Raw genomic sequence first — 57,671 nt, forward strand, 5'->3', positions numbered from 1 at the left:
GTAATTTTACACATCTTGATTCAAGTGTTATTCATCCAAAACGAGACCAATATCAAAGCTTATTGGATGAATTAATTCAAAAAAGAGCTGTAGGTGTTTTAATGACTGTTTATAGTCCTGTAGATGGAGAATGGTCTGGTGCATCTGGTAAAGCAGACTTGGCTAATAATATACCCATGCAATCTTGTATGATTTCTAGGATGGGATCAACTTTAAAAATGCTTACTGCAACTGTTATATTAATGTTATATGATGAAGGTAAAATAAATTTAGATCAAAAAATTAGTTATTATATTCAAGAAGATTATATAAATAAAATTAGAAATGCAGAATATGCTACTGTAAGACAATTGTTACAGCATAGTAGTGGTATTTACAATTATATACAAAATCCGCGGTTTCAAACTGCTTCTATGAATGATTTGAGGAAAGTATGGCAACCTCATGAGCTTTTGTCTTACGCATATAATAAGAATCCTTATTTTGTATCAGGAACAGATGTTCGTTATTCTAATACAAATTATATTTTATTAGGATTATTAATTGAAAAAATTGAGAATAGACCTTTATATGAAGTATTTGATCAAAAAATTTTTCTTCCTTTAGGTATGTCAAATTCATTATTTGCTGCAAAAGATCCCATACCAGACAATCTTGTGAGAGGATATATTGATATATATAATAATTATAAAATCATTGAAAGTACTTTTTACAGTGGTTGGGATTATTATACAGCAGATGGTGGTTTATTATCTAACTCTCATGATCTATTTTTATTTTTTAAGAGCTTAATGAACGGTGATGTTATTAGTACCGAATTATTAAATGAAATGCTAAATTGGAAATTCCCTAACGAACAAAATCCTGATTTTTTTTCTATTGCTTATGGTTTGGGTATTTTTAAAATTCAAACTTCTATAGGTGAAGTTTATTTTCATAGTGGAGATGCTATTGGTTATTATGCTAATATGATGTATGTTCCAAGTTTAGATACTTATATTGTATATGCTACTAATAGCAATTATGGGAAATTAGATGAATGGATATCTACACCAAAAGCAATTGATAATATACTCCATAAGGTGTGTCGATAATAATCTATTTAGGTCTTGTAATAAAAAAAAATGGAAATCTGTAAGATTTTATTTCTTAGGGTGTCTAAAAGCAAATAATATTAAAAACATAAAGTATGAAAAAAAATGTATTATTATCTCTTCTTATAATAATAATTGTATCTTGTTCAAAATCAGATAAAGAAATAACCTCTAATTATTCAAATTTATTAAGTCTTCCAGTTAAAACAATCAGAAAAAATAGTACAGGAACAATAATTAGAACCAGCCATTTTGAATACGATAATTTAAAACGAAGAAAAAAAGTCACTTATTTAGATATTGATCCCAATCAAAATGCAGTTGAAACTTTAAATTATGAAAACGGAAAGATTATAAGGTATTTTGATTGGGATGATCCTTCTGTACCATTGCAAAAATATGTCTATTATTATGATGAAAATGGAATTAAAAATGAAGAACTTTATCAAGATGCTAATTTGTATTATACATATGAATGGTATTATCGTCCAGATGGTGGTAAAGAAAAAAGGGTAAGGAATCCAGATCAAGCTGGAACATTAGTGATGACATTTTATTATCGATTTGATTCAAATGGAAATTTGGAACGAGTAGTAAAGGACAATGTTAATCCTTCCTTAGAAGATATAGAATATACTTTTACTAATTATGATACAAAATTGCGCAGTGTTGTAAGTCCTGTACATGAGTTAATAACTTTCAACTTGTTAGATGTTGAAGCAACTAAATTGACTTCGCCAAATAATCCAGTTAATAATACTAAAAAATCATTAGTTTCTAATGTAGTAACAGAATCTTACAAACATGTGTATACATATAATGCTAAAGGACAGGTTATAGAAGATAAGGTATATACTTTTAACGATGTGTTGTTTCAAACGGTTTCTATTGAATACCAGGATTTTTAATTACAATCTTTATTAAAATAATTAATTTGTCTAAATCATTATTAATTTAATACAAAAATTATGAAACGAATCTTAATCATTGGTCTATATATTTATTCTCTTAATTTACAAAGTCAAGAAAAATCAACTGTAAATGTTGAGGTAAATCCCGAAGTCTCCCTTTTTAGTATAGTTACTTATTTGTCTGGACATACTACTTTTGTTATTCCATCATCTTATCAAAATTTAGTAAAGAAAACTTTTAAACCTTATAAAAAACATCCAGCAGTTTCCTTAATAAAAAAAATGTATAAGAATAAAAATGTTGAGATTGAAAGTACTCATCCAATAATGGGCTTGTATTGTACAACTTTACCTAATTTAAAGCCAAATTTTATTCTACAAAAAAATATTTCTGAAGAAGAATTTGAAAATTATCTGAAATACTTGAGGAATTTTTCAGATGAGATTGCTTATTTGTCTTTTGTTGAACAGCAACAATCAGAATTTGAATCTTGGACTAATCCTGTTAAAGATACTATTAGTAAGTATAAATTGGCTGATAGATTAGGTTCTTTTTTTGGGTATCATAAGAATTTTAAAATTTGTTTGGATCCTTTTAATAGTTGGGGTGGCAAAGCTTTTATACCAAATGATAGCTCATTTGTTAAAAATAATGCATGGTTCATTTTAGGATATAATATTTATAGGGAAGATGGCTCTGATATAACCAAGTCTCCAAAGTTTGATTATAAATTTATGCTTGTAGATCTGGTTTGGCATGAAGGAACACATACTTACATAAATCCTCTAATAGATATGTATAAAACAAAATTTGAGCCTTACAGTGCTTTATTGGATAAAGAATTACAAGAAAAATTACAAAAAGCAGGTCGATTCAAATGGAATTGGAATCAATTTATAAAAGAGCAAATTACACGAAGTGTAGTTGCTTACCTACAATTAAAATACTTTGGAGAAAAGGAATGGGAAAAAGAATGTTTAAAACAGTATAATATTGGTTTTGTTTATACTAAAGAAATTTCAAATATCTTAAAAAAATATGACGAAAATAGAAATGCAAAAACAGAATTCACAAATGTTTTTCAGCATATAATCAATTATTTTGAAACCATAATAGACTAAAATATCTAAAATATCTAAAATATCTTAATTCTAAATTAAGATTAATAAAATCAAAGAATTTTAAATTTCTAATCAACTTTTTTGTTGATTATTATAAAATTATTATAAAAATGTTTTTTTATTATGATTCATCTTTAGTGGTTCTAATTAAACTTATACCTGAACTAAAAAATACTAATCCTAATACAGCATAAATAATTAGACTCTTAATATCTTGATTTCCTCCACCTGTATTGCTAAAAATTACAGCTGCGTAAATCAATGCCCCTATTCCTAAGGTGGTTAATACTGCTCCAAATATTCTTTTAAGATTCATAATTTTATATTTAAATTTATAATAGACAAATTTAATCTCGCTGGCATATAAACATTTTATATTATTCTAATGATTTATTATATTTTTATCATTTAAGTTTTGAAATTGTTTTTTTTCTAAAAAAAGTATGGAAAAAATATATTTTTTTAACAGAGAAAAACTGTTTTGTAGGAATAAGTACGTGTAAATACGTAGGAATTAGGCAAAAAATACGTGTAAATACGTATTGACAAAAAAAAGGCATTGTTTTATCTTTAACAAAAGATAATTTATAATACTAATAATTTTAAAAATGCCTATGACAAAAAAAATACTTTATATATCATTTTATTTTTTAATTCTATCCTGTGCTACCAAAAAAGAAAAATTAACATTTTCAAAATTTATTATTAGCGATGCTAAAGGGTACACAGAAATAGAGGTAGAGGAAAATGGTTCAATATATATAAGCGACAATCTAATAGGATTGGTCGATAAAGAAGGAACAATTACTACTAAGCACGGTACTCTTTTAGCTGAAGTGGATGAACAAAATTTTATACATGATGCAGACGGTAATGCATTAGTTCAAATCGATAAAAATGGCACCGTAGAAAATAGTGGAGGAGATGCGATAACATGGTCTGAAAATGGATTATTATTAAAAAACAATCAACCTATAGGATTTAAAATTTTTCCTGCAAACAAAGAATCTTTTCAAACCGCTTCCATATTGTTGTATTTGCACCGCACTATAAAATAGCTATTTCATAATAAACTTGCGCAAATGGTAATTATGTAACTTTTTTAAAACAAACTATAAACTTTTAAACTTTTATTGTAACTAATTTTAATCAATTTAGATATAAATGGAGTTTTTCTAAACATGAAAACTGAGTAAAGGTGTAATTTAGAAATAATAACTATTTAAAGTTTTAAAAGATGAAAAAATTAATTTGGTTAATTGGCTTGCTAGCATTTTTAAGTTGCGAAACAGAATCTGATAAATTTATTTATTCAAAATTTAAAATTACTGATGCGAATGGGCAATCTATAATAAGAGTTGATGATAAAGGTAATGTTTATAAACAAGGAAATAGAGTTGGTAATATTGAAAAAAAAGGGGTTATACTAGATAAAAAAGGGAGAATTGTTTTGAAACTAAGTGATAATAAAACCAGTTTTCTTGATAGTGAAGATAAAAAAGTAATAGAAATCAGTTCAACAGGAGAGTTTATAAATACTACTAATGATAAGATACATTGGTCTGATTCGGGTGAATTAATGAAAGGTGATGAAAATACAGGTATTGCAATATCTGCAACTGAAAAAGAATTACTTCAAATAGCTTCTGTTCTTCTCTATATATTTTATATCGTATAAAAAGCAAAGTTTTTTTAATTGAATTATTAATTAGTTGATTATTAAAATTTTATGTTTATTTTTTCTAGATGGTTTAAATAAAAAATTTTTTTATAAAAAACGAATTTGTATTTTTGTAGTCCCAAATCTAACAAATACACCTATGAAAAAACAATTACTTTCCCTATTAGGGTTTGTATTAGCTATCTTTGTACAAGCTCAAGAAACTGAAGTTTCAATCAAATTAAAACAAATTACAAGTGTAGAAACGAATACCAAAACAGGTGAATATATTACAAAAAAATATTCATTTCAAAATGGTAAGCTTACTTCTATTAAGACTTCAGATATAATTCAATCTTTTTTTTATAATAAGGAGGGTTATTTAGATAAAACAGTACGTGAAAATGAAATGAGTGATTGGAAGGAGATTGCTACTTATTTTTATGATGACAAAAATAATCTTGTAAAATATGTGAATGAATATGAAGATGGAGGGAAAAGTGTTACCAAAACTATAAGTTATAAGTACGAAGGAAATAAAATAAATGCAATTACTAAAAAAAGTAATAGCTCATTAAAGTTTGTTCAATGGATTGATTATACTTTAGAAAATGGGAGAATAATTAATGAATCGGAGCGAGATATTAATGGAAAAGTAATTACAAACAAAAAAATTGATTATATTGAAGGTGATCTTATTGCCTATAAAGGTGTTTTTGGAGATCGTTCTACAGATAGTTATGACTATGATGATAAGCAGTCTGCTATGAGATTATTAGTGCAAAATGTTTTTGGGAAAAACTATAAAACAATTGTAACATTAATTGCACCACATGAAAAAGAATTTTCACTTGAAAGTATATCTTATCATAACTTTTTAAAATTCTCTTCTACAACACCTTCAAAGAAACAATATGAATACAGTTATACTTATAATGATTTAAATTATCCTAAAACTCATATAGAACATACAGGATTGTTAAAAACTATTGTGAATTATGAATATGAATAATTATCTTTAATAAATTAGCAAACAGGCTGTTCGAAAAGTGCAATCTTGCCAAGTTGAACTTGTTTCAGCTTCTATAAATTATTTGATTTTCAACTATTATTAGATTCCGGAATAGAAGATTCAACGAAGTTGAATAAATTCGGTATGACAAATCAAGACTTTTTAGACAATCTCTTTGTTTTTTATAATGAATGAATAAAATGTTATAATTGATTTATAACACAAGTAAAAATAAAATTCTCTTTTTATTCCAATAAATTCCTCTTTCGTTCTTAATTTTTATTTCTCCACTATTTATGTTTTACATTTGTAGCGAGAATTATTTATGTCTATTAGGATTTTTTTATATTTCGAATAGTAGATTAAAAACTTAAATTAACCATTAAAAACTTGTATTATGAAGCACAAAAAAACAAAGTATTATGTTGCTTTACTCTTCGGTCTTGGCTTTATGACCACTCAGGCACAACAAAGCATGGTGAGTTCTGGAGGAAATGCATCCGGCACAGGTGGTAGTACTTCTTATTCTGTTGGACAAATTGTTTACACAACCCATGTGGGTACCAATGGATCAGTAGCGCAAGGTGTACAACAACCTTTTGAAATCCAAACCGTTTTAGGATCAGAAATCTTCTCTATTACTTTAGATGTCGCTATTTATCCCAATCCAACTACTGATGTATTGAATTTATCAATTAAAGAGACACAGTTTTCAAATTTATCGTATCAACTTGTTGATTTTAACGGTAGAGTTTTGGTAAATAGTTTGATTAATAATCAAGATACAACTATTATTATGAATGATTATCAAAAAGCTATATATATGCTGAATGTCGTAGAAAACAATAAAATTATTAAAACATTTAAAATCATTAAAAACTAAAATTTATGAAAAAAATATTTACCCTTATAACTTTAATTTTAACATTTATAGGTTTTGCTCAAACGCCTCAAAAAATGAGCTATCAAGCAGTTGTTAGAGATGCAAGTGATGCATTAATTACTTCTACAACCGTAGGAATGCAAATCAGTATTTTACAAGGTTCTGCATCAGGTACAGCAGTTTATATGGAAACACATACACCTACTACAAATGCAAATGGATTAGTAAGTGTTGAAATTGGTTCAGGATCAGTAGTTTCAGGAAATCTTTCTACAATAGATTGGTCAACTGGGAATTATTACATCAAATCAGAAACTGATGTTGCTGGTGGAACAAATTATACTATTTCTGGTACAAGCCAACTTTTAAGCGTACCTTATGCATTATATGCTGGCAAAGCTGCTGGAACATTATCTAACGGTGTTACAGCTGGAAATACACCCTATTGGAATGGTACCACTTGGGTGACTAATGGAAACAATTTTTATAATAATGGTGCAAATATTGGTATAGGTACTACAAATCCTACTTCTGCTAAATTAGTAATAAACGGTGGTAGTGCTGGACAACAAGGATTAGATTTAGCTACCCATGATAGTTATGCTAATATGAGAGTAATTCAAAATACAAATAGTTTAATAGATAAAGACTTATATCTTGGGTATAATAGTGGTAATACTAGTAAGCTTCATTTGTATTCTGCTAATAACGAAACTGTTACAGTGTCAAACAATATGGTGGGACTTAATAACAACAATCCTCAAGCTAGGTTAGATGTTAATGGGAATGTTAAAATTGTTGATGGAACACAAGGTGCTGGAAAAGTTTTAACTTCAGACGCTAATGGTGTAGCTTCTTGGGCAAATCCTGTAGCTACAGCTCCATACTACAGCTTTGTAACAGGTAACAATCAACAAATGACTTTTCCTGTAGGAGATACATCTGCAATGTTAATGGTTTCTTTGAAAGAAAATTGTATAGCATCTAAAGGAGCTGTAGCTACTATTTATTATGATGCAACTAGTAATACTGTAAATATTTTAAATACAAGTGCAAATGCAACTTTAGTAACAACTAGTGCTAATGTTATGCAATTAAATAATGGATGCGTGCCTATGACTTTTACATTTAGTATAAACAATGGTATTCTTACAATTGCTGTAGGAGGTGATCCAGGAGGAGTTATAACTTCTAAATGGATTGTTTTAGGAGTATAAATTTAAAATATAAAAAATAGAGAAGACTAATTCTTCTCTATTCTTTTTTAAAGAAACAATTAAACTATAATACTATGAACACAAAAGACAAGACTACTCCTCCAGGAAATTTAGTGCCAGAAGTTAGTTTTTCAAAATTAGAAACTAATATCACATTCCCAAACCCAAGACCTTCGACTCCTTTTCCTCCACTAGTACAAACTTATTTTGAAAACAAGCAACTTCAAGTAAATGCTGTAGTTTTAATAAACTCGCAAGCAGGAATTAATGAGATAGAAATATATTATGATGCTAATTCAACTATACCTAATTTCTATGTAACTTATGATGCTACTGAAATGCCTTCTACTAACTTTACGCTATATCAAGTAAATTTTAGTGTTTCAATAGATTGTCAACCTGAAACTATTCAAACTGTAGTTTGGAATGAAGATCCAGAAACTTCTAGAGGAACGATTACAACAGTTCAACCTTAATGATAATTAAAAATAAACTAAAGAAAACAGAAGTTTTGGCTTCTGTTTTTTTTTGTATTAAAAATAAGTAAATTGCTTTCAAATTGTAGCAAATGAAAACTCTTTATAATGTTGTAGTTGTTTTGTTTTTTTTGAATTTTTCAGTTTTTTCACAAAATAATAAGGAGAATGAAGAGTTTGAAAAACAAATTAAAATTAAAACAAATCAATTGTTAAAAAAAAATGATTTTAAGAAAGCAGAATTCTTTTTTTTAGAAAAAAATTGGGATTCTACTTTATTTTATTCTATGAAACAATTGAGTAGAAATGAAAAAAATGAAGAACTAAACAATTATTGTCATTTTTTTAGAGGTGTTAGTTTTAAACAAAAGAAACTGTTTCTAGAAAGTCTGAAAGAACTTAATTTGATTAATGAAAAATTTTACTTTAACTATAGTGTAATAATGCTTTTAGGAGAAGTAACTTTAGAATTAAAGGATTTCAAAAAAGCGAATGATTATTTCAAGCAATTAGAAAATGTAGAAAATCTTGAATTTTATGGAATAAAAAAAAGTACCATACAGCATAATTTGGGGATTAGTTATATTCATTTAAAAGAATTTGAAAAAGCAGAAAATTATTTGCTTCAGAGTGCTGCCTTACAAGAAAGTGAAAAAGATACCCTCCTTTTAGTTGGGTCTTATGGTGATATTGCTAATTTATATTATGAACAATACAAAGATAATTTAGCAATTCCATATTTTATAAAAGCTTATGAACTAGCAAAAAACACAAAAGATTTTAAACTTAAATTTCATACAGCAAATAATATGTCTGTTGTGGAAGAGAATAGAAAAAATCCCATAAAGGCTTTAGAGTATCGAAAAGAATTGGAAAAATGGAAAGATTCTTTAAATGATCAAAATAAAATATGGGAAGTTGCACAATTGGAAAAACAATTCGCTGTCAAAGAAAAACAGAAAGAAGTTAGTTTGTTGCAAGCAGAAAATAAAATAAAAAAGGCACAAAGAAACCTGTTTTTTTATTCTGCTTTAGCATTACTAGCATTACTTGGAACCGTAGTTTATTTTTATAAAGAAAAAGTAAAAACAAATAGCATCATCTTGGCTCAAAAAGAAAATCTAAATGAGTTAAATGCTACTAAAGACAAATTGTTTTCTATTGTAAGTCACGATCTTAGGTCGTCTGTAAATACGATGAAAACAAGTAATGCTAAACTGTTAGAAAAATTAGCGACAAAGGATTGGGATGAATTAGATACATTGCTTCATCAAAATAATAGTATTGCAAATAGCACTTACAACTTACTAGATAACTTGTTACATTGGGCCTTATTACAAACGAAACAATCTTATTTTGAAATTACTTCGCAAAGGTTGTTTTTTATAGTAGAACAAGTGGCTTATAATTACTTACCTTTAATGGAAGAAAAAAAGATTCATTTTAAGAATGAAGTTAGCAAAAAGGAAATTGTTTTAGTAGACCAAGAATCATTAAAACTGATTTTAAGAAATTTTCTAGATAATGCTATTAAATTTTCAAATGAAAAAGGATTTATAAAAATTTATTCTGAAAGTAATGATGAAGAAAATTGTTCTTTAATAATTGAAGATAATGGGATAGGCATGAGTGAAACAACAAGATTATCTCTTTTAAAAGAAACAACTCTGCTTTCCAAAAAAGAGAATGAAAAGAGTATCGGTACAGGTTTAGGTATGCAATTATGTAAATCTATGATTAGTAAAAATAAAGGGAAATTAGATATACAAAGCGAATTAGGAAAAGGAACAAAAATCATTGTATCTTTGCCCAAAAAGGAATCTAATGGATAATATTAATGTGCTAATTATAGAAGATACACCTTCCGAAAGTGAAGCATTAATTAAAGTATTAAATGCAAATAACTATAATATTGTAGGCGTTGCAACAAATCATAAAGAGGCTTTATCCATGTTTTATAGCACTAAAGTAGATATAGTAATTATTGATATTTTTTTAAATGGTTCACCTGATGGAATTGCATTTGCAGAAACCATAAATGTGGTGCCTAACGCTTCTAAACCTTTTGTGTTTTTAACAAGTTCTTCCGATAGGCAAATATTTGAAAGAGCGAAACTAACAAAGCCTTTTAGCTATCTAATGAAACCTTTTAACGAGCTAGAGTTATTGTATGCTTTAGAATTAGCAGTCGAAAAGTTTTACAATCAAACAGATGTTTTTCTTAGTGACGAAGAAAATACGGTTATTAGCGACGATTATTTGTTTATTAAAAAGGGGAAATCATTAAAAAAAGTGCTAATTGATGATATTATTTATATTGAAGTTGAAGAGAAATATTGTAATATCATTACTGAAAATGAAAAATTCTTGATTTTAATTTCTCTAACAAAAATTCTTGAATTACTAGATGAAAATATTTTTGCGAGAACGCACAGAAACTTTATTGTCAATAGTAAAAAAATAACCGAATTTATTCCTGCAGATAATCTTATAATTTTGTCTGGTGGTCATAGAGCTACATTAAGTGAAAAATACAGAGACATTATTAAGAATGTACGTACTTTAAAATAATTTTATTTTTATTCCTATTATTTACCACCTTATACCTATTTTTTTCTAAAGAGTTACTTTTGAATATATTTTTGATGGAGTAATTAAAATAACACTAACATCAAAATAAACAATATGTCAACTTTAAAAGTAATTTTTAAAAACAATAGTGGATTATCTGATAAGCTAATTTCTATTGGATTTGTTTCTGGAAGCGCAACAGCTCCATTTAGTATAAGTTACCCAAGTTCAAATCCATTAGAACCTTTGGAACTTGAAATACAACCCTTAAATCAAGTAGCAGGAGAAGGAAATTGGTATTCTTTTGATAAACTAAAAAATGGAGTTTCTATTGAGAATTTTAGCGGACGAATTTACATTTCTTATGGGCAAACATGGTCGGTTTTAAATCCAGGTTATGAACCTGCTCAAAATATTACGGATGTAAATTTCTTTCTTCGTTATGACAAAATGGAGTTAACATACAATGGAGACGCAACTGATGTAGCTGATTTAACTAGTATTGATTATTGGAGTATTCCTATGCAATTAGTAACTTTAAAAAATGGGGTTACGGTACAAACTGATAATGGAATAAACAATGGAGTTACTTCCCAAATGATTTACAATCAGTTAAATGCACTTACTGCTTCAACTCCATCTGGCTTGTCTAATGCTTTGCCAGCTCTAGTGCCAGGAAAATTTACTCAAAGCCCTACACAGCCAGGAACAGGTTTTGCTAGAATAATTGGCCCATCTTCTTATCCTCCTATTGGTGGTGTTCCAGTAATTCCATATCTACAATTTGACCATTATTTAAAGCATCTAATAAAAAATTTTGGAATAAATACCAAAGTAGGAGAGAAGATTTCTGGATTAGGTAATGGAGTTATCGCAACTATTTCGGGTCAATTTAATGGAGTTGGACCAAACGTACCTGCCTCAGGGCCGCAAAGTGCTCAAGCTTATAATTTAACAGCTTCTATAGATGATATTGGAAATGTGACATTGTCTGGAACTGTTGGTGAGAACATCACAAAAATGGTTTATGAAAAACAAGATTTGCTAAATCCTGACGGTATTTATGGTGCTAATGCTGCTTTTTCTCTAAATGGAGCTGGTTCTCAAAATCCTGCTAACGATGTGTATGGATGGATTACAGGCGATTTATTAGCAGGATTTAACATTGGTGCTATAGCTTCAGAAACTACTATAAACGGAACTAAGGTAGGAGCTATGCCTAGTAGTACATGGTTTACAATATCTAATGCCCAATTATTTGGTAATTTACAGAGTAATTCTTCTCATTATAACCAGTATGCGGCAACTTTACAGCCACTTTCTCAAGCGTATAACTTTGCTTATTCTGACCGTTTTTCACCTGTATTGGTTTCATTAAATCCTGCAACTATTGATACTTTAGAGATAGGATTATTTAATGTAACAGAAAGCAACTAATTAATAGAAATAAAATAGTATAGACTTTCTTACATTAAAATCGAATTATGGTTTTATGCTATAGATTTCTTGTTTGGTGGTTAAAATTTGGGCACTTATGACTTTTTTTTATTTTTTGTTATAATTACAATCTAATTTTATGTAAAAGATTGATAATTAGTTATATATGTTAATAAGAAAAAATATTTATAATAGAAGTGGAGTTCTGAAACCACTTTAATAAACGTGGAAGAATCTGAAAATCCTTATGAGTAAGAATAAACAAATAAATTTAAATAGATGACAACAACAAACGTATTTCAGTTATCAGCATTGAGTCAAAATGATTTAGGTGCTACAGATGGGAGTAAAATATTTTGTACTATTACTAAAGTTACAAATGGAACTCTTAGAGCTGGGTCTTTTCCTGTTAATGAGGAAGTTCATTTGCCAACTCCTCCTGGTCAAAATGGTTCAGGACCAACTCCAACTTGGTTTTTAATACCAGATGAAGCTATTTCAGAAACTTCATTTGAATTACAAATTAATTGTCCAACCGATTCTAATTATCCAATAACAAAAATAACAGTTAATGCTTCAGATGTACAACAATGGGCAAAAATACCTTATAATGATAGAGATAATCAAATTTACCAAGAAGGTGAAAACGGAATTTTTGGTTTTGCTCAAGAAGGACCTAACGGATTAATTTACACCATAACGGCAGGTGTTTTAAACCCACAATTGCAGGGTTAATTTTGTTAAGCTTAATTATTTATAAGAGATTATCCTTTATTGAATAATCTCTTTTTTATGATTAAATATTTTGTTGAAATGTAATTTATACTTAAGACCTTAACTAGGTATTTTTATTTGTAATTAAGTATTTGTACTTGTAAATAAATCAGTTATTTATACGCTATTCTTTTCGTTTTTTAGCAAGTAATTTTACCCCGTAATATTACAAAAGTGAAGTTCAGATATCACAATAAAAAACGAGGCGCAACCTGAAAAGCCTTATGAGTAAGGAACAAATAAAATATTAATCATGGAAAAAGCAGAATTTACTTGGCAGTTAGAAGCCTATGAAAAACAAGGAAATTTATTTTTAAAATGGGGTACAAATGCTCCATTTAGAGCGCAACAAGGAAGGATTTATGTTTATAAAGGAGCCTTTCCTTCTAATCCTACAGATAATGCTAAAACATGGAGTTGGGACAACGAACATCAACCAGAGTGGAATACAGGTTTGCCTTGGGGAACAGGTTGGAACTGTGCCTATGTGGCAGAAAAACCTGCCAATGGACCTTATGTGTATTTTATTAAATTAACTACTTCAAAAGCAATGGGGCCAGATGTGGCAAGAATAGCTGAACCAAGTGAAGTAAATTAATTTTAAAAAGGAGGTTGTCCTAAAAACCAATTTGTCATTCCGACGCAAGGAGGAATTTTATAATCAGTGTTATGTGATCTCTCCCTTTGGTCGAAATGACAAGAATACGGACTTTTTGGACAGCCTCCTTTTATGTTTAGTCTCTAATATTTATTATAAATTTTCATACGCTACCTTGAGAAAAAGCGTTAACTCTCTACTCTTTTAAGTACTTCATTGAATTTGTTTTCAAAACCTCATTCCGATTCCTAAGAAAATTAATCAAATGTCTTTTCAAAAACAAAACATCAAACAGTTTTCCAAAAAATCCAAATGGTGTTTCATACTGCAAAATATCTTGCATAATGGTAACCCATTTTTTTCTTCAAATAGATGTTGGTGCTTAAAACTCTTAAAATGACCTTTAACTTGTTCATCTACAAAATAAGTTGGAAAATCCATTTCTGAAATAACACTTTGATGCTGTATGTAAAATCCAAAGTGCTTGCTTTTCCAAGTTACGGTTTCTCCTTTTTCAATTAATCCAGAAATTCTCCCTGCAATCGCTTTCTCATGAGTTTGACTCGCTGATTGTTGATGCAAATCAATATTTCTTGTATTATTAAACACCACTTCTATTGGTGCTTTTATTTCGGTTGTAAAATATAGGGTAGTCATTTTTTGATTTCGCTTCTAGATTTAATAACTTTTAAGATATTGTTTTGAATGTCCTTCATGATCCAATTTCCCCAAATACGAGCATAAGAATTGAATGTAGTTTTCATTGAAAAGCTACTATATAAAATTAAATTGTATTGATTTTCTCCAATCTTTTTTAATTCATATGTTCCATTTAACATGTCAAAATATTCACCTCCTATTAAAATATGCTCGTCTAAAGTAGTGGATGGAATTTCGAAGGTATTGGCTTTAATTTGAAACGTCATTAATTTTTGATCTTCATATTGTGTTACAGTTTCATTAAAAATTAAACCTCTTTCAAAAATTGCTCTTCTAAAGCCTCCTACTGCTAAAGTATCTAACTCTGCTTTTACAGGTTTTGGAAAACCCAATAAAGTAATTAATTGTGAATGATCTTCATTTTTATGTATTTCACGAACTGATGTTACATTTTGCCAAATTGTTTCTGCATCACTAGTAATAACGATCGAAGTGTAAGTGGTATAAATTTCTGGTTTTGTTACAATACTATTTTCTAGGGGTCCTATTAAAAAGGGTAGTAAAACTAAAATAGAAATATTCACATTTTCATGTTTTTTAGATTTTCTAATTTTAAAATATCTTCCAACTCCTCCTCCTAATGAGGAGAAAATAAAAAATAATGGTGAAATCATTAACCAGCAACCCCAACCTTCAAGTTCTATTAAAATAGTGATGGCGATTACGGCAAGAACAAGTAACCACGGGGCAAACAGAGCATATCCTAATAATTTTGCTTGTTTTAAAGGAGATAAATAAACCATTAAGGCTCCTAAACCTGCTGGGACTGTCAAAAAGAAAGTCCAAGACATAACAGAAACAAAATCATCAAATATACTAGCTCCAAATAAGATTCTAATAAGAATTACAAATAGAATAGGGATAATTATAATTTTTATTTTTTTCATTTTTTATATTTTTTTAGCCCTGACAGTAATGGAAAACCTTGAAACTACAAAAGCTATTTTTTCTTAGAATACAAGAGCGATTGAAAGAAGTTCCTTTTATGTTTTTGAAAAAAAGCTTTTGTAGGGAAAGCTTGTAATGGAAGGCAGGAATGGCTTTAAATAATAATTAACCTTTGATTACAAAAGATTCTACTTTATGACTTTCTGTAGCTTTTCTTTTTCCTCTAAAGAATAAGTACAAATTTAAAAACAACATAATTCCTAAATAAATTGAAAATCCTCCTATTTTTGAACTTAATTTCTCAATCAAAGATTGATAGGTATCTTCATATAAATTGATTTCTAATATTCGTAAGGCAAAACCTAAATTTAATAAATAGAAACCAGTTTCAAATAATTTATTAGTAGCTAAAGCGATGTCTTCTCTCCCTTTAAAAATATCTAACATATATATTTTACTATTTTGAAAAAGTGTTTTTGAAACGTAATAAGTAAGAAATAACGCTACCGGTAAATAGATAGCATATCCGATTAAAATTTTTGAAGTATCCATAATATGTGATTTAAATTAATTTTCTAATGTATTTAGTAAGTAAAAAGATGTTTATATAATGCATGATGGCAATTGAGATAATTATTATAGCCGATTTTGATGCAATGATTTCAATTAAGTTTTTAAGTGTCTCTATCTTTTGCCAAGAAATTATCGTTCTTGCACAATAACCAATATTTGTTAAATAATACCCTATGAGCAACATCTTATTAATTTTATGACATAACTCTTGATGATTAGGAATTAATTGGGAAACGTAAATATTTCCGTTGTCATAACATATTTTTCCCACTTTTATAATTATGAGAAAGGTGGTACTAAAATAGATAAGGTAACCAATGATATTTAGATTCATTTTACTAGGTCTTTAAATGTTTTATCCAATGTATCAAATTGAAAATAAAATCCTTTCTGTAGCAATCGCTCTGGAATCACATTTCGACTTTTCAAAACCAATTCAGGTTCTGTACCCATAATTTTTGCACCTAATTCTAAAATTGGAGTTGGAGTAGGAAATCCAAAAGGAAATCCAAGGCTTTTTCGTAATTGCTTCATGAAAACTTTATTTTGAATAGGTTTTGGTGAAACTATATTGACAACACCTGTCATTTTTTCGTTGACTATAAATTCAATCGCTCTAGCAAAATCTTGCTCATGAACCCAACTAATAAATTGGTTGCCCTTGCCTTGTTTACCTCCTAACCCCAATTGTGTCATTCGCTTTAAAGGAATAAAAGCCCCACCATTTTTGCCTAAAACAATAGAAGTACGCAAAGCGGTTTTTAAGGTGTTTTTAGTAGGTACTTCAAAAAAAGTTTGCTCCCAAGTCTTGGCTACATTCATTGAAAAATCATCGCCAATTTCTCCATTCGTTTCCGTCATTTGTTTGTCTTCAGAATGCCTATAAATAGTAGCTGTAGAAGAATTCAACCAATGTTGAGGTGGGTTTTTGCAACTCAGTACGGCAATGTTTAAAATGGCAGTGCTATCAACACGAGAAGCTAAAATTTCTTTTTTATTCGCCTCAGTATAACGACAATCTACCGATTTTCCTGCGAGATTGATGAGTACAGTAGCATTTTCCAATTCGGTTTCCCAACCTGATAATGTTTTGGCATCCCAATGTACATACTTTATGCTATTTTTAATTTCAGATTTTCCACGCGTTAAAACTACTATTTCATCACATGAATGTTTGAAATAACGAATTAAAACGTTCCCTAAAAATCCGGTTCCAGCTGCTATGACAATTTTTTTCATTTTTTAAAATATTAATAAGAAAGGTAAGGCCAAAATGCGATAAAAAATCCACGTTAATGTTAGGTGTTTTGGTAATTGTAAGAGGTTGATTCTTCTGTAATGTTCCAATATCATTACGGTCACGGTGATGCCAAACCAACCTAAAACAATGTATTGATGGAGGGCTACAAATTGATTTAGCATTATTATTGGAAGTAAAAACAAACTACCTATTACAGAAACCGTAACTAAATTTCCAATATAATGGAGTTGGTCTTGTTTGTTAATCTTACGAATAAAAAGACATTGAAAACCTATTTGTCCTAGTGCTAATGCTAATTCTTTACCAAAAAGAGCATTTGATAAGAATGGTACTAATTTGACATATTGAAATAATGAAAAAGCGGTAAATAAAGTAGCTAAAACTATATATAAAATGCGATAAGTTACATTAAAATCAGGTGTGCATTCTATTTTTTTAGTAGTATTTTTTTTGTTTGGTGCAATTACTTTTCTATTGTAAGAAATGAATTTATATAGTTTTTTTAAAAAGAAATTTATAGGTTTCCAACTGCCCACTTTTTCCATCCAAGGAAAAGAAGTACCTATTACTTTTAATAAACTATCAATGCCATAGATTACTTTTTTGTTTTTGGTATCTACTAAAGCAATTTCGTTTTTAGCTCTATCTAAATCAATGTAAGTTTGTTCTTCATCTGTTAAAATAACAAAGGGTTTTCTTCCATTTTGATCCAGCATGTTGGCTTTGATGAACCCAGCAGTGTATAAATTACACATAGGGCAGTCTTCGTCATAGAGTAATGTGTGGTTCGTTAAGGTTTTCATGATATTCTTTTTTTATTTTCTACACTTATTTCAGAACCTTTTGCTACAATTACAGAAGTTGGTTCTGCATTTTTTAAAAACCCAAAATCACTTCCATAAACTCTTTCAAAATCAACATTAATTTTGGTTGCTATAACTTCATATTGTTCCCATCTTGGATGCTTCACTTCGTATTCAAAGGTTTTGTTTGAACTATATTTGGTATAACCAAAATAATGTTCGCAAATAAATTCAGCTTCAGTATTTTCTAGAATTGGCATCAAATCCTTTTGGGTTAACACTCCAATTGAATTCCAAGCATTATCCATTTTCCATTGATATTCAAATTCAATATTGTTTTCTGTTTCCAAAATACTATGTTTCATAGGTACGGTATGATAATGCTCCTTATAAATGGTATTAGCTACTAAAGTTAAGGCTGGTTTTGGTACAATTTCTTTGATAAAAACCACACCGCGTTTCCATTCATTATTCTCAAAGCGTTTTACGTAAAAGCGCAAGTTTACTTCCTCAAAATTGATATGAAAAGGAATTTTTAGCCCTAATAATCTAGTATTCTGAAATAAGAAACCAACAAGACTTACATAACATTTACCTTCATACAAATCAATTTCAGTTCCTTTGGGAAGGTATTTCTCTAAAATAGAAGGATTAATTTCATAATTAATTAAGAGTAAATTTTTCCAGTTAGCCTTTAAAAAAGAGTTGTTATTTATGGTCGCTGTAAGGAAGAAAGAATAAATTGCTATAAGCATAGGGATGAAAAATAGAAATACAAAATTTCCTAAATCATTCCCATAAAATAGATTGAACACAATTAAAGTAGCATTTGTAAAGACTAAAACCCAATAAGTTAATAACCTTTTTATTGTTTTTTTAGATAATTGTTTATGGTTTATAATGAGAATTATACCAATAGTTAACTGTATTAAGCCTAATACTATTTGAAATAGCATACCAAAATATATTGTAATATAGAGTAGTAAATTTAGGAGCAATGCAATTGCATTAACTTTGTGGAGTATTTTGAAATTTTTCATAATTTTTATTTTTTTAAAACTTTCAGAAAAAAATGAAAGTTTAGATTAAAATTTTTTATTTTTTCATAAACTTAACTAATAATTGAGCCAGCCAATTGTCTTTATATTCTGTTATTTTATCCAAAACATTATCTGCTTTTAAAACAAAATCATATAATTTTGAAGTTTGTTCAACAAAATGCTTTTCTTCATCACTTTGATTTGCTTCAATAGAAGAGACTTCTTTTAAAACCTTTAAAGCGGGTTTAATTTCTCTTTTACTACGCTCTTTTGAAATTTTTACAGCTAATTCATCTAGATCTTTTTCAGCAGTAAAAAATTCCCTTCTTTCACCAGCTTTGAATTCTTTATATACAATTCCCCAATCCATTAAAGCACGAATATTCATACTCGCATTGCCACGTGAAATTTGTAATTCTTCCATAATATCTTCCATAGAAACAGGTTCGTTACTTATCATTAAAAGCGCGTGAATTTGTGCCATCGTTTTGTTGATACCCCATTGAGAACCTAGTGCTCCCCATGTTTGAACGAATTTATTTTTTGCTTCTTTGTATTCCATTATTGGTTATAATGTTATTTAATGAAACAAAGATATATAAAAGTTTTTAAACTTTCAAAAAAAAATGAAAGTTTGTTTTGGCACAGTATTTGGTTTTATACTTATACTAACAAATAAAATAGTGTATTATGAAAACGATTAGTATAATAAACGAGAATATCACCATTACAAAATTAACAGGTATTTTATTTTTTCTTTTTGCATCTCTGTTTGCGCTAAAAAGTAACGCTCAGGTTTCGGTTAGTGTTAGTATTAACGCGAATACAAATCGTGCTTATGCTCCCGAATACAGACATGTACACACATCAAGATGCAATCATTATGAAGCTGTAGAATACTACTACTATCCAGAAATTGAAGCCTATTTCGATATTAACTCTGCTGTTTATATTTATTATACATCAAACGGTTGGGTAAGATCAAGGTATTTACCTAATTATTGTGATCATTATGATGTAAGAAGAGGTTATAGAGTGGCATTAGACTATCATGGTCATAGACCTTACAATCATTTCAACGATCATAAAAGAATATATAAAGCAAAAAAATATTATGCATCCCATCATCATGATAATGGAAAGCACAAAGGTCATAAAAGACATTAAAAATAGATTCTAGTCAGGTTGGTTTGAAAAACGAATTATCTTAATTGATGATTCGTTTTTTATTATTATTTAATCGGTAAATTTTTCTTGTTTTTTTAATTTCTTCCTTAAAATTTCTTTGCGTTCTTTATAGCGCATGTGAGTGTAATGATGTTGAATGGTGTTGATAAAACTAAGAATCATTCCTATACCTATAATAATATATAGAACTGTAAATAATTTACCGCCATCGGTTTTTGGAGCAAAATCACCATATCCAATAGTGGTTAAAGTTACTACAGAAAAATATAAAGAGTCTATTAAACTCCAACCTTCAATATAATGATAGGTGAGAGTTCCTACCAAAACAATCATTATAGTTGTAATTAATAAATCTCTATATTCATCATCTTGTAAAAATGAAATTAAAGTTCTGTAGAAAAACATAGTGCTTAGTTATTTTTTGAGATTCCTAAATTACAAAAAAAACTCAATATTTATGATTTGTTTAAGATAAAGGGCTTGTCAAAAAGTGTAATTTTGAGATAAAAATAAAAAAAATGAAAAAGTTTTTAATGATTTGTACAATTATATTTTTATATCAACAAAATGGAGTTGCTCAGAATAAAAAGAATAGTTCTAACGCTAAAAATAATATTATGAAGGAAACGATATATCAGTTTAAAGTAGAAGATATTGAAGGGAATACTTTTGATTTTGCTGCTTTAAAAGGAAAAAAAATAATGGTGGTCAATACGGCTTCAAAATGCGGACTAACTCCTCAATATAAAGATTTACAAGCTTTATATGATAAGTATAAAGATCAGAATTTTATTATAATTGGTTTTCCAGCTAATAATTTTGCTTCTCAAGAACCTGGTAATAATGAAGAGATTGCCATATTCTGTGAAAGAAATTATGGTGTTACTTTTCCGATGATGAGTAAAATTTCGGTAAAAGGAGAAGATATGCATCCTTTGTATTTGTTTTTAACACAAAAAGCTAAAAACGGTTTAGAGGATAGTGAGGTTACGTGGAATTTTCAGAAATATTTAATAAATGAAAATGGTGAAGTGGTAAAAGTTATTTCACCTAAAACATTGCCTACCGATGCTAGTGTGGTCAATTGGATTGAAAATAAAGGATAAACTAAAGGTTTAATAGTAATTGCATAATAACTGAATTTAGCCAACGATCAAATTTATATCCTGATTGTTCAATAATTCCAACCGTTTTAAAGCCTGCTTTTTGATGGAATGAAATACTGTTTTGATTTTCGGAATCAATTACTGCAATCATCGTATTTTTATTTTGTTTTTTTGCCAATTGTATTAATTCTGTGAGAATTATTTTACCTATTCCTTTGTTGTGATATTCATTGGAAACATATACAGAATGTTCAACTGTAAATTGATAGGCGGGGCGTGTTCTAAATTCGCTATAATAGCCAAAACCCACTACTTCTTTATTTAATTCTGCAACGATTACCGGAAATCTTTTTTTAAGTTTGTCTTCAAATTGTTGTATTTGCTCTTCTAATGTTCTTGATGAAAATTCATATATATTAGTAGTATAATTGATATTGTAATTGACAATTTCTAGAATAGAGCGACAATCTTCAATTTGATAAGGTCTTAGAATAACTTGCATGTTAAAAATAAATTATTGAGGTAAAGTTATTAAAAAAAGAGCCTAACTCTTTACCTTTGTCAACCAATTTATCCGTTCTTTAAATGAACATTATTGTAAAGATTTGATGTCACAAATAAAATATCCCAAAATTCCTTTAGCGCAAAGTTTAATAGCAATTTGTAAAGCAAAAGGACTAAAACATATTGTTATTTCTCCAGGTTCAAGAAATGCACCTTTGACCATTGGTTTTGCAAGTAATCCCTATTTTACTTGTTATAGCATAGCCGATGAACGTTGCGCAGCTTTTTTTGCATTAGGAATAGCACAACAATTAGATGAACCTGTAGCTGTAGTTTGTACTTCAGGTTCGGCTGTTTTAAATTATTATCCAGCTGTTGCTGAAGCTTTTTACAGCCAAATTCCATTAGTAGTAATAAGTGCAGATAGACCACACGATAAAATAGATATTGGTGATGGGCAAACCATTCGTCAAGAAAATGTTTTTTTCAATCACATTATTAATAGCGCTAATTTAACTGAGGAAGTCTCAGATAAAAACGATGAAGCTATTCAATATGCTTTGCATTTAGCGGTATCCCAAAAAGGTCCAGTACACATTAATGTGCCTTTTGAAGAGCCTTTGTACGAGACTGTTAATGCAATTACTGTAAATACAAAATGGATTGATTTTGAAAAAAAAGAGAATAATCCTTTTGTGATAGATGAAAAATTTGTTAACCAATGGAATTCAAGTAGGAAAAAAATGGTATTGGTTGGAGAGAATAAGCCCAATACAATTGAAAAAGAAATTATTGACCAATTGGCCAAAGATACTTCGGTTATCGTTATGACAGAAAAGACGTCTAATCTTTTTCACTCTAAATTTATTAACAACATAGACACGGTTATTACTCCGTTTTCTATAGATGAATTTGAATATTTACAGCCAGATATTTTGCTTACTTTTGGAGGAATGGTGGTTTCTAAAAGAATCAAAGCTTTTTTAAGACAATATCAACCAAAAGAACATTGGCACATCGATGAGTTAAGAGCTTATAATACTTATGGTGTTCTTACTGAGCATTTTAAAATAGCACCTACACCATTTTTTAATGCGCTTTTAAAAGATTGGAAATTTATTGATAGTGACTATGATGCGATAATACAAGAGCTTGTTGCGATTAGAAAAACAAAAACCGAAGAATATTTGAAGCAAATACCTTTTTCTGATTTTAAAGTGTTTGATTATATAAGTAAAAATTTACCAAATAACATCCAATTGCAAATTAGCAATAGTTCTGCCATTCGTTATTTACAATTAGTGTCTATAGATTCTTCCATTACCGTTTTTTGTAATAGAGGAACTAGTGGAATAGACGGAAGTACTTCAACAGCTATTGGTGCAGCTATAACTTCAGAAAAACAAACTTTTTTTATAACAGGTGATATTAGTTTTTTCTACGATAGCAATGCGCTTTGGAATAATTACATTCCTAAAAATTTTAAAATTATTTTAATAAATAATGGAGGAGGAGGTATTTTTAGAATCTTGCCAGGACATCAAGAAAATAATGTTTTTAATACCTTTTTTGAAACTACTCATCAATTAAATGCAACTTTTTTAACTCAAATGTTTAACTTTAGTTACTTTGCAGTTGAAAATGAAAAAGAATTAGAATCTCAATTTGTTGATTTTCTGAATGAAAATGACAGACCCTCTCTCATGGAAATAAAAACACCTGAGAAAATCAATAATCAAATTTTGTTAGATTATTTTAAAAAATTAAAATAAAATTATATTTTTATAAATAATTCTTGTGATTTGTCATAGAATTAACTATTTTTAAAACATCAAAAAACAAATTAAAAACAACAAAATTATGAGTAAAAGAGATGAATTAATTACTAAATACGCTGCTGATTTAAAAGATAAATGTGGTGTTACTCCAGACATGGATTTATTAACTAAAGTAACTATTGGTTGTGGACCATCTATTTATAATGCAGATTCATCCACGGTTTCGGGCAGTGATGAAAAAGAATTAGCAACTGTAAAAAACAATTTCCTAATTAAGAAATTAGGATTAAAAGATGGACCAGAATTAGATAAAGCAATTGCTGCAGTTATTGAACAGTATGGAAAATCAAATAAAAATAAATATAGAGCTGTTTTTTATTATTTGCTAACTAAGCATTTTAAAAAAGAATCGGTATATAAATAAAAAATAATTTATATAAATCCCGATTTTATCGGGATTTTTTTTGTATTTATGATAAAAAAATAAAGATGCCGTAGTTGCATTAAGTTACAAATTTTTAAAAATGATTTCAGAAGAACAATTTCAAAAAGAATTAAATTTAATTATTGCTAATGCCATAAGAGAAGATGTTGGAGATGGTGATCACAGTTCTTTAGCTTGCATTCCAAAAGACGCTAAAGGAAAAGCAAAATTATTAGTAAAAGATAATGGGATAATCGCAGGAGTGGATTTTGCTCAAAAAGTTTTTGCTTATGTAGATAAAGACTTGCAGGTTGAAACGTTTATTAATGACGGTGAAAAAGTAAAATTTGGAGATGAGGTTTTTCATGTTGTAGGAAGTTCTCAATCTATTCTTAAAGCGGAAAGATTGGTTTTAAATGCGATGCAAAGAATGAGCGCAATTGCAACAAAAACAAATTATTTTGTGAGTTTATTAGAAGGAACAAATACTAAGATTTTAGATACTCGAAAAACGACTCCTGGTTTAAGAGCAGCTGAAAAATGGGCTGTTAAAATAGGAGGAGGAGAGAATCACCGTTTTGCACTCTATGATATGATTATGCTTAAGGATAATCATATTGATTTTGCAGGAGGGATTACAAAAGCTATTGAAAAAACAAAAACATATTTAGAAAGTAATAATAAAGATTTAAAAATAATTGTAGAAGCTCGAGATATTAACGAAGTAAAAGAGATTTTAAAAAGTACTGGAGTGTATAGAATATTGCTGGATAATTTTAATTTTGAAATGACTAAGGAAGCAGTGGCATTAATAGGTAATACTTGCTTAACAGAATCTTCAGGAAATATTAATGAAAACACAATAAGACAATATGCAGAATGTGGAGTTAATTATATATCTTCAGGTGCATTAACACATTCAGTTTATAATATGGATTTAAGCTTAAAAGCAATATAATGTCTGAAGCAATCGAAAAAAAATTAGGAAAAATTCCTATTATAAAAAATTTGGTTGCATTTAGTAAAAAGATAACCTTTACATCATTGCAAGGGTTGTCTTTATACGATATTGTTGAGTTGTATCTTCTAGGAATCTTAAAAGGAACTTTTTCTTATAGAGCAAGTGCGGTTGCTTTTAGTTTTTTTATGGCACTTTTTCCATTTGCATTGTTTATTTTAAATTTAATTCCGTATATTCCCATAGAAAATTTTCAACAAGATTTTTTGATTTTTGTAGAGAAAGGAGTGCCTCCAAATACCTATGATGCCATTGAGTTGATTATTAAAGATATCATGAATACTAGTTATAAAAGTTTGCTTTCTTCTGGTTTTATTTTATCCATTTTTTTAATGACTAATGGTGTAAATGCAATACTTGGAGGGTTTGAAATGTCAGCACACATAACTATTACGAGGGGATTTTTTCGACAATATTTTATAGCTTTAGCTATATCGATAGCATTATCTTTAATATTAATCATTACAGTAGCTTCAATAGTGATTTTTGAAGTCGTAATTCAAAAAATAAAAGTACAAGGATTTATTAGTAATGATGTATATTTGATAGAATTAGGAAGATATTTGTTTGTTATTTTAATGATTTTGATTACTACTTCCATTTTGTATAAATATGGTACTACGGAAACAAAAAAAATAGCTTTTATTAGTTATGGCGCGGTTTTTACAACGCTTCTAATTGTTGTAAGTTCTTATGTTTTTGGTGTTTATGTGGAAAAATTTGCAAGATATAATGAGTTGTATGGATCAATTGGCACGCTTCTTGTTTTAATGTTTTATATCTGGATAAATTGTATGGTGCTTTTACTCGGATTCGAATTAAATGCAACAATTAACAAATTAAAAAGAAAAAATTTATATATTTAACAATTATTTAATAATATTCAACTATGAGAAAACTTTACCTACTGTTAACTTTTACAATGTTACCCCTAGTTTGTGTTACAGCTCAATCAAAATTATCAGGAGTTAGTATTTATGAAACCCTATCTTTTGCTGGTAATAGACTTGTTTTAAATGGAGCTGGTGTTAAAGAAAGAATGTGGATAGATATGTATGTAGCTTCATTGTATGTGCCTGCAAAAACATCTAACGCGGATCAAATTATTAATAGTACAGAACCTGCAATTATAAAAATAAATGTTGTTTCTGGTTTATTAAAAGCTGATAGAATGAAAGAAATGTTTGATGAAGGCTTTAAGAATTCTATGAATGGAAGTACAGATGCTTTAAAGACTGAAATTGAAAAATTTATTTCATTTTTCGATAACACCATGAAAGAAAATGATGAGTTTATGATTGTTTATAACCCAAAATCAGGTATAACAGTGTTTAAAAACAGCGTGAAACGAGGTGTTATTGAAGGACACGATTTTAAAAAAGCTTTATTTGGAGTATGGTTATGCGTTAAACCAGCAGACGAAAAGCTTAAAAAAGCAATGCTAGGTTTGTAATGGATGAAGTTTAAAATTATTTTTTTAATAATCTTTATTTTTATAAATTAGCAAAAAAACAATAAACTTATTATGAAAAAGCATTTTTTTACATTTATTTTTTTAATTATCTCTACTTTAAGCTTTTGTCAGACTACCATATCTGGAGTTAAATTAGACGAAACCATTACAATTGAAGGCAAAAAATTAGTTCTTAATGGTGCTGGAATAAGAGAAAAGTGGTGGATTGATTTATATGTTGGGTCGTTGTATTTGCCAAAAAAATCTACTAATGGTGCTGAGGTGGTAAATAGTACAGAGGCTGCAGCTATAAAATTAGATGTTGTTTCAGGTATGGTTTCATCAGAAAAAATGATGGGCGCTCTTGATGAAGGGTTTGTTAAATCAACTAACAATAATATTGCTCCGTTAAAAGAAAAAATTGATAAGTTTAAATCTTTCTTCAAAGAAAAATTCAACAAAGGGGATTCGTTTACGTTTGTAAATGTCTCAGGTACTGGTATAGTTGTTTATAAAAATGGAGTAAAAAAAGGAACTGTTGAAGGACAAGATTTTAAAAAAGCTTTATTTGGAATATGGTTGTCAAATAACCCTGCAGATAAAAACTTAAAAAAATCAATGTTAGGGATATAAATATAAAATTGAAAAGCATAGTTTTTAAATAAGAAACACTTTCTACTTATGAAAGTGTTTTTTTATTTTAGAAATGATTCAATTGCGTTAATAACAACTGTATCTCCTAATATTTTTCTGTGTCCTAAGTTTTCAGTGAGTATTATTTTACTGTTTTTTAAATTTAAATGAATGTTTTTAGAAGCTGTATAAGGGACATCGTCATCGTGTTTGTCGTGTATTAATAATATGGGTATATTACAATCTTTAGCAACTACATAAGATGAATAACTTTCCATATCAATCTGATATTTCTTTTCAAAATATTCTCTCATCTTCATTGCAATTTTTGGATTCAATCTAAGTTTGTAAACAAAGTCATTTAAAATATCCATTACACTATCTCCACTCCCTATAATAATAGCTTTTTTTATTTGTAGACCTCTCTTTATTGCATTAAGAATTGACATGCTTCCTAAGGAATGTCCAATCGCAAATTCAAAGGGGCCATAAATTCTTTCTAATTCGATAATGCTCTCTATAAATTCAGGCATTAAAGTGTTTTTTCCAGGGGATTTTCCGTGCGCTGGTGCATCAAAGCTTATGGTTGAATAACCTAGTTTGGTCATTTTATCGGCAATCTTTACTAATTGTGTACCTCTGCCAGACCATCCATGAACTAGTAGTATTTTTTTAGTATCTTTTCCATATTCATACACCATTATTTCTTTTTTAATTTTAGGAATTTGAATAAGTTTTTGATTACTTTCTTTATCCATAGTAAATTCCCTTTTAGGAATTTTGTATTTTATAGGTGTGGTAAAAAGCTTACTGGCCATTTTTACCGTTAAATGAGTGGATGTTTTTTGTAATATTGAAAAAAGATAAATTATCATCTTGGGAATTGAATTACTAGCTATAACCTTTTTTCTTTTTGTCATGAATTGAATTGTTTTGAAGCACTGTGTGGCAAAATTACTATTATTTTTTTCATTAATGTTTGAAATGAATTTTTAAAAACAGTAACTTTGTTTAAAAACGAAGAAAAATGAGCTATAAATTAAAAATTATTTTAGGGTTAGTATTCGTACTAATCTTTTCCTGTGCTAAAAATCCTTTTACTGGCAAGAATACTTTGGCTTTAGTGCCTAACAGTCAAATTTTACCTATGGCATTTCAACAATACAATCAGTTTTTGTCTGAAAACAAAGTAATTACAGGGACTAAAGATGCAAAGAGAGTTGAAACTGTTGGAATGAAAATTAAGACAGCTGCTGAAAGATGGTTAAATGCAAATGGCTATTCTAATTATTTGGAAGGATATGCTTGGGAATATAAATTGGTTGATGATAAGGCAGTAAATGCATGGTGTATGCCTGGTGGTAAAATAGTTTTCTATACAGGTATTATGCCCATATGTAAAGATGATGCAGGTATGGCAACTGTAATGGGGCATGAAGTAGCTCATGCGTTGGCAAATCATGGACAGCAAAGAATGAGTGCAGGTTTATTACAGCAAGCTGGTGCTGCAGGAGTGGCAATAGCTACAGGAAATAAATCGGCTGAAGAACAACAGTTGTGGATGACTGCTTATGGAGCGGGAACTCAATTTGGAGGTATGTTACCATTTAGTAGAAGTCATGAAAGTGAGGCAGATAGAATAGGTTTAGTTTTGATGGCTATAGCTGGATATAATCCAGATACAGCTGTAGCTTTTTGGGAAAGAATGGCTGCGCAATCAGGAGGACAAGCTCCACCTGAATTTATGAGTACACATCCAAGTAATGAAACACGTATTAATCAAATTAAAGAATTGTTGCCTTTTGTAAAACAAGAAGCAGCAAAATTTGGTGTGACATTCAAATAAATTAAAAAAAAGAAGTATATTCAGTCCCGATTTAAATCGGGATTTTTTATTCAAATTAAATATGGAAAAATTACAAAAAGGCGAAAAAAGATTATTAAATGCTTGGGCGTTTTATGATTGGGCTAATTCAGTGTATTCTTTGGTTATTTCCTCAAGCATATTCCCTTTGTATTTTGGTGTTTTGTATTCAAAAGAAAACCCTACAATTTCGTTTTTAGGACACGATTTTAAAAGTACGGCTTTAATTAGTTATGTTACTGCGTTTGCCTTTTTAACCGTGGCAGTTTTGTCTCCTTTATTGTCAGGTATTGCAGATTTTGTAGGTAATAAAAAGAGATTTATGCAGTTTTTTTGTTATTTAGGTGCGTTGTCTTGTATAGGTCTTTACTGGTTTACTCCGGAAAATGTATATTGGGGAATTAGTTGTTTTTATTTTGGATTGATTGGCTTTTGGGGAAGTATTGTGTATTATAATTCTTATTTGCCTGATATTGCTTATGAAGAACAACAAGATGCTTTAAGTGCAAAAGGATATTCATTAGGGTATTTTGGTAGTGTAATTTTATTACTTGCTTGTTTGGGTTTGATATTAACTAGAGAGACAGATGAGGATTCTATAGTTGCTATGCGGTTGTCATTTATTTTAACTGGAATTTGGTGGTTACTTTTTAGTCAATATACATTTTATTATTTACCAAAAGGAAATAAAAGTAATAATAAAATGACTACTCATGTACTGTTTAATGGGTTTAAAGAACTATTGAAAGTACAAAAACAACTTTTTCATAATTTAGCATTAAAGCGCTATTTGATTGCCTTTTTTGTTTACAGTATGGCTGTACAAACGGTAATGCTTGTAGCTACCTATTTTGGTGAACAAGAAATCAATTGGTCAACTAATGATGAAAAAACACAAGGCTTAATTATAAGTATATTGATGATTCAGTTAGTAGCCATTTTGGGAGCTTTTTTAACATCAAGGTTGGCTTTTAAAATTGGTAATATAAAAGCTTTATTGCTTATAAACTGTATTTGGGCTGTTATATGTGTTTTTGCTTTTTTTGTAACTGAGCCTATTCATTTTTATGTAACAGCAGCTTTTGTAGGTTTAGTTATGGGAGGAATTCAATCGTTGTCTCGATCTACTTATTCAAAGTATTTGCCACTTACAGAAGATACTACTTCATATTTTAGTTTTTATGATGTAGCGGAAAAAATTGGGATTGTTATAGGTATGGGAATTTTTGCTACTATCGATCAAATTTCTGGATCTATGAGAAATGCAATTGTTTTTTTAACTGCTTTTTTTATAATAGGAATCTTTTTGTTAATTAGAGTGCCAAAAAAAATAAGTTAATGACTATTTTTGTGAACTCAATAAATTTTATATAATGAATAAAATAAACAATTTTTTTGTATTTATCGCTTTAGTATTAGCATTTGTGTCATGTAGTGAGGTTGAACCTTTAGATCCAGTACTAGCTAATCAAGTAAATTCTGGAAATAATAATGGTTCTGGGTCAGGATCAAATGGTGGAGGAAATACTGGAGGAACTTCATCTGGTGATTATTGGCCAGCAGCAATTAATAATGAATGGATTTATGATTCAAATGGATCGTCTTCTACTATGAAAATAATTGCAACAGAAACGATTAATGGACAATTGTATTATAAATTTGCGCCTCAAAATGGAAGTGGAGCTTCTTCTTCGGGTGTGGTTACGACGAGTATGACAAAAGCGTCTGGAGTTTATAAATTGAAAACGCATGATTTTACTATAGATGCAGGAGGAGGTCTTACGGGTACTCAAACGGGATTTGAATTTATAGTGTTAAAAGATAATATACCTGTAAATGGGACATGGACAGGTAGTTATACTCAAACTACAACTTATACTGGGATTCCTCCAATAACGCTTACTGTAAATTATGTAGCAACTATTTTAGCAAAAGGGGTTTCTGAAAGCATAGATAATGAAGTCTTTACTAATATAATAAAAGTAAAAATCGACCAAACGAGTAGTTTTCCTGGTGCACCTTCTACAACCATATCATCTGAATATTGGTTCGCTAAAGATGTTGGTATTATAAAATCAACGACTATTGGAGGCGGAGCTAATTCTTCAAGTTATCTTGTTGATTATACTTTGTTTTAATTGATTAGAAAAGTTAAAATCCTGAAAAAAAATTCAGGATTTTTTTTATGGCATAAATCTTGACTCTATTAATAGCTTGTAAAAAGCAATTTTTGTTATTATTGCTGATTTTCAATATTTTAATGTTAATTTTGTAAGGCAATAATAACTAATATTTTAAGTTATTAATGACAAAATGACCCTTTTATAGTTATGCCAAATCAAAAAATACTAACATTTGACAACTTGTCACTTCAGGAAATTAATTCAGATGCAGAATTAATACCTTTATTAACTCCTGAAGATGAGGAAGAAATGAATAACGAACAGTTGCCAAATGATTTACCTATTCTTTCTTTAAGAAATACTGTTTTATTTCCTGGGGTTGTTATTCCTATAACGGCTGGTAGAGATAAGTCGATAAAATTAATTAATGATGCTAATGCTGGTGGAAAAGTCATTGGTGTAGTAGCTCAAATTGACGAGGATGTGGAAGAACCTACGCCAAATGATGTGTATCATATTGGTACTGTAGCTCGAATTATTAGAGTTTTAAAAATGCCTGATGGGAATACTACTGTAATTCTGCAGGGTAAAAAACGTTTTGAAATAGATACTTTCACTCAAGAAGAACCTTATTTAAAAGCAACTATAAAAGAAGTAAACGAAGAACGACCTTCCGCTGATGATGTTGAATTTAATACTATTGTAGATTCAATAAAAGATTTAGCTATTCAAATAATAAAAGAAAGTCCGAATATTCCTACCGAAGCAACATTTGCGATCAAAAATATTGAAAGTAATCCATTTTTAATCAATTTTGTTTCTTCAAATATGAACTTGTCTGTTCCAGAAAAACAAAATTTATTATCTATACATAATTTAAAAGAGAGAGCTTTAGAAACACTTCGTTTTATGAATTTAGAGTTGCAAAAACTCGAGTTGAAAAATGATATTCAGTCTAAAGTGCGTTTTGATTTAGACCAACAACAAAGGGAGTATTTCTTGCATCAGCAAATGAAAACGATTCAGGAAGAATTGGGTGGTGTTTCTTATGAAGCAGAAATTGAAGAAATGAGAGCTAAGGCTAAAGCGAAAAAATGGGACGAGAAAGTAGCGACACATTTCGAAAAAGAAGTTTCAAAATTACAACGATCTAATCCTAATTCGCCTGATTTTGGTATCCAACGCAATTATTTAGAATTGTTTTTAGATTTACCTTGGAATGAATATTCTAAAGATAATTTTGATTTAAAAAGAGCTCAAAAAATATTAGATAGAGATCATTTTGGACTAGACGATGTGAAAAAGCGTATTATTGAACATTTAGCAGTTTTAAAATTACGTAATGATATGAAATCGCCTATTTTATGTCTTTTTGGTCCTCCGGGTGTAGGGAAAACATCAATTGGAAAATCAATTGCTGAAGCATTAGGAAGAGAATATGTACGCGTTTCCTTAGGTGGAATGAGAGATGAAGCGGAAATACGTGGACATAGAAAGACATATATAGGAGCAATGCCAGGGCGTATTATTCAAAGTATTAAGAAAGCCAAAACATCAAATCCTGTTTTTGTTTTAGATGAAATTGATAAATTATCAAGTAGTTTTAATGGTGATCCGTCTTCGGCTTTATTAGAAGTTTTAGATCCAGAACAAAATGGAGAATTTCATGATAATTTCTTAGAAATAGGATATGACTTGTCTAAGGTGATGTTTATTGCTACTTCAAATAATATGGCAACTATTCAACCTGCTTTGAAAGATAGAATGGAAGTAATAAATATGTCTGGATATACTATAGAAGAAAAAGTAGAAATTGCAAAAAGACATTTATTGCCAAAACAATTAAAAGAACATGGTTTAAGTGAAAATGATTTACAGATAGGGAAAAAACAACTTGAAAAAATTGTGGTTGGTTACACTAGAGAATCAGGTGTGCGTGGTTTAGAAAAGAAAATTGCACAGGTTGTTCGTCATGCAGCAAAATCTATCGCAATGGAAGAGGAATATAATAAAACAGTAACTGATGAAGATATTCTTACTGTTTTAAAGGCGCCTCGTTTAGAGCGCGATAAATATGAAAACAATGATACAGCGGGTGTGGTTACAGGATTAGCATGGACTTCTGTTGGGGGTGATATTTTATTTATCGAATCCACTATCTCTAAAGGTAAAGGAGCGATGACTATGACCGGGAATTTAGGTACAGTAATGAAAGAATCGGTTACTATTGCTTTAGAATATATTAAATCGAATAGTGATTTATTAGGAATTTCAAGCGAAGTGCTTAATAATAACAACATTCACATTCACGTGCCAGAAGGAGCTACACCTAAAGACGGACCAAGTGCAGGTATTGCTATGTTGACTTCTATGGTGTCAACATATACACAAAAGAAAGTCAAGAAAAGTTTAGCCATGACGGGAGAAATTACTTTGAGAGGTAAAGTATTGCCCGTAGGAGGAATTAAAGAAAAGATATTAGCTGCCAAAAGGGCAAATATTAAAGAAATTATCCTATGTCATGAAAACAAAAGAGATATTGATGAAATTAAACCTGAATATTTAAAAGGACTTACTTTTCATTATGTAGATAGAATGAGTGAAGTGATTGCAATAGCTATTACAGATCAAAAAGTAAAACATGCTAAGAAATTAGAGTAATTCTTAGTGTTAATTATTTTATTTGCCTAAATATGTTAAATATTTAGGCATTTTTATTTAATCTATTTGTAATATATAATTTTAAAATCAAACCAGCGTTATCAATTTAAATCAAATATCTATGTTTTATTTTTATGCTGCTATTTATTCTTTTGTATATAGTTTTATTATTGCTAAAGAGAAAAGTGAAGTTCAGGTTAAGGAAAATAATGAAATTTCAATAGAGAGAAATATAGTCGAGAATGACATTGATAATAATTCCACAAAAGTTATTCATATTTTAGTAGCTTTGTGCGATAATAAATATCAAGGTATTGTACCTGTTCCTAAAAATATTGGAAATGGTCAAGATCCTAAAAACAATTTGTATTGGGGATGCGGTTACGGTGTTAAAACATTTTTTAAAAAGAGTTTAAATTGGAAACTCCTTCAAACCAAAGTCATAGATAGTGTGAAAATGGAGCGATTGGTTTTTAGACATGTGAGTCAAAATGCATATTTGATTGCAGATGCTTATAATGGAAAATTTATCAAACAATGTACATTAGATTTCTTAAAAAGCTGCTCAGGTCAATTAAAAGAGTCAATAACTGTTGATGATAAGAGTATTGGAATAAATGGGAATTCTAATTTGATAGGGTATATTGGTCATGATGGTTTAATGGATTTTAGTCTTAATGAAGAAATTAAAAATATAGACAAAAATAAAAGAGATTGTATTATATTAGCATGCTATAGTAAAAGTTTTTTTTCTCCGTTTATAGACAAAGCGAATGCAAATCCATTGGTTTGGACAACTGGTCTGATGGCTCCAGAAGCATACACCATTCACGATGCAATTAGTAAATATTGTAATGGAGAGAATGAGAATGCTATTGTTAGTGCGGCTGCTAAAGCCTATTCAAAATATCAAAAATGTAGCGAAAAATCAGCTAGAAAATTATTGGTTTCTGGTTGGTAATTAAGATAAAAATGAAATTAAAATTACAGTTGTTTTTTGTTTTTTCAATTACTCTTTGTCATGCGCAAATAGGAGGTAAATATGTCTATCAATTTCTAAATTTAGCACAGTCACCTCGACAAGCGGCTTTGGGAGGTAAAACGGTTACAGTGGTGGATTATGATGTGAATCAGGCCTTTTATAACCCAGCTACTATTAATCAAAAAATGAATAATCGACTATCAGTCAATTATGGTAGTTATTATGGAGAGGTGTCTTATGGAACGGCTGCCTATGCATATACTTGGGATCAACATGTGCAAACGTTTCATGCGGGAATTAACTACATTAATTATGGTACTTTTGAAGGTAGAGACGAGTTAGGAAATATCACTTCTGATTTTACAGGTAGTGAAGCCGCTTTGTCTTTGGGGTATGCTTACAATATACCATGGACAACAATGTATCTGGGAACAAATGTGAAGCTAATTTCTTCAACTTTAGAATCGTATAACTCCTGGGGGATTGCAACCGATTTGGGTTTTTTGTATGTGGATGAAAAAAATGATATTAATTATGGGCTGGCAGTTCGTAATTTGGGTTATCAAATAACTCCTTATGATGCTACAAGAGAGAAATTACCATTATCTATAGATGCTGGAATTTCACAATTATTAGAGAATGTGCCTATTCGTTGGCATTTAACATTGGAAAACTTACAGCAATGGAATATTGCATTTTCTAATCCAAATAGAGCGCAAAACACCTTAGATGGTGAAGTAATAGATGAAAAAGTATCCTTTTTTAATAATGCCTTACGACATGTCATTTTAGGAGCAGAATTATTTCCAGAAAAAGGATTTAATGTTCGATTAGGATATAATTTTAGAAGAGGACAAGAATTGAAAATTTTAGACCAACGTAGTTTTGCTGGAATATCTGCAGGTTTTGGTTTGCGATTTGGTAAAATAAAATTTGATTACTCCTATTCGCGATACACTTTAGCAGCGAGTACTAGTATGTTTGGTTTAATGATTAACTTAGAATAAATAAAAATTGTAAATTTTGAAGAAGATTACAATAGCAATAGATGGTTTTTCGTCAACTGGGAAAAGTACTTTGGCGAAACAATTAGCGAAACAATTAGGATATGTTTATGTAGATACTGGTGCAATGTATCGAGCGGTTACTTATTATGCGATGCAAAATGGTTATGTGTCTGAAAGTTTTTTAGATAAAGAGGGTTTGATTTTAAAATTATCAGCCATTCAATTGCAATTTCAATTTAATCCAATTTTAGGTTTTGGAGAAATGTATTTAAATGGCGAAAATGTTGAACAAGCTATACGTACAATAGAAGTATCAAGAAACGTAAGTAAAATAGCGGAAATTTCTGAAGTTAGAGCAAAACTAGTAGAGCAACAACAAGCAATGGGAAGAGATAAGGCAATTGTAATGGATGGTAGAGATATAGGTACAGTTGTTTTTCCTGATGCTGAATTGAAATTATTTATGAATGCTTCTGCTTCAACTAGGGCGCAAAGAAGATATGACGAATTAATAGAAAAAGGTCAAAATGTTACTTATGAAGAAGTGCTTCAGAATGTAGAACAAAGAGATTATATTGATACCCATAGAGATGATTCTCCTTTGGTAAAAGCTAATGATGCTATTGAAATTGATAATTCTTTTATGACTAAAAAGGAACAGTTTGATTTGGTTATGCAATTGGTAAAAGAGAAAAATGGAGTAATTACTTAGATTCGTTTTCTTTTACTCTAAATTGCACCATTCTTTTTATAAGATCGTAAGGTATGGATTGGTTGATGGGAAATTGTACTGATCCTTTTCCTTGTTTGTAATGAGAAAGTTCTTTTTCAAATGCTTCATGTCCAGATGGAGTTGCGTAGAAGCCGATATGTTTTGGATATGCAGCAAAATAAACTAATGGTTTTTTGTTTAATTTGTAAGCAGGCATTCCATAAGATATGCTTTCAATACAATTAGGTGCGTTTTCAAGGATGATTTTTCTAATTTTTTCTAATTCATGTTGTATTTCATGGGGAAAGACTTGAATGTATTCTTCAACAGATAAAAAGTTATTTTTCATTATTCAAATAGAATTAATTCGTCGTTAGGTAAATCATATTCATAGATTGTATTGTTCTCTATATCTATGAATAACCATTGAAATGTGGCTAAGTGATCTTCTAAATCATTAGATAATCCAATCATGAGGTAATTTTTGTTATCTCTAACGCTGTTTTCAATTGAAAAAATAATTGAATTGTTTTTATTGTCAATTGTCGTAAGCACAAGCTCTTTTTTTGAGTTAGCTAAATAATATTCAACGCTAGAGTAAATAAAATTTAAGTAAGTTTCTGAAAAATCATTTTCTTCCGTAAGAAAGTATTTTAAAGGTGGACGATTTGAATTTTTATATAAAGTTAATTTTCCTTCTTTAATTCTTCTCACTTCTATTAGCCAATCTGAATAATCTAATGTTTCTCCATCGCCAGCTATGTATATGGTGTCTAATTTAGTTTTGATCTCTAAAATGTCACCTCTATTGAAATTGTTTTTCTTATTTTGAAACAAATCATAAATAACACTTTCTTCTTTACTGTTTTTTTTGAAAATTAATTGAGAATAGTCAAAATCAAAATTTAGGGAAACAAATGTAACAGTGTCAGTTTTGATCTTGTTTAAATTAGCAATGGTTTTATTGTTTTCTAGTTTTTTTGTTTGAGTTGCATCAATAGTGAGCTCCTTTTTTTGATTTGTATCGTTTGTTTCTTTTGTGTGGCAACTGATAATGCTTAGTAATAGTAAAAATAAAATGCTGTTTTTCATTTGTTTCTGAGTTTTTTATTCCAAATTCTTTGAATTAAAAGTATAATTTTATTTATAAAAACTAAAAAATATTTTAATGCCTTTTTGAATAAACTAAATCGTTACTCTGTATTTCTTTTTTATTAATGTAAATGTTTGTTAATTAATAAATTATTTGTAATTTTGCGCACCTTTTGACAGAGATGGATTTTCATTAGGAATCAATAATTTAAATAAACAACTGTTGTCGTTTTAGTCTGTTTTTAAAAATCCATATAAGCGTAACATACAAATTTTAAATCAGCATATGTCTGAAATTAACAAAACACAAGAAGAGTTTTTAGCAAATTTTAACTGGCACAACTACCAAGAAGGTATTGATGTAGTAGATGAAAAAAACTTACAAGAATTTGAAGATTTAGTATCTAAAACTTTTATCGATACTAAAGCTGAGGAAGTAGTAGTAGGAACTGTAGTTAGAATTACTGATAGAGACGCTATCGTTGATATCAATGCTAAATCTGAAGGTGTTATCTCTTTAAACGAATTTCGTTACAATCCTAACTTAAAAGTTGGTGACAAAGTAGAAGTACTTATTGATATTCGTGAGGATAAAACAGGTCAATTAGTATTGTCTCACAGAAAAGCAAGAACTATTAAAGCTTGGGATAGAGTTATTGCTGCTCATGAGTCTGGAGAAATCGTGAATGGTTTCGTAAAATGCAGAACTAAAGGGGGTATGATTGTAGATGTTTTTGGAATTGAAGCATTCTTACCAGGTTCTCAAATTGATGTAAAACCAATCCGTGATTACGATCAGTATGTAAACAAAACTATGGAATTCAAAGTAGTGAAAATCAATCATGAATTCAAAAACGTAGTTGTTTCTCACAAAGCGCTTATCGAGGCAGATATCGAAGAGCAAAAGAAAGAAATTATTGGTCAATTAGAAAAAGGACAAGTTTTAGAAGGTGTGGTTAAAAACATTACTTCTTACGGTGTGTTCATTGACTTAGGTGGTGTAGATGGATTAATCCATATTACAGACTTATCTTGGTCTAGAATCAATCACCCAAGCGAAGTTCTTGAGTTAGATCAAAAATTAAACGTTGTAATCCTTGATTTCGATGACGAAAAAACAAGAATTCAATTAGGTTTAAAACAATTAAACGCGCACCCTTGGGATGCTTTAAGTGCTGACTTAAATGTGGGTGATAAAGTTAAAGGTAAAGTTGTTGTTTTAGCAGATTACGGTGCTTTCATTGAAGTAGCTGAAGGTGTTGAAGGTTTAATCCACGTTTCTGAAATGTCTTGGTCAACTCACTTAAGAAGTGCACAAGATTTCATGAAAATTGGTGATGAAGTAGAAGCAGTTATCTTAACTTTAGATAGAGAAGAAAGAAAAATGTCTTTAGGTATCAAACAAATGACGCAAGATCCATGGACTGACATCACGGCTAAATACCCAGTAGGTTCTAAACATACAGGTATCGTTAGAAACTTCACAAACTTTGGTATTTTCGTAGAATTAGAAGAAGGAATCGATGGTTTAGTGTATATCTCTGATTTATCTTGGACTAAGAAAATTAAGCACCCATCTGAATTTGTAAACGTAGGTGACAAAATGGAAGTGGTTGTTTTAGAGTTAGATGTTGAAGGACGTAAATTATCTTTAGGTCACAAACAAACTACTGAAAACCCATGGGATAAACATGAAGATGCTTACGCTGTAGGTACTATTCATAATGGAACTATCGGAGAAATTGTTGACAAAGGTGCAACTGTAGATTTTGGTGATGATGTAGTGGCTTTCATTCCAACACGTCATTTAGAGAAAGAAGATGGTAAAAAATTGAAAAAAGGAGATACTGCTGACTTTAAAGTAATTGAATTCAATAAAGAATTCAAAAGAGTTGTAGCTTCTCATACAGCTATCTTCCGTGAAGAAGAAGAAAAAGCGGCTAAAGCTGTTGAAACTAATGTTTCTTCGTCAAATAATGTTGAAAAATCAACTTTAGGTGATATTGATGCATTAGCAGAATTAAAAGCTAAAATGGAAAAAGGAGAAAAATAATCCTGAATTTCTAATAGAAAATGAAGCTCAAACGAAAGTTTGGGCTTTTTTTTTTGTTTATTTTATTATTATATCGTAATATTGCAATATAGTAATTGATAATAATTGTAGAAACGTCAATTCGAGTGATTTTACAAAGTAAAAAATGCTAATTTTTACTTTATAAATTTGTATCGAGAATCGTTTTTAAATTATTCCAAGCAAGTAAATTTAAATATTCATGGGAGTTTCTAAATCAGAATTTTTTACCGAGCACCAAAATCAATTGGCAACACTTTTTAAAGCCATGTCGCATCCTGCAAGAATCGCAATAATTCAATATTTGTTAAGTGTTGATTCATGTATATGTGGAGATATTGTTAGTGAATTGCCTTTGGCTCAGCCGACAGTTTCTCAACATCTTAAAGAATTGAAGAATGTAAATATTATAAAAGGAACCATTGAAGGAACTGCTATATGTTATTGTTTAAATCCTGATACTATAAAAATTATTGAAGAATATTTTAAAGGACTCACAAATCAGTTGCAAAATAAATGTTGTTAAATCGAATTAAAACAATACTATTATGAAATTATCAGAAATAAAAAACGCTTTAAAAAACTTGTCAGAAATTGCTTTTCAATTACCCAATGGAGAATTAGTACCTTCTCATTTTCATGTTACAGAGGTGGGGAAAATTTCGAAGCATTTTATCGATTGTGGTGGAACGGTTCGAAAAGAAGATGTAGTTAACTTTCAATTATGGGAAGCGAATGATTACGATCATCGTTTGCATCCTGAAAAGCTAATTCATATCATAGAATTGTCGGAAAATAGTATTGGTATTGAAGATTTAGAAATAGAAGTGGAATATCAAATGCCAGATACTATTGGTAAATTTAATTTGGATTTTGACGGAAAAAATTTCTTGTTAACCTCAAAATTGACAACTTGTTTGGCAAGTGATTCCTGTGGTATTCCAAAAGAAAAAACGAAAGTAAAAATAGGAGAATGGAAAGCAAAAGAAAATGCTTGTACTCCAGGTTCAGGTTGTTGTTAATTTTAATAAGCTAATCCAGCCATTCAAACTATCTTTTTGGTCTCAAGCTATTTTTAGCATTTTTATATTAGCTTCTATTGTCGCTATATAAAAATGAATGCATAACGCTTTCGTCTGCAAAAGGATAGTTTATACTGTCTGGGCTAAATTTAATATATAATGTATAATATACTAAAAGAAACTATAGAGCAGTTAAATAATCAAATTATTACTGAGGAAAGAAAAATAGTCTTACAGCCACTTATAGATAGTATTCAAGAAAAAATCAATTTAAAGGAAACTGTTAATCTTAATTTTATTTGTACACATAATTCGAGACGTAGTCATTTTTCTCAAATTTGGGCGCAAACTTTAGCTTATTATTTCAAAGTGCCCAATGTTAATAGTTATTCAGGAGGTACAGAAGCCACTTCTGTATTTCCCAAAGTTATAGAGATTCTAAGTATTCAAGGATTTTCTGTTTCGAAATTAAACGAAGGGGATAATCCAGTTTACGCAATAAAATATAGTTCAAACGGTTTGCCTATTATTGGTTTTTCAAAAAAATATGATAATATATTTAATCCTGATACTTGTTTCTTTGCAATTATGACTTGTTCATCTGCCGATGAAGGTTGTCCATTGGTGAAAGGTGCGGAAAAAAGATTTTCAATTCAATACGATGATCCAAAGGAATTTGATAATACAAATATTATGGATAATAAATACAAGTTAAAAAGTATTGAAATAGCTACAGAAATGTATTATGTTTTTTCAAATCTAAAAGTATAAAACAACCTTTTTAGATTCATCTTACTTGTTTAATGATCTTTAATTATAAAATGTAGAATTTAATTTCATAATTAAAGGTCTTTCTATTGTTTTTTTTCCTCAACATTAACTATACAAAATTCTTTTATATTTTTTTCGACTTATTAAAAAGTGTATAGAAACCATTAAAAAACACTTTAAACTGTTCTAAAAATCCGATAAAAATCACTTTTTTAAACTTTTAGATTCTTTCTGATAGCTTTTTTGTTTTGTATATTTTTTGTAATCCCTAAATTATATATAAGTTGTTTTTTTAACATTATTTTTGGAATATCGTAAAAAAACAAACCTATTTTTTAGGTTTTGTTATTTTGAGTTACAAAATTGTTTTGAAATGAAAACCTAACAAACAAACTCTATATATTATGAAAAAAAATAATTGTAATTATTTTAAAGAACAAAAACTAAGGGGATTTAATGTAGTAAAGAGAATACAAAAAATAACTTTATTGTTTTCTCTCTTTTTTGTACATTTTACTTTTTCTCAAATAGGACCAGTAATCTGGGAAGATAATTTTAATACTTTCAATACGCAACAATGGTCTAAAGACATAGGAGATGGTTGTAATATTGGTTTATGTGGCTGGGGAAATCAAGAATTACAATCCTACGAATCTAATAATGTTTATATTGCTGATATTCCTGGAGAAGCTGGAAATAAAGCTTTAGTTTTAGAAGCTAAAAATCAAGTTTCTGGATCAAGAGTGTTTACATCAGGAAAAGTTAACAGCGATAATAAAGTAGCTATTCATTATGGAATGGTTGAAGTGCGTGTTCGTGTTCCTAACTTAAATCAAGGTTTATGGCCTGCCGTTTGGATGTTGGGCACTGCTAATTTACCATGGCCTGCAAAAGGAGAAATCGATATGATGGAAATGGGTTTTAGTCAAGCAGCTAGAAATCAGCAAGGGGCTACAAATTCAACCGTTAATAATTATATAGGAGCAAATACATTTTTTCCTGTTCCTGGAGGAGGCGTTGGGAATATTGCATCTGATGTTGATTATAATAAACCTTATGTGGCTGCAACTCCTTTAAATGATCGTTTTGTAAAATACAGAATTTATTGGGAACCCACGCAAATTCGTTTTACTGTGGTAGATGGTAATAATGAATTCGATTTGTATGAAAATCCTTTTCCTATAGATGCTAATAATTCTGTAACTGCACCATTTACTCGTCCATTTTACATGTTGTTGAATTTGGCTGTAGGAGGTTCATTACCTGGGGTTACTGCAAATAATGGAGTGACTGCTCCTTTACCTGGAAAAATGTATGTAGATTATGTGCGCGTTTATAAATGGAATGGTTATGGAAGTGTAGAATTGTCTAATGGCACTATTCCTGCAGAAAGCGGAACATTTGGTGTTTTTACAGATACGACTCCTTCAACTAAAAAATTAGCATTTGGCACAGATTCAGAGTTTTATATCTTCGGTGAAACATTGGTTAGAAATAATTCAATAGCGCCTTATGAAGGAACAAATGTTTTGTCATTTACAAATGATAGCTCTAAAGGTTGGTTTGGAGCTGGTATTACAACACTTTTTGGTAAAAATATGTCAAATTATACACAAAATGGTTCGTTGAAATTTAAAATAAAAATTCCTGCTAATGTTTCGTTTTTCATTGGTGTAAATGATAATTTTACCAATGCTGCTGAAGTAAAATTTCCTGCGGGTCAAACTAAATATGGCTTAGTTCGTAATGGAGAATGGGGTCAAGTAACCATTCCTGTAAGTGATTTAGGTGGTTTGGTTGCTTTTCAAGATATGTCTTATATGTTTAGAATAGGAAATGATGGTGCAATTCCTGCATCTAATTTTCAATTTGCAATTGACGATATTATTTGGGTAGATGGAAACACAAATGTTTGTCAGCCTATAGCAATAGTTCCTTATTTAAATGTAAATTCTCAAGGATGGAATTCTGTTGCAACAGCGTCATTAACTGCAGGTGGTTCTGTGGCTTTTGGGCCTCAGCCTACATCAGGTGGTAGCTGGTCTTGGTCGGGGCCAAATAATTTTTCAGCTACTTCTAGGGAGATAACTTTATCAAATATTCAAACAAATCAAGCTGGAAATTATCTGGCTACTTATACTAATGCTTGTGGTGCAACTTCAACTCAAATCTTTAGTTTGACAGTAAATCCAATTGCTACTTTCGTGCCAGACCCTAATAAGACATACTATATTGCCAATCCTTTTCACAACAAAAGAATAGGTGCTAATGGATCAGAAGACCCTTTTAGTACTGCAATTACTACTACTGGAGCTACGGTAGAATGGAAGTTTACAGCAGCACCAAATAATAGCTATTATATAGATTGTGTTGGAGGTCAAGGTAATCCTAGATTGCGATCAGATAATACTGATTTTACAGACATGCAACCTAGTAGTTATGCGGGTACTTGGGAACGTTGGCAAATTACACCAGCAGGAAATGGTAAATTTTATTTGACAACCTTGGAAAGTAATTTAAGAAGGCTGCAATTAAATAGTGCTGGTATTCTAAAACAAGTTGGTACCGATTCACAAGATACTTGGGAGCAATTTACTTTTACTGAAGTAACACAAACTCCACCACCAGTTAATTCGTGTACACGTGTAGCTTCAAATGGCGATTTTAATGTAGTAATTACAAACGATGCTAGTGGTTCTTATTTGACTTTTGTACCAAATAAAACAGGAGTAGGAAACACTACATTAATATTGTATTATAATACCGTTTTAAATGCAACTTATCCAGGTTATTTGGCTCAAGCGAATGTTCCATATAAAATTAATGCTACAGCTGGACAAACGGTTTATTTTTATTATACTTATAACTTGTCGACAGGTGGAGAAAATAATACGGCTAACAGTAAGATGAATTTTATAATGGGAAGTTGTAATGGTGTTACAAGTCGCGGGATTGAAAATACATTTGATAATAAAATAAATACTGATAATTTATTTGCAATATATCCAAATCCGGTAGATGAAAATGTAGTATTTAAAATCGAATCTCAAGATATGTTTGATACTTTACAGATTGTAAATAGTAAAGGACAAGTTTTGTTTGAAAAGAAATTTGAAGGTAGTAACGAAATACAATTTAATGCTTCACAATTAACTTCTGGAATTTATTGGGTACAAATATCGGGTAAATATGGAGTAAAAGTGAATAAGATGGTAAAAAAGTAAGTAAATAATAAGTTAGTTTTAGAATTTTAGTATTAAAAACAGTGTCAGAATGGAAATTTTATTTTCTGACGCTGTTTTTTTTATTCTTTATCAATTGAGCCTAAAACACGTTGCATAAATTCGTTAAGAGCTGCTTTTTTATCTTTGCCTTGTTGGATAGATTTGTGAACCTCAAGAGCGCCATACATATTGGATATTAATTCGCCAATCACATCTAGCTCTTCATCTTTTAAAGAAGAAACCTCAGTTAGATTTTCAAGAACTTCAATGGTTTCTACTAAATAATCGGCATCATTTTCTTCGATAAACTGAGTAAGTTGTTTAATAACGGGTAATTTCATATGTTTTAATTTTGAGTGGATTCGTTTAAAAAAAATATTTTTTCAAAAGTTTACCAGCTCGTTAAATTACTTCGTTAACTAATTCTGTTAAAACCTCTGCTTTATTGGTTTGTGTTTGGTTCACCAAAGCGCCATTTTTAAAAGTAGCAAAAGTAGGTAAGTTGTCTACTTTAGCTAGCTTTCTTGATTCTGGAAATTTTTCAGCATCAACAACTAAAAAAGGTATGGCTTCATTTTCAGAGGCTAGTTTTTTAAATTTAGGCTTCATGATTCTACAATTTCCGCACCATGATGCAGAATATTGAACGACTACTGTGTCATTTGAATTAATGATTTCTGCTAAATTATCTTGTTCTATTTCTGTAAACATTTTAATTCAATTTTAATAATCTCATCAAATTCAATAGCAATGTTTTAAATTGCTATTGAAAATGATAAGATAAATTTTGATTTTAGTTTTGACTTAAATAAGCGGCTGTACTTAAACGATCTGCATTCATTGCTTCTTTCCCTTCTTCCCAGTTTGCAGGACATACTTCACCTTTAGTTTGAACGTGAGTGTACGCATCAATTAAACGTAAATATTCATTTACGTTTCTTCCTAATGGCATATCATTTACACTTTCATGGAAAATTTTACCTGTTTCATCTATTAAATAAGTAGCTCTAAAAGTAACATTTGAACCTTCTAAAATTTCTTCGTCTAAATTTTCATCATAAACCCATTCTGCATCTAAAATATCTAATGCAGCAGATAAATTTCTAGTTGTATCTGCTAAAAGAGTATAGGTAACACCTTCAATTCCACCATTATTTTTTGGAGTGTTTAACCAAGCAAAATGAACTTCATTAGTATCGCAAGAAGCACCAATTACAATAGTGTTTCTTTTTTCAAACTCTCCTAAAGCTGCTTGAAAAGCGTGTAATTCTGTTGGACATACAAAAGTAAAATCTTTTGGATACCAAAATAATAAGACTTTTTTGTTGTTTTTTGTAGCTTCTTCTAATACATTGATTCTTAAATTATCACCCATTTCTGAGATAGCATCAACTGTAATGTTTGGGAATTTTTTTCCTACTAATGACATAATTAAATAAAATTTAAAAGTTATTTTAATAATGCAAAATTACAAAATTGAATACTCTTTTTTAATTTTTACAATGGTTTGTTTTTATTCAGTTATAAGTAATAATTATACATAATTTTCTTATAAAAAATTAACTTTTTTTTTGGGATTTTGATATTTTTAATTGTTTTTATTAGTTATTTAATAAAAAAAACACCATCTATACAGATGGTGTTAGAATGAGGTTGTTTAAAAAAATAATTTAAACATCAAATCGATCTGCATTCATTACTTTAACCCATGCTTTAATAAAATCTTTTACAAATTTTTCTTTAGCATCGTCTTGCGCATATACTTCAGCATAGGCTCTTAGAATAGAATTAGACCCAAATACTAAATCAACTCTTGTTGCGGTCCAATGTGTAACTCCTGTTTTTCTATTTACTATGGCATAAGAATTTTTTCCAGTAGGTTTCCAACTATAGTTCATGTCGGTTAAATTCACGAAGAAATCATTGGTTAGTACGCCAATATTATTTGTAAAAGCGCCCTCTTTTGTATTACCATAATTGGTTCCTAAAACACGCATTCCACCTATTAAAACTGTCATTTCAGGAGCAGTTAATCCCATTAATTGAGCTCTGTCAAGCATTAACTCTTCAGGTTTTACAGCATAATCCTTTTTTAACCAATTTCTAAAAGCATCGTGTGTTGGTTCAAGGTCTGCAAAAGATTCTGTATCCGTCATTTCTGCAGTTGCATCGCCTCTACCTGGTAAAAAAGGGACAATTACATCAAATCCGGCTTCTTTAGCGGCTTTTTCTACAGCAGCACTACCGCCTAAAACTATAAGGTCAGCCATGCTAATTTTTTTAGAAGATTGTGCTTGAATTTCTGTTAGTTTTTGCAATACTCTTTGTAATCTTTCAGGTTCGTTACCTATCCAATCTTTTTGTGGAGCTAATCGAATACGAGCACCGTTAGCGCCTCCTCTAAAATCAGAACCTCTAAAAGTTCTGGCACTGTCCCAAGCAGTAGTGATTAAATCGGATTTCGACAAACCGCTATTTAATAATTGTTCTTTTAATTCTTTAACTTCTAAATCACTTAAAGTATAATCTACTTTGGGAACTGGATCTTGCCAAATCAAATCTTCTTTTGGAACATCTGGACCTAGATAACGATCTTTTGGTCCTAAATCTCTATGAGTTAATTTGAACCAAGCTCTTGCAAAAACTTCTGAGAAATAATCAGGATTTTTGTAGAATTTTTCAGAAATTGCTCTATAGATAGGGTCCATTTTCATAGCCATATCGGCATCGGTCATGATAGGATTATTTCTTTTTGTTGGGTCAAATGCATCTATTGGTTTGTCTTCTTCTTTAATATTGATAGGTTCCCATTGCCAAGCTCCAGCAGGGCTTTTCTTTAGTTCCCAATCATATGTAAAGAGCAAATAGAAATAACCATTGTCCCATTGTGTTGGATGTGTGGTCCAAGCTCCTTCAATACCACTTGTTACAGCATCTGTACCTACACCCGTTCTTGTAGGATTTCCCCAACCAAAACCTTGGTTTTCTATATTTCCGGCTTCTGGTTCTTTGTCTAAAAGAGACGCATCGCCATTACCATGAGCTTTTCCTACAGTATGCCCACCAGCTGTTAATGCAACGGTTTCTTCATCATTCATTGCCATACGTTTAAAAGTAGTACGTACGTCAATTGCTGTTCTTAATGGATCGGGTTTTCCATCAACGCCTTCAGGATTTACATATATTAATCCCATTTGAACGGCTGCTAAAGGGTTATCTAATGATTCTCTATTTTCATCACTATCATAACGTTCTTTTGTTGCTGCTAACCATTCTTTTTCAGCTCCCCAATAAATATCTTTTTCAGGATGCCAGATGTCTTTTCTTCCTCCTGCAAAACCAAAAGTTTTAAGTCCCATCGACTCGTAAGCCATATTACCGGCTAAAATCATCAGATCTGCCCAAGAAATTTTGCTTCCATATTTTTTCTTAATCGGCCATAACAAACGTCTACCTTTATCTAAACTTACATTATCGGGCCAACTGTTTAAAGGGGCAAATCGTTGATTTCCAGTATTGCTTCCTCCACGACCATCGGAAACTCTATAGGTTCCTGCAGAATGCCACGCTAATCGTATCATTAAACCACCATAATGACCCCAATCTGCTGGCCACCAATCTTGACTTTCCGTCATTAATTTTTTTAAATCTGATTTTACAGCTTCTAAATCTAATTTTTTAAATTCTTTAGCATAATCAAAATCTTCTCCAAGAGGATTCGTTTTAGTGTCATGTTGATGAAGCATATCTAAATTTAAAGATTCTGGCCACCAAAAATTATTGTTTGTTCCTTTTTTTGTTAAGTCTTCCTTTTGATGAAAAGGGCATTTGCTTAAATCATTTGTTTGTTCCATAGTTTTAGTTATTTATTTTTTTTAAATTAAATAATTGATTATCAATTTGGTATTATTCAAATTTACAAATAAAAAAAACCATTACTTCAAAATAGTAATGGTTAATGTTTATTTAAAAATAGATTTTAACTATGGATGTTTTATTTTTTAATAGACGAAACTAATTGTTTTATTTTGATATTAAAGGCAGCAAATAATAAAGTCATTATTGGACTTAAAATATTAAAAAAAGCATAAGGGAGATAATCAAAGGTATCTACACCTAAAGTGCCAGATTGATAAGCACCGCAAGTATTCCATGGTATTAGGACAGAAGTAACAGTGCCTGAATCTTCTAAAGTTCTGCTTAAATTTTCTGGAGCGAGACCTTTATCTGCATAAGCTTTGGCAAACATTTTTCCAGGAACAACAATAGCTAAATATTGATCGGATGCTGTAATGTTTAAAGCTAAGCAACTTCCTACGGTTGATGCAAAAAGACCAAAAGTTGACTTTGCAAGATTTAATAATGCTTGACTTATTCTAGATAAAGCTCCAATTGCATCCATAACGCCACCAAAAACCATAGCACAAAGAATTAACCAAATGGTTCCTAGCATTTTTTGCATACCTCCAGATTTAAAGAGGTCAGCTAATTCTGTATTGTCAGTTTGAATTTCATTATCCGTTGTTATTGCATTTAAAATAGCAATGTATGAAGTCGTTAAGTAGTTTGTTGGTTTTGCAATGAATTTATATTTGCCAATTTCTTTCTCGTTTTTAAATATTGTAATTTCTTTTTCAATTGTTTTAGCGTTTTTTAAATCAGAAGTTAGATCAAATTTTAAATTTTCAGATAGTTTTATGTTGTCACTTTTAGGTATTAAAGCATAAGTGCCAGTAGATTGATAACTATTTTTTGAAACGGAATTAAAATTACTATCCCATTCTATGTATTCTTTAACTTCAGAAGGTATTTCAGATATATTGTATCTTAATCCTTTGTTCCAAATTATAGAACTTTGAAATATTATCGCAAAAACACCTGCTAATAATGTACCTATTAGTAATGCAATTAAAGGTTCTGTTTTCTTTACAATTAGACCGATTACAATTATTGGAACCAAAAATAGCCATGGTGTAATATTAAAAGATTTTTGAATATCTCCTAAAAGTACAGCTGAATCGGCTATACCATTTGTTTCTACTGTTAATCCTAGTATTATAAATAAAATTAATGAAACAATATAGGTTGGAACTGTTGTAAGGGACATGTATTTAATATGTGTGAATAAATCAGTTCCTGCCATGGCTGGAGCTAAATTAGTAGTATCTGACATGGGAGACAATTTATCTCCAAAATAGGCACCTGAAATTACAGCTCCTGCAACCATTCCTAATGGAAATCCTAAAGTGCCTCCGATGCCAATTAACGCAATACCAACTGTTGCTGAAGTGGTCCAAGAACTTCCTGTTGCGATTGAAATTACAGAACAAATAATTAATGTAGCAGGTAAGAAAATAGCTGGACTTAAAATTTGTAAACCATAATATATCATTGAAGGAATAATACCGCTTATTAACCAAGTTCCTGCTAATGCCCCTACCATAAGTAGAATTAGAATGGCTCCCGCTGTAGATTTGATATTCTCGGCTACTTCATCTAACATTTTTTGAAATGAAACCTTATTGAAAAAACCTACTATTGCTGCAACTGAAGCGCCTAAAAGCAAAATAAACTGATTCGTTCCGCCAAGAGCACTATCTCCAAAAATATATACATTGTATCCTAACATAGCTACTAATGCTATTACTGGAATTAATGCTTCAATAATATTTAATTCTTTGTTTTTTATAATTTTCGTATCCATTTATTGTTATTTATGTCGCAATATAGCCAAAGTAGCACTATTCTCAAAGTTTAAATAAAAAAATGAATACAATATTTTAATTGTTAAGTTTTTAAAAATTATCTTTTTTTAAAGGTGTCTTTGATAATTTCATTTGGAAAAACCACTAAACTTTCGTTGCCATTTTTACCGACAGTTGCTACACCAAAATAGTAATTATCAATGACAATGCCTTCTAGTTCAAAATTATCTGTCTTTCCAACAAATCGGCTAAATTCCCATTGAGAAGAGGTAGTTAGCCTCCAGTATATTTTATATCCAAGAATATTGTCGTCTTCTATTTTATCCCATTTTAATTTCACATTAGCTTGAACAATTCCTCCAATTTGAACATTTCTTGGAGCAGGTGGTGCCCAAGCTAAAGCGGCTAAGTTTATAGCGTTTACTGTAGTTAATTTTTTAGCGTATTCGAAATTAACACCTTCTAAAACATCACCATATTTAATACCGTTTTCAGTTCTAATATTTTGATGTTGTCTATTGTAATTTTCATGTGCTTCCATAATTCTAACGCCAGCAAATCCTAAATCGTTAAAGGGACGATGATGACCCCCTCTTCCAAATCGATCTAAACGATAGATCATCATAGGATTCATTTCTGGCATGTAGGTTTTGGTCGTTTTTTCGATATAGCGTGCTAATTGTCTTGAATTTCCATCCACCTCTCCGCCGTAAAAACGTCTCAGGTTGCGTTCTTTTTCTGTTTCATTTGCAGGTGTAGGTTCAGAGAAGATGCGAAAAGTTCGATTATCAATTACGCCATCTACTCCTTCTATATTTCCAATCATATCGTTATTGAATACTCCTATAATTTCCCATTCTTTTTTTTGAGCGTAATTTGCAAATCCTTTGCCACCAAATAATCCTTGTTCTTCACCCGATAGTCCTACATAAATGATGCTGTTTTCAAATTGATATTTAGAAAGAACTCTTGCTGCTTCAATCGTTCCAGCCATGCCAGAAGCATTATCATTGGCTCCAGGAGCATCGTTCGTGTAATCCATGGTGTCTGAATTCCGACTATCAATATCGCCACTCATAATAATATATCGATTCGGATATTTGGTTCCTTTTTGTATAGCTACAACATTGACAATCCAAGTGTCTTTGGGAACACGTTCGCCATCATTGGTTGTAACAAAATCTTTTTGGTAAAATACCTCTAAACAATTTTTGCAGTTTTTAGAAATGGTTTCAAATTCTGATTTGATCCATCTGCGAGCCGCACCAATTCCTCTTTTGTTAGAAATAGTATCGCTAAAGGTGTTTCGAGTGCCAAATTCAGTTAAATTGGTAATATCATTTTTAATACGTTCTGCAGAGACATTATTAATAATGTCATATATTCGGGTGTCTTGTCCGTAGAAGGATACAGAAAATTGAAGACAAAAAAAGAATAGTATTTTTTTCATTGTAGTTACTTTCTTTCAAAGATAAAAAAAATCCAACTACCGTATTTGTAATTGGATTTTATAACATATTATGTGAATTTTATTACAAAACGTTTAATTCTTTCATGCAATCTTTCATCATTTGATAGGTTCTTTCAATATCATTGTCTAGACCAATCGAAAAGCGAATTAAACCATCTGTTAATCCCATTTCTTTTTGTTCTTCTAATGGTATTTCGGATGAGGTTGATGTTCCTGGAGCACTGAATAAAGTTTTGTAAAATCCTAAACTTACAGCTAAATATCCTAAATTTCTTTCCTGCATTAATTCCATTAATTCATTTGCTTTTTCTAGAGAGCCTACATCGATAGTCATCATTCCTCCGAAACCATATTCTGGATTAATCATATTTTTGTACGTTTCGTGACTTGGATGGCTTTTTAATCCTGGATAAACCGTTTTTAGTCCGTCTTGTTCAAATTTTTCAGCCAAATAAGCCGCATTATAGCTGTGTTGTTTGATACGTAAATGTAAGGTTCTAAGGTTTTTCATAACACTAGCACTTCTCATGCTGTCCATAGTTGGACCTAAAAGCATACTAGCTCCAGTGTTAACATTTTTTAAGTCATTTATAAAATCTTGTGAAGCACAAACAACACCTCCAACTGTATCGCTACTGCCATTAATGTATTTTGTTAGTGAATGAATTACAATATCTGCACCTAATTGAATTGGAGAAACAGAAAGTGGTGAAAAAGTATTGTCAACCACTAATTTTAAATTGTATTTTTTCGCAATTTTAGATAAACTTGACAAATCTGCAACTTCCAATAGTGGATTACTCACGGTTTCACAATAGATTACTTTTGTGTTTGGTGTAATCGCAGCTTCCACGCTTTCTAATTTTGTAATGTCTACAAAAGAGGTTTGAACTCCCATTCTTGGGGCAAAATTCTTTAAAAAGGCATAGGTACCACCATAAATAGTTCGGCTTGAAACGATGTGATCACCATTTCCACATAATTGTAAAAGAGTAGGAGTAATTGCACCCATTCCAGAAGCTGCTACATTTGCAGATTCCGTTCCTTCCATAGCAGCTAAAGCTTTGTCTAAATATAAATTACTTGGAGAAGAGTGTCTAGAGTATAAATAACACCCTTCCGCATTCCCTTCAAAGGTGTCAAACATGGTTTTTGCAGAAAGGAAAGTATAGGTTGAACTATCAGAGATGGATGGATTAACACCTCCAAATTCTCCAAAATATTGTAGGTCTTGAATTTTGTCAGCAGGATTGAATGCGCTCATAAAGAATGTTTTTTAATTTGATTCAAAATTGAATAAATCAAATTAAATTTTCAATATAAATCAAATTATTTAGAATGAATAACTATTTAAATCTTAAAAAATAGTTTTTTATGCTATTATTTTGTATTTTTGATTAAAATTGTAAAAAATGAAACTAGATAGTATAGATAAAAAGTTACTCGAATTATTACAAACCGATACTAAAAAAACGACTAAAGAATTATCTTTAAAGTTAAATTTATCTGTTACAGCTGTTTATGAGCGAATTAAGAAACTTGAAAGAGAGCATGTAATTCAAAAATATGTTGCGCTTTTAGATAAATCAAAGATAGAGAAAAACTTTGTGGTTTTTTGTCACGTGAAATTAATTCAACATAATATCGATTTAATTTCGCAATTTGAAAAAGAGGTGGTGAAGCTCGATGAAGTTTTGGAATGTTTTCATGTGAGTGGTGATTATGATTATATTTTAAAAATTTATGTTAAAGATATGGAAGCATATCGAGAGTTTATGGTTACCAAATTGACTACTATACAACACATTGGTAGTACACATAGTACATTTATGATAGGTGAAGTGAAAAATACTACTGTTTTTAGATTGCAGAATAATTAATTTTTTGTAAATTGGCTTCATAACAAATAAAATATTTAAAATATGAAAGCTAAATTTTTAAACATTCAAGGTGCTGAAGTACTTACTAAAGAAAATCAAAAAAACATTTTTGGAGGTGTAAGTGGCGACTATGATTTATCGAAATGTGGTTGCTCTTGTAGTGGTTCAGTAACTGGTCCGTTTTACTGTCATAAACTTATTGCTTGTCCACAAGTGTATACATGTCAGGATGAAATTTAATTCATTTTGAATTTAAAAATAATAGAAGTCTGTCGATTAAGACAGACTTTTTTATTTTTAAATATCTGTAAATAATGCCGAAAAAGGATTAATATTTTATAATTTTGTACTTTTAAAATAAATCAAAGAAATAATATATTATGAGTCAATTTGATGTTACCATTATAGGTTCTGGTCCAGGTGGATATGTATCTGCAATACGATGTGCTCAGCTAGGATTCAAAACAGCTATTATAGAAAAATATGCTACTTTAGGAGGTACTTGTTTAAATGTAGGATGTATCCCTTCAAAAGCATTATTAGCTTCTTCACATCATTATGAGGAATTACAACATTTTGCTGATCATGGAATTGAGGTTTCAGGTGATGTTAGGATTAACCTTGAAAAAATGATTGAGCGCAAACAAGCAGTTGTGGATCAAACGTGTAGTGGTGTAAAATTTTTAATGGATAAAAATAAAATTACTGTTTTTGAAGGTGTTGGGTCTTTTGAAGATGCAACTCATGTGAAAATTACAAAAAAAGATGGTTCTTCAGAAGTGATTGAATCTAAAAATACAATTATCGCGACAGGTTCTAAGCCGTCTAATCTTCCTTTTATACAAATTGATAAAGAAAGAGTAATTACTTCTACTGAAGCTTTAAAGTTGCCAGAAGTTCCTAAGCATTTGGTAATTATTGGTGGTGGAGTAATTGGTATCGAGTTAGGTCAAGTATATTTGCGTTTGGGAGCTCAAGTTTCTGTGGTGGAATATATGGATCGCATTATTCCAGGAATGGACAGTGCTTTGTCTAAAGAATTGACAAAAGTATTGAAAAAGCAAGGCATGAAATTTTACACATCTCATAAAGTAAAAGAAGTTACAAGAAATGGAAGTAATGTGACTGTGAAAGCAGATGACGCTAAAGGTAATGAATTGGTTTTAGAAGGAGATTACTGTTTAGTAGCTGTTGGTCGTCGTCCTTATACTGATGGTTTACATGCTGATAAAGCAGGAGTGAAAATTTCTGAAAGAGGTTTGGTGGAAGTAAATGATCATTTACAAACTAATGTTTCTAATATTTATGCTATTGGTGATGTAATTCGTGGCGCTATGTTAGCACATAAAGCGGAAGAAGAGGGTGTTTTGGTAGCAGAATATTTAGCAGGGCAAAAACCACATATTGATTATAATTTAATTCCAGGTGTTGTGTATACTTGGCCTGAAGTAGCAGCTGTTGGTAAAACTGAAGAGCAGTTGAAAGAAGCAGGTGTGGCTTATAAAGCAGGAAACTTTCCATTTAAGGCATTGGGTAGAGCTAGAGCTGGTGGAGATACGGATGGATTTGTTAAAATATTAGCTGATGCCAAAACGGATGAGGTTTTAGGTATTCATATGATTGGTGCTCGTTGTGCGGATTTAATTGCAGAAGCTGTTACAGCCATGGAGTTTAGAGCTAGTGCAGAGGATATTTCTAGAATGTCTCATGCGCATCCAACATTTGCTGAAGCAGTAAAAGAGGCTGCTTTAGCAGCAACAGATAATAGAGCGCTTCATGTATAAAATTTAATTAAAGTGTTTTATGATATAAAAAGGCTAAATTCAAATGAGAATTTAGCCTTTTTATTTTTAAAGAGCAAGATTTGTTTTGTGCATTATAAATAAAAAAAGTCGCAAGATATTGCGACTTTTTTATAATTTTCAGAAAACAAAAGATTAACCTCTTCTTTTTTCTTTGATTTTTGCTTTTTTACCAGTAAGTTCTCTGAAGTAGAAAATACGAGCTCTACGAACTTTACCTTTTTGATTTACTTCAATTTTTTGTAGTGCTGGCATGTTCACTGGGAAGATACGCTCTACACCAACAGCACCAGACATTTTACGAATTGTAAAAGTTTCAGTTAAACCAGAACCTCTTCTTTGGATTACAACACCTTTGAAGAACTGAGTTCTTGTTTTTTCACCCTCTTTAATTTCATAATACACAGTAATTGTGTCTCCAGAATTAAAATCTGGGAAATCTTTTTTTGCAACGAATTCGTTATTTACGAAATCAACTAAATTAGCCATTTTGTATAAAATAAATATTTGATTCAGAGCAACATACACGTCTTTCGCTAGAGGTTGGTCCAAATGTGGGTGCAAAGATAATTAAAAAAACTAATTTTCAAATTCAGAACTATAATATTTTAATAGTATTTTTTCTTTTAAGGATTAATTCTGACATTTAAACTTTTGGTAATTATTCATTTAATAAATCAGGACGTCTGTTTTTGGTATGCTCATAAGCTTTTTGTTCTCTCCATTCTTCAATTTTTGGAAAATTTCCACTTAATAAGATGTCTGGAACTTTCCAACCTTTATATTCAGCAGGTCGAGTATAAACGGGTGGAGCTAATAAATTGTCTTGAAAGCTATCTGTTAAAGCCGAAGTCTCATTACTTAAGACACCTGGGATTAGTCGAATAATACTGTCGCATAATACTGCTGCACCTAATTCGCCACCTGATAAAACATAATCACCAATTGAAATTTCACGTGTTATGAATTGGTCACGAACCCTTTGATCTACTCCTTTATAATGTCCACAAAGGATGATGATGTTTTTTAAAAGCGACATGCCGTTTGCTATTCCTTGATTTAATGTTTCTCCATCAGGAGTCATGTATATTACTTCATCGTATTCGCGTTCCCTTTTTAATTTTGTTATACAATCATCAATAGGCTGAATACTCATTACCATTCCTGCGCCGCCACCAAACTGATAGTCATCCACACTTTTCTGTTTGTTTGTAGTATAATCTCTCAAATTGTGAAAATGAACTTCAACAAGTCCTTTTTCAATAGCTCTCTTAAGAATAGAGGCTTCAAAAGGGCTTTTAATCAATTCAGGTAATACTGTTATAATATCGATGCGCATTGTATTTTTTAATTTCTGTTGGATGTTAAAAACAAGGTGCAAAGGTAAGTAACTTAAAACGGATACAAAAAAGAATTAAACTCCAAATTGTCTTAAATGATGGTCTAAATGTTTCCATTGGAGATTGTTCCAATCTTTTTCGGTAAGTTTACCCCAAAAAGGATGCGTTTCTAATTGTACTACCTGAAAACCTTCGCTTAATTTTTCAACACTTTTTATCAATTCGTTTTTCGTGGTCTTAAAATCATAGCTTTCCTTACGAATAAATTCTTTAGCTGTAGGGGAATTTTTTTTGAATTCCGGGGCATCTAACCATGATTTTTTCATTAGCCTTCCTATAATTCTGAGTGGAATTGGAACATTGATTTTTTCTGTACCAAGAGCTACATGAATAGGAGCAATACAATGAGATAGCATTTGGTCAACACTCATTTTACCCCAAAGCGCTTTAGATTCTGGAGTTAAATTATGAATTCGAGCAATTATTTCTTGATTGTCTTTTGAATCGAAAATATTTTTCATAATTATATTTTTTTAATGCATTGTAAGCTATACATCATTGGTATTTTATTCTCTAAATGTTGTATTCTAAATTTACCCGGTTCAAATTCTGTAGTTCGATTAAAACAATTGTAATTGGAGTAATCGTATTCTTCAAAATGAACTATTTGTAAACCGTTTTGCAATAATGCTTGAAGAACTTCTGCTATAGAATGATTCCAACCAATATATTCAGTAGTTATTTCGGCTTCTTTATTTGCATAAGTTCCAGTATCGGTTTCTATAATTGGTTTTTCATTA

The 57,671-nt window shown here is 30.1% G+C and carries 62 protein-coding genes (2 of these 62 cut by a window edge); 37 read left to right on the top strand and 25 right to left on the bottom strand.

Going from position 1 to position 57,671, the window contains the following annotated elements; genetic code table 11:
- The 3 genes from HALO113_RS00575 to HALO113_RS00585 form a co-directional block, all read left to right on the top strand.
- Window positions 1–1,094, top strand: partial view of a serine hydrolase gene (locus HALO113_RS00575; RefSeq protein WP_159777167.1) — the 3' portion only. Its footprint begins 88 nt before the window's first position; only the last 1,094 of its 1,182 coding nucleotides appear in the window; its start codon lies beyond the left edge, outside the window; it ends in the stop codon at window positions 1,092–1,094.
- Window positions 1,095–1,189: 95 nt separating this feature from the next.
- On the top strand, window positions 1,190–2,002 hold the full coding sequence (locus tag HALO113_RS00580; RefSeq protein ID WP_159777168.1) for a hypothetical protein: 813 nt from the start codon (window positions 1,190–1,192) through the stop codon (window positions 2,000–2,002).
- Window positions 2,003–2,062: 60 nt separating this feature from the next.
- Window positions 2,063–3,127, top strand: coding sequence for a DUF4932 domain-containing protein (locus HALO113_RS00585; RefSeq protein WP_159777169.1), 1,065 nt, complete (start codon window positions 2,063–2,065; stop codon window positions 3,125–3,127).
- Between the two features lie 121 nt (window positions 3,128–3,248).
- Here HALO113_RS00585 and HALO113_RS00590 read toward each other — a convergent pair whose 3' ends face one another.
- A complete protein-coding gene (locus HALO113_RS00590; protein ID WP_159777170.1) occupies window positions 3,249–3,443 on the bottom strand; it encodes a hypothetical protein in 195 nt (64 codons plus the stop codon).
- 298 nt (window positions 3,444–3,741) lie between these two features.
- Here HALO113_RS00590 and HALO113_RS00595 point away from each other — a divergent pair, with 298 nt between their 5' ends.
- The 11 genes from HALO113_RS00595 to HALO113_RS00645 all read left to right on the top strand — a co-directional run bounded on the left by HALO113_RS00595 (window position 3,742) and on the right by HALO113_RS00645 (window position 13,755).
- Window positions 3,742–4,185, top strand: coding sequence for a hypothetical protein (locus HALO113_RS00595; RefSeq protein ID WP_159777171.1), 444 nt, complete (start codon window positions 3,742–3,744; stop codon window positions 4,183–4,185).
- A gap of 179 nt (window positions 4,186–4,364) precedes the next feature.
- Complete coding sequence (locus HALO113_RS00600; RefSeq protein WP_159777172.1) at window positions 4,365–4,805, top strand: hypothetical protein; 441 nt, start codon at window positions 4,365–4,367, stop codon at window positions 4,803–4,805.
- A 142-nt stretch (window positions 4,806–4,947) separates the two neighbouring features.
- Window positions 4,948–5,799 (top strand): hypothetical protein, encoded by an 852-nt coding sequence (locus tag HALO113_RS00605; RefSeq protein ID WP_159777173.1) that lies wholly within the window; start codon window positions 4,948–4,950, stop codon window positions 5,797–5,799.
- 397 nt (window positions 5,800–6,196) lie between these two features.
- Window positions 6,197–6,682: a T9SS type A sorting domain-containing protein gene (locus HALO113_RS00610; RefSeq protein ID WP_159777174.1), complete on the top strand. Its 486-nt coding sequence runs from the start codon at window positions 6,197–6,199 to the stop codon at window positions 6,680–6,682.
- A gap of 5 nt (window positions 6,683–6,687) precedes the next feature.
- Window positions 6,688–7,899: a hypothetical protein gene (locus tag HALO113_RS00615; RefSeq protein ID WP_159777175.1), complete on the top strand. Its 1,212-nt coding sequence runs from the start codon at window positions 6,688–6,690 to the stop codon at window positions 7,897–7,899.
- 74 nt (window positions 7,900–7,973) lie between these two features.
- Window positions 7,974–8,375: a hypothetical protein gene (locus HALO113_RS00620; RefSeq protein ID WP_159777176.1), complete on the top strand. Its 402-nt coding sequence runs from the start codon at window positions 7,974–7,976 to the stop codon at window positions 8,373–8,375.
- A 92-nt stretch (window positions 8,376–8,467) separates the two neighbouring features.
- A complete protein-coding gene (locus HALO113_RS00625) occupies window positions 8,468–10,207 on the top strand; it encodes a tetratricopeptide repeat-containing sensor histidine kinase (RefSeq protein WP_159777177.1) in 1,740 nt (579 codons plus the stop codon).
- Window positions 10,200–10,946, top strand: coding sequence for a LytTR family DNA-binding domain-containing protein (locus tag HALO113_RS00630; protein WP_159777178.1), 747 nt, complete (start codon window positions 10,200–10,202; stop codon window positions 10,944–10,946). Before HALO113_RS00625 ends, HALO113_RS00630 begins: the two co-directional genes overlap by 8 nt.
- Window positions 10,947–11,060: 114 nt before the next feature.
- A complete protein-coding gene (locus HALO113_RS00635) occupies window positions 11,061–12,383 on the top strand; it encodes a beta-1,3-glucanase family protein (RefSeq protein WP_159777179.1) in 1,323 nt (440 codons plus the stop codon).
- Between the two features lie 279 nt (window positions 12,384–12,662).
- Window positions 12,663–13,118, top strand: a complete 456-nt coding sequence (locus HALO113_RS00640) for a hypothetical protein (RefSeq protein WP_159777180.1) — start codon at window positions 12,663–12,665, stop codon at window positions 13,116–13,118.
- 292 nt (window positions 13,119–13,410) lie between these two features.
- Entirely contained in the window at window positions 13,411–13,755 is a 345-nt protein-coding gene (locus tag HALO113_RS00645) for a hypothetical protein (protein ID WP_159777181.1), read from the top strand.
- A gap of 273 nt (window positions 13,756–14,028) precedes the next feature.
- Here the strand turns inward: HALO113_RS00645 and HALO113_RS00650 are convergent, their stop codons facing one another.
- The 8 genes from HALO113_RS00650 to HALO113_RS00685 form a co-directional block, all read right to left on the bottom strand.
- Window positions 14,029–14,412, bottom strand: a complete 384-nt coding sequence (locus HALO113_RS00650; protein ID WP_370519281.1) for an SRPBCC family protein — start codon at window positions 14,410–14,412, stop codon at window positions 14,029–14,031.
- Window positions 14,409–15,362: a hypothetical protein gene (locus HALO113_RS00655; RefSeq protein WP_159777182.1), complete on the bottom strand. Its 954-nt coding sequence runs from the start codon at window positions 15,360–15,362 to the stop codon at window positions 14,409–14,411. The genes HALO113_RS00650 and HALO113_RS00655 overlap by 4 nt, the downstream gene beginning before the upstream one ends.
- A gap of 166 nt (window positions 15,363–15,528) precedes the next feature.
- Window positions 15,529–15,915, bottom strand: a complete 387-nt coding sequence (locus HALO113_RS00660; RefSeq protein WP_159777183.1) for a hypothetical protein — start codon at window positions 15,913–15,915, stop codon at window positions 15,529–15,531.
- Window positions 15,916–15,925: 10 nt separating this feature from the next.
- Complete coding sequence (locus HALO113_RS00665; protein WP_159777184.1) at window positions 15,926–16,270, bottom strand: hypothetical protein; 345 nt, start codon at window positions 16,268–16,270, stop codon at window positions 15,926–15,928.
- Window positions 16,267–17,175: a TIGR01777 family oxidoreductase gene (locus HALO113_RS00670; protein WP_159777185.1), complete on the bottom strand. Its 909-nt coding sequence runs from the start codon at window positions 17,173–17,175 to the stop codon at window positions 16,267–16,269. The genes HALO113_RS00665 and HALO113_RS00670 overlap by 4 nt, the downstream gene beginning before the upstream one ends.
- A 3-nt stretch (window positions 17,176–17,178) precedes the next feature.
- Window positions 17,179–18,000 carry a DCC1-like thiol-disulfide oxidoreductase family protein gene (locus tag HALO113_RS00675; protein ID WP_159777186.1) on the bottom strand — a complete coding sequence of 274 codons (822 nt, stop codon included), beginning with the start codon at window positions 17,998–18,000 and terminating at the stop codon, window positions 17,179–17,181.
- A complete protein-coding gene (locus HALO113_RS00680; protein ID WP_370519282.1) occupies window positions 17,997–19,040 on the bottom strand; it encodes a YqjF family protein in 1,044 nt (347 codons plus the stop codon). The genes HALO113_RS00675 and HALO113_RS00680 overlap by 4 nt, the downstream gene beginning before the upstream one ends.
- Window positions 19,041–19,095: 55 nt before the next feature.
- On the bottom strand, window positions 19,096–19,602 hold the full coding sequence (locus tag HALO113_RS00685) for a GbsR/MarR family transcriptional regulator (protein WP_159777187.1): 507 nt from the start codon (window positions 19,600–19,602) through the stop codon (window positions 19,096–19,098).
- Window positions 19,603–19,730: 128 nt separating this feature from the next.
- Here HALO113_RS00685 and HALO113_RS00690 point away from each other — a divergent pair, with 128 nt between their 5' ends.
- Window positions 19,731–20,207, top strand: coding sequence for a hypothetical protein (locus HALO113_RS00690; RefSeq protein WP_159777188.1), 477 nt, complete (start codon window positions 19,731–19,733; stop codon window positions 20,205–20,207).
- A 69-nt stretch (window positions 20,208–20,276) separates the two neighbouring features.
- Here the strand turns inward: HALO113_RS00690 and HALO113_RS00695 are convergent, their stop codons facing one another.
- Window positions 20,277–20,633: a potassium channel family protein gene (locus HALO113_RS00695; protein WP_159777189.1), complete on the bottom strand. Its 357-nt coding sequence runs from the start codon at window positions 20,631–20,633 to the stop codon at window positions 20,277–20,279.
- A gap of 113 nt (window positions 20,634–20,746) precedes the next feature.
- Here HALO113_RS00695 and HALO113_RS00700 point away from each other — a divergent pair, with 113 nt between their 5' ends.
- Window positions 20,747–21,334: a glutathione peroxidase gene (locus HALO113_RS00700; protein ID WP_159777190.1), complete on the top strand. Its 588-nt coding sequence runs from the start codon at window positions 20,747–20,749 to the stop codon at window positions 21,332–21,334.
- A gap of 1 nt (window position 21,335) precedes the next feature.
- Here the strand turns inward: HALO113_RS00700 and HALO113_RS00705 are convergent, their stop codons facing one another.
- On the bottom strand, window positions 21,336–21,836 hold the full coding sequence (locus HALO113_RS00705) for a GNAT family N-acetyltransferase (protein ID WP_159777191.1): 501 nt from the start codon (window positions 21,834–21,836) through the stop codon (window positions 21,336–21,338).
- 106 nt (window positions 21,837–21,942) lie between these two features.
- On the opposite strand from HALO113_RS00705, the gene menD reads away from it, so the two are divergent.
- The 6 genes from menD (at window position 21,943) to HALO113_RS00735 (ending at window position 27,144) form a co-directional block, all read left to right on the top strand.
- Entirely contained in the window at window positions 21,943–23,610 is a 1,668-nt protein-coding gene (gene menD, locus HALO113_RS00710) for a 2-succinyl-5-enolpyruvyl-6-hydroxy-3-cyclohexene-1-carboxylic-acid synthase (RefSeq protein ID WP_370519283.1), read from the top strand.
- Between the two features lie 88 nt (window positions 23,611–23,698).
- Window positions 23,699–24,040: a DUF2853 family protein gene (locus HALO113_RS00715; RefSeq protein WP_159777192.1), complete on the top strand. Its 342-nt coding sequence runs from the start codon at window positions 23,699–23,701 to the stop codon at window positions 24,038–24,040.
- A 100-nt stretch (window positions 24,041–24,140) separates the two neighbouring features.
- Window positions 24,141–24,998 carry a carboxylating nicotinate-nucleotide diphosphorylase gene (nadC, locus tag HALO113_RS00720; protein ID WP_159777193.1) on the top strand — a complete coding sequence of 286 codons (858 nt, stop codon included), beginning with the start codon at window positions 24,141–24,143 and terminating at the stop codon, window positions 24,996–24,998.
- Entirely contained in the window at window positions 24,998–25,924 is a 927-nt protein-coding gene (locus HALO113_RS00725) for a YihY/virulence factor BrkB family protein (RefSeq protein WP_159777194.1), read from the top strand. Before nadC ends, HALO113_RS00725 begins: the two co-directional genes overlap by 1 nt.
- Window positions 25,925–25,947: 23 nt before the next feature.
- Complete coding sequence (locus HALO113_RS00730) at window positions 25,948–26,511, top strand: chalcone isomerase family protein (RefSeq protein ID WP_159777195.1); 564 nt, start codon at window positions 25,948–25,950, stop codon at window positions 26,509–26,511.
- A gap of 72 nt (window positions 26,512–26,583) precedes the next feature.
- Window positions 26,584–27,144, top strand: coding sequence for a chalcone isomerase family protein (locus HALO113_RS00735; protein ID WP_159777196.1), 561 nt, complete (start codon window positions 26,584–26,586; stop codon window positions 27,142–27,144).
- A gap of 62 nt (window positions 27,145–27,206) precedes the next feature.
- On the opposite strand, the gene HALO113_RS00740 is transcribed toward HALO113_RS00735, so the two are convergent.
- Window positions 27,207–28,064, bottom strand: a complete 858-nt coding sequence (locus HALO113_RS00740; protein WP_159777197.1) for an alpha/beta hydrolase — start codon at window positions 28,062–28,064, stop codon at window positions 27,207–27,209.
- Window positions 28,065–28,171: 107 nt separating this feature from the next.
- Here HALO113_RS00740 and HALO113_RS00745 point away from each other — a divergent pair, with 107 nt between their 5' ends.
- From HALO113_RS00745 to cmk, 7 genes are all read left to right on the top strand, one after another.
- Window positions 28,172–28,990 (top strand): M48 family metallopeptidase, encoded by an 819-nt coding sequence (locus HALO113_RS00745; protein WP_159777198.1) that lies wholly within the window; start codon window positions 28,172–28,174, stop codon window positions 28,988–28,990.
- A 61-nt stretch (window positions 28,991–29,051) separates the two neighbouring features.
- Window positions 29,052–30,347 (top strand): MFS transporter, encoded by a 1,296-nt coding sequence (locus HALO113_RS00750; protein WP_159777199.1) that lies wholly within the window; start codon window positions 29,052–29,054, stop codon window positions 30,345–30,347.
- Between the two features lie 34 nt (window positions 30,348–30,381).
- On the top strand, window positions 30,382–31,146 hold the full coding sequence (locus HALO113_RS00755; RefSeq protein ID WP_159777200.1) for a hypothetical protein: 765 nt from the start codon (window positions 30,382–30,384) through the stop codon (window positions 31,144–31,146).
- Between the two features lie 192 nt (window positions 31,147–31,338).
- Window positions 31,339–33,792 carry an endopeptidase La gene (gene lon, locus HALO113_RS00760; protein ID WP_159777201.1) on the top strand — a complete coding sequence of 818 codons (2,454 nt, stop codon included), beginning with the start codon at window positions 31,339–31,341 and terminating at the stop codon, window positions 33,790–33,792.
- Window positions 33,793–33,913: 121 nt separating this feature from the next.
- The gene (locus HALO113_RS00765; protein ID WP_236554556.1) at window positions 33,914–34,753 is read left to right on the top strand and encodes a hypothetical protein; all 840 of its coding nucleotides are present in this window, start codon (window positions 33,914–33,916) and stop codon (window positions 34,751–34,753) included.
- A gap of 11 nt (window positions 34,754–34,764) precedes the next feature.
- Entirely contained in the window at window positions 34,765–35,781 is a 1,017-nt protein-coding gene (porQ, locus tag HALO113_RS00770) for a type IX secretion system protein PorQ (RefSeq protein ID WP_159777202.1), read from the top strand.
- 16 nt (window positions 35,782–35,797) lie between these two features.
- Entirely contained in the window at window positions 35,798–36,493 is a 696-nt protein-coding gene (cmk, locus tag HALO113_RS00775) for a (d)CMP kinase (RefSeq protein WP_159777203.1), read from the top strand.
- Here the strand turns inward: cmk and HALO113_RS00780 are convergent.
- Window positions 36,486–36,842: an iron chaperone gene (locus HALO113_RS00780; protein WP_159777204.1), complete on the bottom strand. Its 357-nt coding sequence runs from the start codon at window positions 36,840–36,842 to the stop codon at window positions 36,486–36,488. The genes cmk and HALO113_RS00780 overlap by 8 nt on opposite strands.
- Window positions 36,842–37,585, bottom strand: coding sequence for a hypothetical protein (locus HALO113_RS00785; RefSeq protein WP_159777205.1), 744 nt, complete (start codon window positions 37,583–37,585; stop codon window positions 36,842–36,844). The genes HALO113_RS00780 and HALO113_RS00785 overlap by 1 nt, the downstream gene beginning before the upstream one ends.
- A 286-nt stretch (window positions 37,586–37,871) precedes the next feature.
- Between HALO113_RS00785 and rpsA the strand changes: the two genes are divergently transcribed.
- The 5 genes from rpsA (at window position 37,872) to HALO113_RS00810 (ending at window position 44,673) form a co-directional block, all read left to right on the top strand.
- Complete coding sequence (gene rpsA / locus HALO113_RS00790; protein WP_159777206.1) at window positions 37,872–39,638, top strand: 30S ribosomal protein S1; 1,767 nt, start codon at window positions 37,872–37,874, stop codon at window positions 39,636–39,638.
- 220 nt (window positions 39,639–39,858) lie between these two features.
- The gene (locus HALO113_RS00795; RefSeq protein WP_159777207.1) at window positions 39,859–40,182 is read left to right on the top strand and encodes a helix-turn-helix transcriptional regulator; all 324 of its coding nucleotides are present in this window, start codon (window positions 39,859–39,861) and stop codon (window positions 40,180–40,182) included.
- A gap of 22 nt (window positions 40,183–40,204) precedes the next feature.
- Entirely contained in the window at window positions 40,205–40,678 is a 474-nt protein-coding gene (locus HALO113_RS00800; protein WP_159777208.1) for a DUF6428 family protein, read from the top strand.
- Between the two features lie 159 nt (window positions 40,679–40,837).
- On the top strand, window positions 40,838–41,449 hold the full coding sequence (locus tag HALO113_RS00805; RefSeq protein WP_159777209.1) for a protein-tyrosine-phosphatase: 612 nt from the start codon (window positions 40,838–40,840) through the stop codon (window positions 41,447–41,449).
- 404 nt (window positions 41,450–41,853) lie between these two features.
- Window positions 41,854–44,673 carry a family 16 glycosylhydrolase gene (locus HALO113_RS00810; protein WP_159777210.1) on the top strand — a complete coding sequence of 940 codons (2,820 nt, stop codon included), beginning with the start codon at window positions 41,854–41,856 and terminating at the stop codon, window positions 44,671–44,673.
- A gap of 80 nt (window positions 44,674–44,753) precedes the next feature.
- Here the strand turns inward: HALO113_RS00810 and HALO113_RS00815 are convergent, their stop codons facing one another.
- The 7 genes from HALO113_RS00815 to HALO113_RS00845 all read right to left on the bottom strand — a co-directional run bounded on the left by HALO113_RS00815 (window position 44,754) and on the right by HALO113_RS00845 (window position 53,113).
- On the bottom strand, window positions 44,754–45,014 hold the full coding sequence (locus HALO113_RS00815; protein ID WP_159777211.1) for a hypothetical protein: 261 nt from the start codon (window positions 45,012–45,014) through the stop codon (window positions 44,754–44,756).
- A 61-nt stretch (window positions 45,015–45,075) separates the two neighbouring features.
- Window positions 45,076–45,384, bottom strand: coding sequence for a co-chaperone YbbN (locus tag HALO113_RS00820; protein WP_159777212.1), 309 nt, complete (start codon window positions 45,382–45,384; stop codon window positions 45,076–45,078).
- 82 nt (window positions 45,385–45,466) lie between these two features.
- Window positions 45,467–46,102, bottom strand: a complete 636-nt coding sequence (locus tag HALO113_RS00825) for a peroxiredoxin (RefSeq protein WP_159777213.1) — start codon at window positions 46,100–46,102, stop codon at window positions 45,467–45,469.
- 241 nt (window positions 46,103–46,343) lie between these two features.
- Window positions 46,344–48,527, bottom strand: a complete 2,184-nt coding sequence (katG, locus tag HALO113_RS00830; RefSeq protein ID WP_159777214.1) for a catalase/peroxidase HPI — start codon at window positions 48,525–48,527, stop codon at window positions 46,344–46,346.
- Between the two features lie 140 nt (window positions 48,528–48,667).
- Complete coding sequence (locus HALO113_RS00835) at window positions 48,668–50,377, bottom strand: Na+/H+ antiporter NhaC family protein (RefSeq protein WP_159777215.1); 1,710 nt, start codon at window positions 50,375–50,377, stop codon at window positions 48,668–48,670.
- 98 nt (window positions 50,378–50,475) lie between these two features.
- On the bottom strand, window positions 50,476–51,828 hold the full coding sequence (locus HALO113_RS00840) for a M28 family metallopeptidase (RefSeq protein ID WP_159777216.1): 1,353 nt from the start codon (window positions 51,826–51,828) through the stop codon (window positions 50,476–50,478).
- 82 nt (window positions 51,829–51,910) lie between these two features.
- Entirely contained in the window at window positions 51,911–53,113 is a 1,203-nt protein-coding gene (locus tag HALO113_RS00845) for an aminotransferase class I/II-fold pyridoxal phosphate-dependent enzyme (protein WP_159777217.1), read from the bottom strand.
- A gap of 148 nt (window positions 53,114–53,261) precedes the next feature.
- On the opposite strand from HALO113_RS00845, the gene HALO113_RS00850 reads away from it, so the two are divergent.
- From HALO113_RS00850 to lpdA, 3 genes are all read left to right on the top strand, one after another.
- Window positions 53,262–53,729 carry an Lrp/AsnC family transcriptional regulator gene (locus HALO113_RS00850; RefSeq protein WP_159777218.1) on the top strand — a complete coding sequence of 156 codons (468 nt, stop codon included), beginning with the start codon at window positions 53,262–53,264 and terminating at the stop codon, window positions 53,727–53,729.
- A 42-nt stretch (window positions 53,730–53,771) separates the two neighbouring features.
- The gene (locus HALO113_RS00855; RefSeq protein ID WP_159777219.1) at window positions 53,772–53,969 is read left to right on the top strand and encodes a hypothetical protein; all 198 of its coding nucleotides are present in this window, start codon (window positions 53,772–53,774) and stop codon (window positions 53,967–53,969) included.
- Window positions 53,970–54,109: 140 nt separating this feature from the next.
- Window positions 54,110–55,513 carry a dihydrolipoyl dehydrogenase gene (gene lpdA / locus HALO113_RS00860; RefSeq protein WP_159777220.1) on the top strand — a complete coding sequence of 468 codons (1,404 nt, stop codon included), beginning with the start codon at window positions 54,110–54,112 and terminating at the stop codon, window positions 55,511–55,513.
- A gap of 153 nt (window positions 55,514–55,666) precedes the next feature.
- Here lpdA and rplS read toward each other — a convergent pair whose 3' ends face one another.
- From rplS to HALO113_RS00880, 4 genes are all read right to left on the bottom strand, one after another.
- Window positions 55,667–56,020: a 50S ribosomal protein L19 gene (rplS, locus tag HALO113_RS00865; RefSeq protein WP_159777221.1), complete on the bottom strand. Its 354-nt coding sequence runs from the start codon at window positions 56,018–56,020 to the stop codon at window positions 55,667–55,669.
- Between the two features lie 172 nt (window positions 56,021–56,192).
- Entirely contained in the window at window positions 56,193–56,870 is a 678-nt protein-coding gene (gene trmD, locus HALO113_RS00870; RefSeq protein ID WP_159777222.1) for a tRNA (guanosine(37)-N1)-methyltransferase TrmD, read from the bottom strand.
- 75 nt (window positions 56,871–56,945) lie between these two features.
- Window positions 56,946–57,392 carry a DUF1569 domain-containing protein gene (locus HALO113_RS00875; protein WP_159777223.1) on the bottom strand — a complete coding sequence of 149 codons (447 nt, stop codon included), beginning with the start codon at window positions 57,390–57,392 and terminating at the stop codon, window positions 56,946–56,948.
- A 2-nt stretch (window positions 57,393–57,394) separates the two neighbouring features.
- On the bottom strand, window positions 57,395–57,671 hold the 3' end of the coding sequence (locus tag HALO113_RS00880) for a bifunctional 2-polyprenyl-6-hydroxyphenol methylase/3-demethylubiquinol 3-O-methyltransferase UbiG (protein ID WP_159777224.1). The gene runs 524 nt beyond the window's last position; only the last 277 of its 801 coding nucleotides appear in the window; its start codon lies off the right edge, out of view; its stop codon occupies window positions 57,395–57,397.

Source organism: Flavobacterium sp. 9AF, from assembly GCF_902506265.1.
GTDB lineage: Bacteria > Bacteroidota > Bacteroidia > Flavobacteriales > Flavobacteriaceae > Flavobacterium.

Bases quoted from the DNA above. Each gene is read 5' to 3' on its own strand.
- HALO113_RS00615 (WP_159777175.1), top strand. From the start codon at position 6,688: ATGAAAAAAATATTTACCCTTATAACTTTAATTTTAACATTTATAGGT.
- rpsA (WP_159777206.1), top strand. From the start codon at position 37,872: ATGTCTGAAATTAACAAAACACAAGAAGAGTTTTTAGCAAATTTTAAC.
- HALO113_RS00670 (WP_159777185.1), bottom strand. From the start codon at position 17,175: ATGAAAAAAATTGTCATAGCAGCTGGAACCGGATTTTTAGGGAACGTT.
- HALO113_RS00840 (WP_159777216.1), bottom strand. From the start codon at position 51,828: ATGAAAAAAATACTATTCTTTTTTTGTCTTCAATTTTCTGTATCCTTC.
- HALO113_RS00695 (WP_159777189.1), bottom strand. From the start codon at position 20,633: ATGTTTTTCTACAGAACTTTAATTTCATTTTTACAAGATGATGAATAT.
- HALO113_RS00850 (WP_159777218.1), top strand. From the start codon at position 53,262: ATGAAACTAGATAGTATAGATAAAAAGTTACTCGAATTATTACAAACC.
- HALO113_RS00745 (WP_159777198.1), top strand. From the start codon at position 28,172: ATGAGCTATAAATTAAAAATTATTTTAGGGTTAGTATTCGTACTAATC.
- HALO113_RS00835 (WP_159777215.1), bottom strand. From the start codon at position 50,377: ATGGATACGAAAATTATAAAAAACAAAGAATTAAATATTATTGAAGCA.
- HALO113_RS00820 (WP_159777212.1), bottom strand. From the start codon at position 45,384: ATGTTTACAGAAATAGAACAAGATAATTTAGCAGAAATCATTAATTCA.
- HALO113_RS00595 (WP_159777171.1), top strand. From the start codon at position 3,742: ATGACAAAAAAAATACTTTATATATCATTTTATTTTTTAATTCTATCC.
- HALO113_RS00815 (WP_159777211.1), bottom strand. From the start codon at position 45,014: ATGAAATTACCCGTTATTAAACAACTTACTCAGTTTATCGAAGAAAAT.
- HALO113_RS00855 (WP_159777219.1), top strand. From the start codon at position 53,772: ATGAAAGCTAAATTTTTAAACATTCAAGGTGCTGAAGTACTTACTAAA.
- HALO113_RS00700 (WP_159777190.1), top strand. From the start codon at position 20,747: ATGAAAAAGTTTTTAATGATTTGTACAATTATATTTTTATATCAACAA.
- HALO113_RS00715 (WP_159777192.1), top strand. From the start codon at position 23,699: ATGAGTAAAAGAGATGAATTAATTACTAAATACGCTGCTGATTTAAAA.
- HALO113_RS00725 (WP_159777194.1), top strand. From the start codon at position 24,998: ATGTCTGAAGCAATCGAAAAAAAATTAGGAAAAATTCCTATTATAAAA.
- HALO113_RS00690 (WP_159777188.1), top strand. From the start codon at position 19,731: ATGAAAACGATTAGTATAATAAACGAGAATATCACCATTACAAAATTA.
- HALO113_RS00795 (WP_159777207.1), top strand. From the start codon at position 39,859: ATGGGAGTTTCTAAATCAGAATTTTTTACCGAGCACCAAAATCAATTG.
- HALO113_RS00810 (WP_159777210.1), top strand. From the start codon at position 41,854: ATGAAAAAAAATAATTGTAATTATTTTAAAGAACAAAAACTAAGGGGA.
- HALO113_RS00660 (WP_159777183.1), bottom strand. From the start codon at position 15,915: ATGGATACTTCAAAAATTTTAATCGGATATGCTATCTATTTACCGGTA.
- HALO113_RS00740 (WP_159777197.1), bottom strand. From the start codon at position 28,064: ATGACAAAAAGAAAAAAGGTTATAGCTAGTAATTCAATTCCCAAGATG.
- HALO113_RS00800 (WP_159777208.1), top strand. From the start codon at position 40,205: ATGAAATTATCAGAAATAAAAAACGCTTTAAAAAACTTGTCAGAAATT.
- rplS (WP_159777221.1), bottom strand. From the start codon at position 56,020: ATGGCTAATTTAGTTGATTTCGTAAATAACGAATTCGTTGCAAAAAAA.
- HALO113_RS00665 (WP_159777184.1), bottom strand. From the start codon at position 16,270: ATGAATCTAAATATCATTGGTTACCTTATCTATTTTAGTACCACCTTT.
- HALO113_RS00875 (WP_159777223.1), bottom strand. From the start codon at position 57,392: ATGAAAAATATTTTCGATTCAAAAGACAATCAAGAAATAATTGCTCGA.
- trmD (WP_159777222.1), bottom strand. From the start codon at position 56,870: ATGCGCATCGATATTATAACAGTATTACCTGAATTGATTAAAAGCCCT.
- HALO113_RS00755 (WP_159777200.1), top strand. From the start codon at position 30,382: ATGAATAAAATAAACAATTTTTTTGTATTTATCGCTTTAGTATTAGCA.
- porQ (WP_159777202.1), top strand. From the start codon at position 34,765: ATGAAATTAAAATTACAGTTGTTTTTTGTTTTTTCAATTACTCTTTGT.
- katG (WP_159777214.1), bottom strand. From the start codon at position 48,527: ATGGAACAAACAAATGATTTAAGCAAATGCCCTTTTCATCAAAAGGAA.
- HALO113_RS00645 (WP_159777181.1), top strand. From the start codon at position 13,411: ATGGAAAAAGCAGAATTTACTTGGCAGTTAGAAGCCTATGAAAAACAA.
- HALO113_RS00650 (WP_370519281.1), bottom strand. From the start codon at position 14,412: ATGACTACCCTATATTTTACAACCGAAATAAAAGCACCAATAGAAGTG.
- HALO113_RS00655 (WP_159777182.1), bottom strand. From the start codon at position 15,362: ATGAAAAAAATAAAAATTATAATTATCCCTATTCTATTTGTAATTCTT.
- HALO113_RS00620 (WP_159777176.1), top strand. From the start codon at position 7,974: ATGAACACAAAAGACAAGACTACTCCTCCAGGAAATTTAGTGCCAGAA.
- menD (WP_370519283.1), top strand. From the start codon at position 21,943: ATGTCACAAATAAAATATCCCAAAATTCCTTTAGCGCAAAGTTTAATA.
- HALO113_RS00805 (WP_159777209.1), top strand. From the start codon at position 40,838: ATGTATAATATACTAAAAGAAACTATAGAGCAGTTAAATAATCAAATT.
- HALO113_RS00675 (WP_159777186.1), bottom strand. From the start codon at position 18,000: ATGAAAACCTTAACGAACCACACATTACTCTATGACGAAGACTGCCCT.
- HALO113_RS00750 (WP_159777199.1), top strand. From the start codon at position 29,052: ATGGAAAAATTACAAAAAGGCGAAAAAAGATTATTAAATGCTTGGGCG.
- HALO113_RS00610 (WP_159777174.1), top strand. From the start codon at position 6,197: ATGAAGCACAAAAAAACAAAGTATTATGTTGCTTTACTCTTCGGTCTT.
- HALO113_RS00585 (WP_159777169.1), top strand. From the start codon at position 2,063: ATGAAACGAATCTTAATCATTGGTCTATATATTTATTCTCTTAATTTA.
- HALO113_RS00580 (WP_159777168.1), top strand. From the start codon at position 1,190: ATGAAAAAAAATGTATTATTATCTCTTCTTATAATAATAATTGTATCT.
- HALO113_RS00845 (WP_159777217.1), bottom strand. From the start codon at position 53,113: ATGAGCGCATTCAATCCTGCTGACAAAATTCAAGACCTACAATATTTT.
- HALO113_RS00590 (WP_159777170.1), bottom strand. From the start codon at position 3,443: ATGAATCTTAAAAGAATATTTGGAGCAGTATTAACCACCTTAGGAATA.
- HALO113_RS00705 (WP_159777191.1), bottom strand. From the start codon at position 21,836: ATGCAAGTTATTCTAAGACCTTATCAAATTGAAGATTGTCGCTCTATT.
- HALO113_RS00735 (WP_159777196.1), top strand. From the start codon at position 26,584: ATGAAAAAGCATTTTTTTACATTTATTTTTTTAATTATCTCTACTTTA.
- HALO113_RS00780 (WP_159777204.1), bottom strand. From the start codon at position 36,842: ATGAAAAATAACTTTTTATCTGTTGAAGAATACATTCAAGTCTTTCCC.
- HALO113_RS00730 (WP_159777195.1), top strand. From the start codon at position 25,948: ATGAGAAAACTTTACCTACTGTTAACTTTTACAATGTTACCCCTAGTT.
- nadC (WP_159777193.1), top strand. From the start codon at position 24,141: ATGATTTCAGAAGAACAATTTCAAAAAGAATTAAATTTAATTATTGCT.
- HALO113_RS00785 (WP_159777205.1), bottom strand. From the start codon at position 37,585: ATGAAAAACAGCATTTTATTTTTACTATTACTAAGCATTATCAGTTGC.
- lpdA (WP_159777220.1), top strand. From the start codon at position 54,110: ATGAGTCAATTTGATGTTACCATTATAGGTTCTGGTCCAGGTGGATAT.
- HALO113_RS00605 (WP_159777173.1), top strand. From the start codon at position 4,948: ATGAAAAAACAATTACTTTCCCTATTAGGGTTTGTATTAGCTATCTTT.
- HALO113_RS00685 (WP_159777187.1), bottom strand. From the start codon at position 19,602: ATGGAATACAAAGAAGCAAAAAATAAATTCGTTCAAACATGGGGAGCA.
- HALO113_RS00765 (WP_236554556.1), top strand. From the start codon at position 33,914: ATGTTTTATTTTTATGCTGCTATTTATTCTTTTGTATATAGTTTTATT.
- HALO113_RS00635 (WP_159777179.1), top strand. From the start codon at position 11,061: ATGTCAACTTTAAAAGTAATTTTTAAAAACAATAGTGGATTATCTGAT.
- HALO113_RS00625 (WP_159777177.1), top strand. From the start codon at position 8,468: ATGAAAACTCTTTATAATGTTGTAGTTGTTTTGTTTTTTTTGAATTTT.
- lon (WP_159777201.1), top strand. From the start codon at position 31,339: ATGCCAAATCAAAAAATACTAACATTTGACAACTTGTCACTTCAGGAA.
- HALO113_RS00825 (WP_159777213.1), bottom strand. From the start codon at position 46,102: ATGTCATTAGTAGGAAAAAAATTCCCAAACATTACAGTTGATGCTATC.
- HALO113_RS00680 (WP_370519282.1), bottom strand. From the start codon at position 19,040: ATGAAAAATTTCAAAATACTCCACAAAGTTAATGCAATTGCATTGCTC.
- HALO113_RS00640 (WP_159777180.1), top strand. From the start codon at position 12,663: ATGACAACAACAAACGTATTTCAGTTATCAGCATTGAGTCAAAATGAT.
- HALO113_RS00630 (WP_159777178.1), top strand. From the start codon at position 10,200: ATGGATAATATTAATGTGCTAATTATAGAAGATACACCTTCCGAAAGT.
- HALO113_RS00600 (WP_159777172.1), top strand. From the start codon at position 4,365: ATGAAAAAATTAATTTGGTTAATTGGCTTGCTAGCATTTTTAAGTTGC.